Source organism: Bariatricus sp. HCP28S3_F11 (genome assembly GCF_052065395.1).
Classification (GTDB): Bacteria; Bacillota; Clostridia; order Lachnospirales; family Lachnospiraceae; genus Allocoprococcus.
This window is the reverse complement of the sequence record NZ_JBQHUC010000018.1, coordinates 1-57671: the sequence shown is the minus strand read 5'-3', so window position 1 is coordinate 57671 and position 57671 is coordinate 1. Positions and strand designations below refer to the sequence as shown.

The 57671-nt window shown below is 43.6% G+C and carries 57 protein-coding genes, 9 tRNA genes and 2 pseudogenes (1 of these 68 running past the window's edge); 7 read left to right on the top strand and 61 right to left on the bottom strand.

Going from position 1 to position 57671, the window contains the following annotated elements:
* From ACTNBR_RS09835 to ACTNBR_RS09780, 12 genes are all read right to left on the bottom strand, one after another.
* Nucleotides 1–422, bottom strand: partial view of an acetyl-CoA carboxylase carboxyltransferase subunit alpha gene (locus tag ACTNBR_RS09835; protein ID WP_441017923.1) — the 5' end (the start) only. It extends 1327 nt beyond the left edge of the window; only the first 422 of its 1749 coding nucleotides appear in the window; the start codon lies at nt 420–422; the stop codon falls past the left edge of the window.
* Between the two features lie 37 nt (nt 423–459).
* Nucleotides 460–1824 carry an acetyl-CoA carboxylase biotin carboxylase subunit gene (locus ACTNBR_RS09830; protein ID WP_427807731.1) on the bottom strand — a complete coding sequence of 455 codons (1365 nt, stop codon included), beginning with the start codon at nt 1822–1824 and terminating at the stop codon, nt 460–462.
* 9 nt (nt 1825–1833) lie between these two features.
* Nucleotides 1834–2262, bottom strand: a complete 429-nt coding sequence (gene fabZ / locus ACTNBR_RS09825; RefSeq protein WP_427807733.1) for a 3-hydroxyacyl-ACP dehydratase FabZ — start codon at nt 2260–2262, stop codon at nt 1834–1836.
* 10 nt (nt 2263–2272) lie between these two features.
* A complete protein-coding gene (gene accB / locus ACTNBR_RS09820; protein WP_427807839.1) occupies nt 2273–2710 on the bottom strand; it encodes an acetyl-CoA carboxylase biotin carboxyl carrier protein in 438 nt (145 codons plus the stop codon).
* Nucleotides 2711–2722: 12 nt separating this feature from the next.
* A complete protein-coding gene (fabF, locus tag ACTNBR_RS09815) occupies nt 2723–3961 on the bottom strand; it encodes a beta-ketoacyl-ACP synthase II (protein ID WP_441017921.1) in 1239 nt (412 codons plus the stop codon).
* Between the two features lie 12 nt (nt 3962–3973).
* A complete protein-coding gene (gene fabG / locus ACTNBR_RS09810) occupies nt 3974–4714 on the bottom strand; it encodes a 3-oxoacyl-[acyl-carrier-protein] reductase (RefSeq protein WP_441017919.1) in 741 nt (246 codons plus the stop codon).
* Between the two features lie 15 nt (nt 4715–4729).
* Entirely contained in the window at nt 4730–5653 is a 924-nt protein-coding gene (fabD, locus tag ACTNBR_RS09805; protein WP_441017917.1) for an ACP S-malonyltransferase, read from the bottom strand.
* Nucleotides 5646–6584 carry an enoyl-[acyl-carrier-protein] reductase FabK gene (gene fabK, locus ACTNBR_RS09800; RefSeq protein ID WP_441017915.1) on the bottom strand — a complete coding sequence of 313 codons (939 nt, stop codon included), beginning with the start codon at nt 6582–6584 and terminating at the stop codon, nt 5646–5648. Before fabK ends, fabD begins: the two co-directional genes overlap by 8 nt.
* Nucleotides 6585–6642: 58 nt before the next feature.
* The gene (locus ACTNBR_RS09795; protein WP_427807743.1) at nt 6643–6867 is read right to left on the bottom strand and encodes an acyl carrier protein; all 225 of its coding nucleotides are present in this window, start codon (nt 6865–6867) and stop codon (nt 6643–6645) included.
* 87 nt (nt 6868–6954) lie between these two features.
* On the bottom strand, nt 6955–7917 hold the full coding sequence (locus ACTNBR_RS09790) for a beta-ketoacyl-ACP synthase III (protein WP_441017913.1): 963 nt from the start codon (nt 7915–7917) through the stop codon (nt 6955–6957).
* 215 nt (nt 7918–8132) lie between these two features.
* Nucleotides 8133–8215 (bottom strand) — tRNA-Leu (locus ACTNBR_RS09785).
* A gap of 77 nt (nt 8216–8292) precedes the next feature.
* Nucleotides 8293–8442, bottom strand: a complete 150-nt coding sequence (locus ACTNBR_RS09780; RefSeq protein ID WP_441017911.1) for a hypothetical protein — start codon at nt 8440–8442, stop codon at nt 8293–8295.
* A 203-nt stretch (nt 8443–8645) separates the two neighbouring features.
* Between ACTNBR_RS09780 and ACTNBR_RS09775 the strand changes: the two genes are divergently transcribed.
* Genes ACTNBR_RS09775 through ACTNBR_RS09765 form a run of 3 tightly spaced genes read left to right on the top strand, consistent with a single transcriptional unit; the run spans nt 8646 to nt 10487 of the window.
* Complete coding sequence (locus tag ACTNBR_RS09775) at nt 8646–9023, top strand: GntR family transcriptional regulator (protein ID WP_427807749.1); 378 nt, start codon at nt 8646–8648, stop codon at nt 9021–9023.
* On the top strand, nt 9020–9862 hold the full coding sequence (locus tag ACTNBR_RS09770) for an ABC transporter ATP-binding protein (protein ID WP_441017909.1): 843 nt from the start codon (nt 9020–9022) through the stop codon (nt 9860–9862). Before ACTNBR_RS09775 ends, ACTNBR_RS09770 begins: the two co-directional genes overlap by 4 nt.
* Before the next feature lies 1 nt (nt 9863).
* Nucleotides 9864–10487, top strand: coding sequence for an ABC-2 transporter permease (locus ACTNBR_RS09765; RefSeq protein WP_441017907.1), 624 nt, complete (start codon nt 9864–9866; stop codon nt 10485–10487).
* Nucleotides 10488–10531: 44 nt separating this feature from the next.
* Here the strand turns inward: ACTNBR_RS09765 and ACTNBR_RS09760 are convergent, their stop codons facing one another.
* From ACTNBR_RS09760 to ACTNBR_RS09695, 14 genes and pseudogenes are all read right to left on the bottom strand, one after another.
* Entirely contained in the window at nt 10532–12559 is a 2028-nt protein-coding gene (locus tag ACTNBR_RS09760; RefSeq protein WP_441017905.1) for a HelD family protein, read from the bottom strand.
* Between the two features lie 95 nt (nt 12560–12654).
* Complete coding sequence (locus tag ACTNBR_RS09755) at nt 12655–13686, bottom strand: AAA family ATPase (protein ID WP_441017903.1); 1032 nt, start codon at nt 13684–13686, stop codon at nt 12655–12657.
* Between the two features lie 15 nt (nt 13687–13701).
* Complete coding sequence (locus ACTNBR_RS09750) at nt 13702–15093, bottom strand: sodium:proton antiporter (protein WP_427807841.1); 1392 nt, start codon at nt 15091–15093, stop codon at nt 13702–13704.
* A 294-nt stretch (nt 15094–15387) separates the two neighbouring features.
* Nucleotides 15388–15849, bottom strand: coding sequence for an Hsp20/alpha crystallin family protein (locus ACTNBR_RS09745; RefSeq protein WP_427807759.1), 462 nt, complete (start codon nt 15847–15849; stop codon nt 15388–15390).
* 57 nt (nt 15850–15906) lie between these two features.
* The gene (locus tag ACTNBR_RS09740; RefSeq protein WP_427807761.1) at nt 15907–16326 is read right to left on the bottom strand and encodes an Hsp20/alpha crystallin family protein; all 420 of its coding nucleotides are present in this window, start codon (nt 16324–16326) and stop codon (nt 15907–15909) included.
* Between the two features lie 299 nt (nt 16327–16625).
* Entirely contained in the window at nt 16626–16874 is a 249-nt protein-coding gene (locus ACTNBR_RS09735) for a hypothetical protein (RefSeq protein ID WP_427807763.1), read from the bottom strand.
* A gap of 247 nt (nt 16875–17121) precedes the next feature.
* Complete coding sequence (locus ACTNBR_RS09730; protein WP_441017901.1) at nt 17122–18912, bottom strand: flavin reductase; 1791 nt, start codon at nt 18910–18912, stop codon at nt 17122–17124.
* Nucleotides 18913–19080: 168 nt separating this feature from the next.
* Nucleotides 19081–19406 (bottom strand): annotated as a pseudogene (locus tag ACTNBR_RS09725) (D-lyxose/D-mannose family sugar isomerase).
* Nucleotides 19407–19422: 16 nt separating this feature from the next.
* Nucleotides 19423–21669 carry an alpha-galactosidase gene (locus ACTNBR_RS09720; RefSeq protein WP_441017899.1) on the bottom strand — a complete coding sequence of 749 codons (2247 nt, stop codon included), beginning with the start codon at nt 21667–21669 and terminating at the stop codon, nt 19423–19425.
* Between the two features lie 92 nt (nt 21670–21761).
* A complete protein-coding gene (locus tag ACTNBR_RS09715; protein ID WP_427807769.1) occupies nt 21762–22577 on the bottom strand; it encodes a carbohydrate ABC transporter permease in 816 nt (271 codons plus the stop codon).
* A 192-nt stretch (nt 22578–22769) separates the two neighbouring features.
* Complete coding sequence (locus ACTNBR_RS09710; RefSeq protein ID WP_441017897.1) at nt 22770–23834, bottom strand: DnaJ C-terminal domain-containing protein; 1065 nt, start codon at nt 23832–23834, stop codon at nt 22770–22772.
* Between the two features lie 155 nt (nt 23835–23989).
* Nucleotides 23990–24934 carry an ROK family glucokinase gene (locus tag ACTNBR_RS09705; protein ID WP_427807775.1) on the bottom strand — a complete coding sequence of 315 codons (945 nt, stop codon included), beginning with the start codon at nt 24932–24934 and terminating at the stop codon, nt 23990–23992.
* Between the two features lie 69 nt (nt 24935–25003).
* The gene (locus ACTNBR_RS09700) at nt 25004–25246 is read right to left on the bottom strand and encodes a thioredoxin family protein (protein ID WP_427818820.1); all 243 of its coding nucleotides are present in this window, start codon (nt 25244–25246) and stop codon (nt 25004–25006) included.
* A gap of 17 nt (nt 25247–25263) precedes the next feature.
* On the bottom strand, nt 25264–26199 hold the full coding sequence (locus ACTNBR_RS09695) for a CobW family GTP-binding protein (RefSeq protein WP_427807779.1): 936 nt from the start codon (nt 26197–26199) through the stop codon (nt 25264–25266).
* Between the two features lie 247 nt (nt 26200–26446).
* Between ACTNBR_RS09695 and ACTNBR_RS09690 the strand changes: the two genes are divergently transcribed.
* Nucleotides 26447–26629 (top strand): DUF6472 family protein, encoded by a 183-nt coding sequence (locus ACTNBR_RS09690; protein ID WP_427807781.1) that lies wholly within the window; start codon nt 26447–26449, stop codon nt 26627–26629.
* Here ACTNBR_RS09690 and ACTNBR_RS09685 read toward each other — a convergent pair whose 3' ends face one another.
* The 27 genes from ACTNBR_RS09685 to murB all read right to left on the bottom strand — a co-directional run bounded on the left by ACTNBR_RS09685 (nt 26630) and on the right by murB (nt 47049).
* Nucleotides 26630–27568 (bottom strand): DMT family transporter, encoded by a 939-nt coding sequence (locus ACTNBR_RS09685; protein WP_441017895.1) that lies wholly within the window; start codon nt 27566–27568, stop codon nt 26630–26632. It lies immediately after the preceding gene.
* Nucleotides 27569–27710: 142 nt separating this feature from the next.
* Nucleotides 27711–28394: a PHP domain-containing protein gene (locus ACTNBR_RS09680; RefSeq protein ID WP_441017893.1), complete on the bottom strand. Its 684-nt coding sequence runs from the start codon at nt 28392–28394 to the stop codon at nt 27711–27713.
* A 147-nt stretch (nt 28395–28541) separates the two neighbouring features.
* Nucleotides 28542–29756 carry a glycosyltransferase family 4 protein gene (locus tag ACTNBR_RS09675; protein ID WP_427807786.1) on the bottom strand — a complete coding sequence of 405 codons (1215 nt, stop codon included), beginning with the start codon at nt 29754–29756 and terminating at the stop codon, nt 28542–28544.
* A gap of 25 nt (nt 29757–29781) precedes the next feature.
* On the bottom strand, nt 29782–30585 hold the full coding sequence (locus tag ACTNBR_RS09670; RefSeq protein ID WP_427807788.1) for an ABC transporter ATP-binding protein: 804 nt from the start codon (nt 30583–30585) through the stop codon (nt 29782–29784).
* Nucleotides 30585–31526: an ABC transporter permease gene (locus ACTNBR_RS09665; RefSeq protein WP_441017891.1), complete on the bottom strand. Its 942-nt coding sequence runs from the start codon at nt 31524–31526 to the stop codon at nt 30585–30587. Before ACTNBR_RS09665 ends, ACTNBR_RS09670 begins: the two co-directional genes overlap by 1 nt.
* Before the next feature lie 156 nt (nt 31527–31682).
* Entirely contained in the window at nt 31683–32678 is a 996-nt protein-coding gene (locus tag ACTNBR_RS09660; RefSeq protein WP_427807791.1) for an ABC transporter substrate binding protein, read from the bottom strand.
* A 222-nt stretch (nt 32679–32900) separates the two neighbouring features.
* Nucleotides 32901–32980 (bottom strand) — tRNA-Leu (locus ACTNBR_RS09655).
* 74 nt (nt 32981–33054) lie between these two features.
* A tRNA-Lys gene (locus ACTNBR_RS09650) sits at nt 33055–33127 on the bottom strand.
* A gap of 4 nt (nt 33128–33131) precedes the next feature.
* Nucleotides 33132–33203: transfer RNA gene (locus tag ACTNBR_RS09645), tRNA-Gln, on the bottom strand.
* Between the two features lie 70 nt (nt 33204–33273).
* A tRNA-His gene (locus ACTNBR_RS09640) sits at nt 33274–33347 on the bottom strand.
* A gap of 7 nt (nt 33348–33354) precedes the next feature.
* Nucleotides 33355–33428 (bottom strand) — tRNA-Arg (locus tag ACTNBR_RS09635).
* Nucleotides 33429–33444: 16 nt separating this feature from the next.
* Nucleotides 33445–33515, bottom strand: a tRNA-Gly gene (locus ACTNBR_RS09630).
* Nucleotides 33516–33523: 8 nt separating this feature from the next.
* A tRNA-Pro gene (locus ACTNBR_RS09625) sits at nt 33524–33598 on the bottom strand.
* Between the two features lie 123 nt (nt 33599–33721).
* The gene (locus ACTNBR_RS09620) at nt 33722–34207 is read right to left on the bottom strand and encodes a metallophosphoesterase family protein (RefSeq protein WP_427807793.1); all 486 of its coding nucleotides are present in this window, start codon (nt 34205–34207) and stop codon (nt 33722–33724) included.
* Nucleotides 34204–34809 (bottom strand): XTP/dITP diphosphatase, encoded by a 606-nt coding sequence (locus tag ACTNBR_RS09615; protein ID WP_427807795.1) that lies wholly within the window; start codon nt 34807–34809, stop codon nt 34204–34206. Before ACTNBR_RS09615 ends, ACTNBR_RS09620 begins: the two co-directional genes overlap by 4 nt.
* 4 nt (nt 34810–34813) lie before the next feature.
* Entirely contained in the window at nt 34814–35959 is a 1146-nt protein-coding gene (locus ACTNBR_RS09610; RefSeq protein WP_427807797.1) for a THUMP domain-containing class I SAM-dependent RNA methyltransferase, read from the bottom strand.
* Between the two features lie 175 nt (nt 35960–36134).
* Entirely contained in the window at nt 36135–36362 is a 228-nt protein-coding gene (locus ACTNBR_RS09605) for a hypothetical protein (protein WP_427818816.1), read from the bottom strand.
* A gap of 259 nt (nt 36363–36621) precedes the next feature.
* Nucleotides 36622–37086 (bottom strand): DUF1700 domain-containing protein, encoded by a 465-nt coding sequence (locus tag ACTNBR_RS09600; protein ID WP_441017889.1) that lies wholly within the window; start codon nt 37084–37086, stop codon nt 36622–36624.
* A 198-nt stretch (nt 37087–37284) separates the two neighbouring features.
* Complete coding sequence (locus ACTNBR_RS09595) at nt 37285–39399, bottom strand: glutamine synthetase III (RefSeq protein ID WP_427818814.1); 2115 nt, start codon at nt 39397–39399, stop codon at nt 37285–37287.
* A 213-nt stretch (nt 39400–39612) separates the two neighbouring features.
* Entirely contained in the window at nt 39613–41736 is a 2124-nt protein-coding gene (locus tag ACTNBR_RS09590) for a glutamine synthetase III (RefSeq protein ID WP_427818813.1), read from the bottom strand.
* A gap of 140 nt (nt 41737–41876) precedes the next feature.
* Nucleotides 41877–42743: a class II fructose-1,6-bisphosphate aldolase gene (fba, locus tag ACTNBR_RS09585; RefSeq protein WP_441017887.1), complete on the bottom strand. Its 867-nt coding sequence runs from the start codon at nt 42741–42743 to the stop codon at nt 41877–41879.
* Nucleotides 42744–42781: 38 nt separating this feature from the next.
* Nucleotides 42782–42853: transfer RNA gene (locus ACTNBR_RS09580), tRNA-Glu, on the bottom strand.
* Between the two features lie 114 nt (nt 42854–42967).
* Nucleotides 42968–43903 (bottom strand): diacylglycerol/lipid kinase family protein, encoded by a 936-nt coding sequence (locus ACTNBR_RS09575; protein ID WP_427807809.1) that lies wholly within the window; start codon nt 43901–43903, stop codon nt 42968–42970.
* A gap of 123 nt (nt 43904–44026) precedes the next feature.
* Nucleotides 44027–44290, bottom strand: a complete 264-nt coding sequence (locus tag ACTNBR_RS09570) for an HPr family phosphocarrier protein (protein WP_427807811.1) — start codon at nt 44288–44290, stop codon at nt 44027–44029.
* On the bottom strand, nt 44287–45246 hold the full coding sequence (whiA, locus tag ACTNBR_RS09565) for a DNA-binding protein WhiA (RefSeq protein WP_427807813.1): 960 nt from the start codon (nt 45244–45246) through the stop codon (nt 44287–44289). The genes ACTNBR_RS09570 and whiA overlap by 4 nt, the downstream gene beginning before the upstream one ends.
* An 8-nt stretch (nt 45247–45254) precedes the next feature.
* Nucleotides 45255–46136, bottom strand: coding sequence for an RNase adapter RapZ (rapZ, locus tag ACTNBR_RS09560; RefSeq protein ID WP_427818811.1), 882 nt, complete (start codon nt 46134–46136; stop codon nt 45255–45257).
* A gap of 1 nt (nt 46137) precedes the next feature.
* Entirely contained in the window at nt 46138–47049 is a 912-nt protein-coding gene (murB, locus tag ACTNBR_RS09555) for a UDP-N-acetylmuramate dehydrogenase (protein WP_441017933.1), read from the bottom strand.
* A 142-nt stretch (nt 47050–47191) separates the two neighbouring features.
* Between murB and ACTNBR_RS09550 the strand changes: the two genes are divergently transcribed.
* Nucleotides 47192–48460 carry an HlyC/CorC family transporter gene (locus ACTNBR_RS09550; protein ID WP_441017885.1) on the top strand — a complete coding sequence of 423 codons (1269 nt, stop codon included), beginning with the start codon at nt 47192–47194 and terminating at the stop codon, nt 48458–48460.
* Nucleotides 48461–48511: 51 nt separating this feature from the next.
* Here the strand turns inward: ACTNBR_RS09550 and ACTNBR_RS09545 are convergent, their stop codons facing one another.
* A complete protein-coding gene (locus ACTNBR_RS09545; RefSeq protein WP_441017883.1) occupies nt 48512–49177 on the bottom strand; it encodes a sigma-70 domain-containing protein in 666 nt (221 codons plus the stop codon).
* 70 nt (nt 49178–49247) lie between these two features.
* Complete coding sequence (locus tag ACTNBR_RS09540) at nt 49248–50027, bottom strand: N-acetylmuramoyl-L-alanine amidase (protein WP_427818810.1); 780 nt, start codon at nt 50025–50027, stop codon at nt 49248–49250.
* A gap of 394 nt (nt 50028–50421) precedes the next feature.
* On the opposite strand from ACTNBR_RS09540, the gene thiC reads away from it, so the two are divergent.
* A complete protein-coding gene (thiC, locus tag ACTNBR_RS09535) occupies nt 50422–51732 on the top strand; it encodes a phosphomethylpyrimidine synthase ThiC (protein WP_427807823.1) in 1311 nt (436 codons plus the stop codon).
* A 95-nt stretch (nt 51733–51827) separates the two neighbouring features.
* Here thiC and ACTNBR_RS09530 read toward each other — a convergent pair whose 3' ends face one another.
* From ACTNBR_RS09530 to ACTNBR_RS09510, 5 genes are all read right to left on the bottom strand, one after another.
* Nucleotides 51828–52571 (bottom strand): amino acid ABC transporter ATP-binding protein, encoded by a 744-nt coding sequence (locus ACTNBR_RS09530; RefSeq protein ID WP_427807825.1) that lies wholly within the window; start codon nt 52569–52571, stop codon nt 51828–51830.
* Nucleotides 52561–53256, bottom strand: coding sequence for an amino acid ABC transporter permease (locus ACTNBR_RS09525; protein ID WP_427807827.1), 696 nt, complete (start codon nt 53254–53256; stop codon nt 52561–52563). The genes ACTNBR_RS09530 and ACTNBR_RS09525 overlap by 11 nt, the downstream gene beginning before the upstream one ends.
* Before the next feature lie 24 nt (nt 53257–53280).
* Nucleotides 53281–54054 carry a basic amino acid ABC transporter substrate-binding protein gene (locus tag ACTNBR_RS09520; protein WP_427807829.1) on the bottom strand — a complete coding sequence of 258 codons (774 nt, stop codon included), beginning with the start codon at nt 54052–54054 and terminating at the stop codon, nt 53281–53283.
* 153 nt (nt 54055–54207) lie between these two features.
* Nucleotides 54208–55026: an undecaprenyl-diphosphate phosphatase gene (locus tag ACTNBR_RS09515; protein ID WP_427807831.1), complete on the bottom strand. Its 819-nt coding sequence runs from the start codon at nt 55024–55026 to the stop codon at nt 54208–54210.
* 27 nt (nt 55027–55053) lie between these two features.
* Entirely contained in the window at nt 55054–55923 is an 870-nt protein-coding gene (locus tag ACTNBR_RS09510; RefSeq protein ID WP_441017881.1) for a Cof-type HAD-IIB family hydrolase, read from the bottom strand.
* Nucleotides 55924–56065: 142 nt separating this feature from the next.
* On the opposite strand from ACTNBR_RS09510, the gene ACTNBR_RS09505 reads away from it, so the two are divergent.
* Complete coding sequence (locus ACTNBR_RS09505) at nt 56066–57121, top strand: cell wall hydrolase (protein WP_441017879.1); 1056 nt, start codon at nt 56066–56068, stop codon at nt 57119–57121.
* An 87-nt stretch (nt 57122–57208) separates the two neighbouring features.
* Here ACTNBR_RS09505 and ACTNBR_RS09500 read toward each other — a convergent pair.
* A pseudogene (locus ACTNBR_RS09500) lies at nt 57209–57568 on the bottom strand (group II intron maturase-specific domain-containing protein); the annotation flags it as partial.
* Nucleotides 57569–57671 lie beyond the last annotated feature (103 nt).

Sequence of the window (57671 nt, the reverse complement as noted above, 5' to 3'; positions counted from 1 at the left end):
CCCATACTTGCCATCATGAATCGTCCGTCACATACAGCCAGCGCCACTTCACGTCCTTCTATTTTTGCCTTACCGGTCACAACCGCCTCATCCAGCCCGGTCTTCTCCTGAAGCATTTTTACCTTTTCTTCATAGCCTTTATAATGCAGTGGATTTCCGGAGGTAAGGCCCTCGTCCCATGCCTCAAATGTATCTGGATCAGCGATCATTTCTATGCGTCGCATCGCATGTACTCTGAAATAATTTCCGCATTTCGGACAAATATAGTATCCTTTTTTCACATCTTCCGTGAAAATCGCCGCTTTACAGGCATTACATTTTTTCAGAATTCCTTCCGGCACTTCCGGAGATGTCATTCGCTTACCGGATCCTTCATTTTTCCCAAGGTTGATTCCCTTTTTAAACATATTTGCCAACTGCATTTTTCTACTCTCCTGACTCCTGCTGCATTCCTAACTGCTAGACCTCTGTATTTCCCAGAAGTTCCTGTTCTTTTTCTGCTACAAACTCTATATCAAAATTCCCATCCTGATAATCCGGGTGGCTCATGATCTCATACTGATAATCAACATTTGTATCGATTCCCTCAATGATGATCTCACCAAGCGCACACTGCATCTTTCTGACAGCTTCTTTACGGGTCTTTGCGAAAACAATCAGTTTCGCCAGCATATTATCATAATATGGCGGTACGCTGTAACCACTGTAAATAGCGGAATCGATCCGCACCCCTTTTCCTCCCGGGAGGTACATATCCCGAATGGTACCCGGGCATGGGCGGAAATTCTTTGCCGGATTTTCCGCGTTGATCCTGCACTCGATGGCATGACCTGTCAAATGCACGTCTTCCTGCTTTATTGCAAGTTTTTCTCCGTCAGCAATGCGAATCTGAGCCTTGATCAGATCAATTCCGGTCACCCACTCTGTCACCGGATGCTCCACCTGGATCCGGGTATTCATTTCCATAAAATAGAATTTTCCGGTCTTTTCCAAAAGGAACTCGATGGTACCGGCATTTTCATAATGGGCCGCTTTGGCTGCGCGAACTGCTGCGGCTCCCATTTCCGCACGAAGTTCTTCGGAAATGGCCATACACGGGGATTCCTCCACCAGTTTCTGATGGTTTCTCTGAATCGAACAGTCACGTTCTCCCAGATGGATGACATTTCCGTATTTATCTGCAAGGATCTGAAATTCAATGTGTTTCGGATGCTGTACAAAATGCTCCAGATACATGGTGCCGTCTCCGAACGCTGCCTTTGCTTCTGACTGCGCAGTGTGGAATGCATTTTCAAATTCGTCCGGCGTCTGTGCCACGCGCATTCCCTTGCCGCCGCCTCCAAGTGCTGCTTTGATGATCACCGGATACCCGGTCTCTTCTGCAATCTTTGCGCCTTCTTCTGCATCATAAATCGCATGGTCACTTCCCGGAATGACCGGCACATTTGCCTGTACCATTGTGGTTCGCGCCTGGGATTTGTCTCCAAGGCTGCGGATCACATCGGCTCCCGGCCCGATGAAAATAATATTGCATTGTTCGCACAGTTCTGCAAAACGGCTGTTTTCAGACAAGAATCCGAATCCGGGATGAATCGCATCGGCTCCCGAAATAATCGTCGCACTGATGATCTGTTCCATATTCAGATAACTGTCTGAGGACGGCGCCGGTCCGATACAGACTGCTTCGTCTGCAAGCTGTGTGTGAAGCGCCTCTTTGTCAGCTTCCGAATACACCGCAACCGTCTCGATTCCCATTTCTCTGCACGCACGAATGATACGCACCGCAATCTCGCCACGATTGGCAATCAGTATTTTCCTAATCATATCTATCCCCTATCCGATCATCAGCGACAACTCTGCTTTTACAGCCACTTCTCCGTCAACAGAGGCAATTCCTTCCCCGATGACCAGAGGGCCTTTCTGCCGGATGATTCTCGCCTCCAGTTTCAGCTTATCTCCCGGAACGACCTTGCGGCGGAACTTGCAGTTCTTGATTCCCCCGAAATATCCGAGCTTTCCTTTGTTTTCTTCCTGCATCAGAACCGCTACTGCTCCGGTCTGCGCCAGTGCTTCCACGATCAGAACGCCCGGCATGACCGGCTCCTGCGGGAAATGTCCCGCAAAGAAATCCTCACGGTATGTAACGCATTTGTACCCGATGGCATACTCGCCCGGTTCATAGTCCTCAATGTAATCCACCAGCAGAAACGGATGTCTGTGCGGAATGATTTCTTTAATCTCTGTAATACCCAAATGTTTCATCGCTGCCTCCTTACGCAATTCTGAATAACGGCTGTCCGTATTCTACGGCTTCCCCATTCTTTACCAGCACTTCTGTAACAGTACCGTCAAATTCAGATTCAATTTCATTCATCAGTTTCATTGCTTCTACGATTGCCACAGTCTGCCCCTTCTTCACACGGTCGCCCACAGACACAAAAGGCTGGGCATCTTCTGCCGGTGCAGCGTAAAATGTTCCGACAAGTGGAGATTTAACTAGATTTCCGTTCGGTTCCATCGCCGGGATCTCTGCTTTCGCGGCCTGCGTTTTCTGTTCTATTGTAACAACCTGAACGTTTTCATTCGTACCCTTTACCGGTTCTTTTTCTTTTCGGATATTCAGTTTTACATTTCCTTCTTCATATTCAAAGCCACTCAGTGCCGAATCGGAAACGGCCTGAATTAATTTCACCAGATTCTCTAATTCCATCATCCTGCACCTCTAACCTTCATATTTTTTCATCAGCAGGACCGCATTGTGTCCGCCAAATCCCAGAGAATTACTCATTGCATATTTGATTTCCTTTTCCACCGGAGCACCGACTGCATAGTTCAGATCACATTCCTCATCTGTTTCTTTTGTTCCGATCGTCTGATGAATGAATCCGTCCTGGATGGATTTTACACAAGTCACACACTCTACCGCGCCTGCCGCACCGAGCAGATGACCGATCATGGATTTCGTCGAGTTGACTACAAGATCTTTTGCCGCATCACCGAATGCTCTCTTGATCGCATAGGTCTCGAACAGATCATTGTGGTGTGTGCTGGTTCCGTGTGCATTAATATACTGAACCTCCGACGGAGTCACACCTGCTTCTTCCATGGCAAGTTCCATCGCTTTGGCAGCTCCGCTTCCATCCTCCGCCGGGGAAGTAATATGGTATGCATCTCCGGTGGAACCGTATCCTACAAGCTCTGCATAAATCTTCGCGCCTCTGGCCTTTGCATGTTCCAGTTCCTCCAGAACGACCACGCCTGCCCCCTCTCCGAGAACGAACCCGCTTCTGTCCTTATCAAACGGAATGGAAGCTCTCTTCGGATCCTCACTGGTCGTAAGCGCAGTCAGCGCGGTAAATCCTGCCACACCAGTCGGACAGATACAGCTTTCGGTTCCGCCTGCAAACATCACATCCGCATCGTCGTACTGGATTGCACGGAACGCATCACCGATACAGTTGGTTCCGGTCGCACAGGCTGTGACAACATTTGTGCATTTTCCCTTCAGTCCAAGCTGAATCGAAACATTTCCGGCTGCCATATTGGAGATCATCATGGGAACCATCAAAGGAGCAACTCTTCCCGGCCCCTTCTGCAGAATCGTGGTGTACTGTTTTTCAATCTGCTGAAGGCTTCCGATACCGGAACCGATGATCACACCGCAGCGGTACGGGTCTTCCTTTTCAATCTCGAAACCGGCATCCTCACAGGCTTCTTTTGCAGCCACAACCGCATACTGTGAGAATGTTTCCATACGTTTTGCCGCTTTAAAATCCATGCGTTCCTTCGCAGAAAATCCTTTTACTTCTGCCGCGATCTTTACTTTATAATTTGATGTGTCAAATTTGGTGATCGCACCGATTCCGCATCTGCCTTCTTTGATTCCTTCCCAAAATTCATCTACCGTATTTCCAATCGGCGTAATCGCTCCAAGACCTGTAATCACTACTCTGCGTTTCATATTTCCACCCTCCTATATCGCCATGCCGCCGTCTACCGCGAGCACCTGTCCTGTGATATACCCTGCTTCGTCGGATGCAAGAAATGCCGCTGCCGCTGCAATATCTTCTGTCTGCCCCATACGTCCCAAAGGAATCTGTTTCAAAGTTTCTTCTTTCACTTTGTCGGATAACACATTCGTCATATCCGTTTCAATATATCCCGGAGCAATCGCATTCACCGTAATTCCACGACTCGCAAGTTCCTTTGCCGCGGATTTTGTCATGCCGATCACACCTGCTTTTGATGCTGCGTAATTGATCTGTCCTGCGTTTCCGGAAATTCCCACTACAGAAGACATATTAATGATTCTTCCGCTTCTCTGCTTCATCATCTGTCTGGACGCAAACCTTATGCAGTGGAAAGTTCCTTTCAGATTCACGTCTACAACATTCGTAAAGTCTTCCTCACTCATCCGCATGATCAATCCGTCTTTCGTGATACCTGCATTATTTACAAGAATATCGATTCTGCCGAACTGATCGATCACTTCCTTAATAAATGCTTCGCACGCGTCATAGTCCGCCACATTGCACTGCTTGATCACGGCCCGGCCGCCATCTGCTATAATACTTTGTTTTACTTCCTCCGCTTTCTGTGCAGAACCGTTATAATTAATGACCACCGTCGCTCCAAGCTGCGCAAACTTCATTGCTATTGCCTTCCCGATTCCGCGGGATGCACCGGTCACTACTGCGATTTTTCCGTTTAACATATTTCTTCTCCTCTACTAAACAGTCAATTCCAAGACCACCTTGTCTATGTCTTCCCAGGTTCCAATGTTGTAAACCTTTACGCTGCGGTCAATTTTCCTCAGAAACCCTGCCAGCGTTTTGCCCGGCCCGATTTCTACAAACGTATCCACGCCTTCCGCGATCATACGCTCTACACTTTCCTGCCAGCGCACGGAAGCCGCAACCTGTTCAGCCAGAAGTTTCTTCGTTTCACGAATGTCGGTTACATATTCGGCCGTTACATTTGTCACATAAGGAATCTGAAGTGGTTCCATTTCTACTTTTTCCATTTCTTTCGCAAGTTCTTCACCTGCTTGTTTCAGCATCGGTGAATGGAACGGACCGCTGACATTCAGAAGCACCGCCCTTTTAGCTCCCGCTTCTTTTAATATTTCTGCCGCTTTCTCCACCGCTTTCGTCTCACCGGTGATAACGATCTGGCCCGGGCAATTGTAATTTGCCACCGTGACTCCTTCCAAATCCTTAATCCCTTCTTCGATTACCGATGCATCCATTCCAAGGATTGCCGCCATGGCGCCTTCTCCTGCCGGAACCGTATTCTGCATCAGAATCCCTCTTTTTCTCACCAGATAAATTGCATCCTCTTCCTTCATGCCTCCAGAGACGCTGATCGCGCAATACTCGCCAAGACTAAGTCCCGCCGTCACATCCGGTTTCAGACCTCTTTCCTCCACAACCTTCGTCATGGCAAGGCAAGTCGTCACAAGCGCTGCCTGTGTATATTCGGTCAGATCCAGTTTCTCATTTTCTTCAAAGCATAATGCTTTCATATCTATTTGCAAAAGTTCGCTCGCCTTATCATAGACAGCCTTTGCAAGTTCACTATTTTCATAAAAATCTTTTCCCATGCCGGCTTTCTGGGCGCCCTGCCCCGGGTAAATAAATGCAATCTTAGCCATAGATATTCAGTCCTCCGATCAGCGCATCTGTCTCCTTCACCAGCTTCTGGATCAGCTCCTCACAGCTCAGGATTTCTTTCACCATTGCCGCACTCTGTCCGGCCATCACGCTGCCGTTTACAACATCGCCGTCTACGACCGCTTTGCGAAGTCCACCCAGAGTCAGCTGCTCCAGTTCCTCAAAGCCTGCTCCCGCTTTCTCCATATCCAGATACTGTTTCGTCATCTGATTTCTCAGAGCACGTACCGGATGGCCGGTTGTTCTGCCGGTTACTCTGGAATCGATATCCTTTGCTTTAAGGATTGCTTTTTTATAATTTTCATGAACCATAGATTCTTTCGTTGCCACAAAATGGGTTCCCATCTGTACCGCTCTTGCTCCAAGCATAAATGCAGCCGCAATTCCTCTTCCGTCTGCAATTCCACCCGCAGCAATAACCGGAATGTTCACCGCATCAACGATCTGCGGAACCAAAACCATCGTCGTATTCTCGCCGATATGTCCTCCCGCTTCTGTTCCTTCCGCTACCAGCGCATCCGCACCGCAGCGCTCCATTCTTTTTGCAAGTGCAACGGAAGCCACAACCGGGATGACCTTAACCCCTGCTTTCTTCCACATTTTCATATATTTCTCTGGATTTCCAGCACCAGTGGTAACCACCTTCACGCCTTCTTCCGCTACCACTTTTGCCACTTCATCCGCATAAGGACTCATGAGCATAATGTTGACACCAAATGGTTTGTCAGTCAGTTTCTTTGCTTCTCTGATCTGTTCGCGTACCCATTCTGCCGGGGCACTCGCAGCTCCAATGAGTCCAAGCCCACCGGCATTTGATACGCCGGCCGCAAGATGATACTCAGCAACCCAGGCCATTCCTCCCTGGATAATCGGATACTCTATTCCAAGTAATTCGGTTACTTCTGTCTTCATATTACAACCTCTTTTTTCTTAAATGACTTACTCTGACTAATGATTCACTTATTCGGATTTATTTCTCTAATCCTTCGATGTAAGTTACAACGCTGCCGATCGTAGTAAGATCACCGATCGCTTCTGTATCGATTTCCACACCGAACTCATCTTCAAATGACATAACCATGTCCATAAGATCCAGAGAATCTGCTCCAAGTGATTCAAACGTTGTTTCCTCTGTAAGGTCTGCTGCGTCTACTCCTAAACCTTCTGCTACGATTGCTTTTACTTTCTCTAACATGTGATTGTCTCCTTCTTCTCTTTTCATTTTTTCTATTTAATCATATATGTAATCCGTCCTGCGCCTGCGCCGACAGCTATTACCTTGTTACCATTCAATAAGGGATGCTCCCCAGGAAAGCCCTGCTCCAAATCCTGCTATAACAATCCTCTGCCCTTTTTGCAGCATTCCGCTTCGGTTCATTTCATCCAGAAGAATCGGAATGCTGGCAGAAGATGTATTTCCAAATTCAGAAATATTCATCGGGAATTTACAAATATCAATTTTCATTCTCTTTGCCACCGATTCGATAATTCTCTGATTCGCCTGATGAAGGACAAACCAGTCGATATCCTCTTTTACATAATCTGTCCTGCCAAGGAGTTCTTCTATCACTTCCGGGACTTTCTTCACTGCGAATTTAAACACTTCCTTACCATCCATCGATAAGTAAGTCTGCTTTGCTGCCTCTTTTTCTTCCCAGCCCTTCTGATGTCGGCTTTCACAGGCCAGTACCTCTCCCATAGTACCATCTGAATGTGTCACACATGGGAAAACTTCTCCTTCCTCCCCGCGAATCACTGCGGCTCCCGCACCGTCGCCGAACAGGATACAGCTTCCTCTGTCTTCCCAGTTCACGATGTTAGAAAGCGTCTCACTTCCTATGATCAGAATGGTTCTGTACATTCCTGATGCGATATATGCCTGCGCAGCATTATAGGCAAACACAAACCCTGCGCACGCAGCGCTCATATCAAAACAGGTCGCGTTCTCTGCCCCCAGTGCCTTCTGAACTTCACACGACACACAAGGAATGATTGTATTCGGTGTGATCGTTGCTGTCAGGATCAGATCCAATTCTTTCGCTTCTACTTTTCCATTCTCCAGAGCCGCCCTGGCAGCCTTAACAGCCATACTCATCGTTGTGTCTTCATCTGCAATATGCCTTCTCACAATCCCGGTTCGTTCACGAATCCACTCATCACTGGTCTCCACTATTTTCGCTATGTCATGATTGTCGTAAAAGTTTTCCGGGGCGTACGCTCCGGTACCACATATTTTTCCTCTCATACTGTCCTCTTGGTTTTAAATGTAAATATTTTTGATTTAAAATACTTTGAGTTTCAAATCATTTGACAATATAACATATATAGAAGCGTTTGGCAAGAGGTTTTTTGATTTTCTTTTCGACATGAATTATTTTGGTAATCTAACAAGAATAGAAATAAGATTTGAAGAAAGAAAAAACGAGAACACATTCTCATGTATTCTCGTTCATCTATTTATGCGGAAGATGGGACTTGAACCCACACGCCCTTGCGAGCACTAGAACCTGAATCTAGCTCGTCTGCCATTCCGACACTTCCGCGTCAACAATAGGTATATTACCACATCATTTTTAAAAATGCAAGAGGAAAATCAAAAAAATTATTTTTTTCGCTCCCATCATATTTTAATTACCCAGAATAAATCAAGGTATTCCAAAGCTTTTTTCGTATCACCATTTTTAATGGCTTCGATTACTAAATCATTCAAAAACTTATCTTTTCTTAATCCGTCCTTATATTGCATATCTGATGGCATGTGCTCATTCATCCTTTCACACCCCTTTCATATAGCCTGTTCTTATCTATATTATAGGGATATTTTTTATCAGTGTAAAGCCTTATTAAACTATCAAAGTACCTTTTTGGTTCAGAACATATTTCTATTCAAAATACAAATATAACATTGACATACCTGTACCAACTGTGTATACTGTATATATACAGATTAATCAACCGAGGTGATAGAGTCTCATGAATATCTTTATTGACAACAAAAACGGCGCACCTATTTATGATCAGATCTATTCCCAGATTAAGAATCAGATCATCAGCGGCGACCTTAAGGAGGATGAAGCCCTGCCTTCCATCCGCAATCTGGCGAAGGATCTAAGAATCAGCGTCGTCACGACAAAGCGGGCCTATGATGAACTGGAACGGGAAGGATTTATATACACGATCGCCGCAAAGGGATGCTTCGTCGCACCCAAGAATGTGGAACTTCTGCGTGAAGAAAACCTGAAGAAGATCGAGGAATATATGCAGAAGATCAATCAGCTTGCAGCTTCCTGCAATCTCAGTAAGGAAGACCTTATAGAAATGTTTCATTTGAGTTGGGAGGAATCATTATGAATGCACTGGAAATCAAAAATCTTACCAAAAGCTACCGGGATTTTACTCTGGATAATCTGAATCTAACGCTGCCAAACGGATGTATCCTGGGACTCATCGGGGAGAATGGGGCCGGCAAGAGTACGACGATCAAATTGATCCTGGATATTATCCACAAGGATTCCGGTACGATCACGCTTCTCGGTCATGACAGCGAACATATTCCGCTGCAGGCCAAAGAAGATATCGGAGTCGTCCTGGATGAAGTCGGTTTTCCGGAATGTCTGACCGCCAAACAGGCAGACAACATTATGAAATACACGTTTTCGCGCTGGGATTCTGCTATGTATAGGCAGCTTCTGGTCAAGTTATCAATTCCCGAGAATAAACCTTTCAGTGATTTTTCCCGCGGAATGAAGATGAAGCTCGGGATCGCCGTTGCGCTCTCACACCATCCGAAGCTTCTGCTCCTTGACGAGGCAACCAGCGGTCTGGATCCGGTTGTCCGTGATGAAGTAGTAGACATGTTCAGTGAATTTACAAGAGATGAGAGTCATTCCATTCTGATTTCATCCCATATCGTCAGTGATCTGGAAAAGCTCTGCGATTACATTGCTTTTCTTCATAAAGGTAAACTGCTGCTGTGCGAGGAAAAAGATATCCTTCTGGAAGAATATGGTATCATCCATTGCTCTTATGAACAATTCCGTGAACTTGACCCTGCTGCTATCAAAGGCGAGAAACGGACTGCCTACGGAATCGAAGTACTGATCCGCCGGGACGCTGTTCCTGCCGGTATCCCGGTCAGTCCGGTAACAATCGAAGAACTCTTCATTTTCATGGTTAAGGAGGTAAGATAAGATGAAAGGTTTGCTTCTGAAAGATATGTATATGACGCGCAAATACTGCCGCTCCTTCTTCTTTATCATTTTTATATTTATTGCGGTATCCGTATTTGCCGATGGGAACTTCTTTTTCACCCTCTATCCGATCGTCTTTGCCAGTATGATTCCGGTCACGCTGCTTGCCTATGACGAGAGAAGCAAATGGACGATCTACAGTGAGACGTTCCCCTATTCCAGGGCACAGCTGGTATCCGTTAAATATCTGATGGCACTGATTCTGATAAGCAGTGTGTGGATTTTTTCCTTTGCAGGAATGCTTCTGAGATGTGTTGTATCCCACAGCACATTTACCCAGGAAACATTTTTTTCAGGGCTCACACTTCATGCTGCCGGGCTGCTTTGCGATTCGCTTCTGCTGCCGGTCATTTTCAAATTCGGTTCTGAAAAGGGGCGTCTGGCCTATTACATTATTATCATCGTAACCTGTGTAGTTGGCACCCTTATGATCAACATCAGTGAAGAGATGAATATTTCCCTTCCGAACAGGATCCCGGCATTCGCGATACCTGCCGGCGCATCTATTCTGTTTGTCCTTTCATGGCTCCTCTCCATCCGGATCTATGAAAAAAAAGAACTGTAAACAAAGAGGCATCACACGATGCCTCTTTCTCATCTCTATGCTTATTACTGGGCGAGTTCATACACATACAATTCATGCAGCGCCCTTGTCGCACAGATATAGCGGAACTGCTTAAAAAACGGATTCTTCTCCTGAGCGCCTGCAACAAAGACCTGATCGAATTCCAGCCCTTTTGCCATATAATATGTCGTAACCGTAATTCCTTTACGGAATACCGAACTATCCCGATCAATATAACAGACGTCTTCCCTCTGATTTTTCAGATAGGAAAACGCTTCTTTCGCCTCACGCTCCGTCATAGTCAGCACAGCCGCTGTCTCATATCTGTCGCCGCCGATCCGAACCTTCCCCAGTATATCATCCAAAGCCGCCGCAGGCGTACTGCAAGTCATTTCCTCCACCGGCTTTCCGTGCCGCTGCATATATTCAATTCCTTTCACATCAGACACATTCCGCGCATACTCTGCAATTTCTATCGTATTCCGGTAACTTTTGTTCATTTCAATCTTTCGCACATCTCTTCCAAAGATTTTCGGAAGGAACTTCAGCACATCCTGCTGACGCGTATCCACCGTCTGTGCTTTATCTCCCAGAATCGTCATCCTGCAGTCGAACAGCTTTTCCAGTATCACATACTGCAAATAAGAATAATCCTGCATCTCATCGATCACCAGATGACGAATCGTTCGTCTGGATTCTCCTTTGCAAAGGCGGTATTTCAAATACAGCATCGGATATACATCTTCATATTCCAGCAGCCGCTTTTCCAAAGGAACCGGCGGCAAGGCCGGAAGTCCATTCGCCTCCATAAGCCGGTTATAGATTTCATAAACATCGGTCGTCACATACATGTTCCGGAACGTTTCCCGAATCAATTCCAGCTCATCTTCACAGAGCGTTTTTCCATAAAGCGTCTCATATTCATCCACGAAATACTCCATCACCGCGTCCATTCTTGACAAAAGCGGCACTTCACCGAATTTAAAATAAAACAATTTCAGGAGTTCTTCTTCTGTTTTGACCATTCCTTTGTATTCAACGTCTTTCAAATCGACCAGTTCATCCTCCAGACCGACCAGGAATCCTTCTACCGCTCCGACAAATGCCTCTGACTGCTTCCACTGGAATCTCGCCTCTTCTTCCTCCGTAATTCCCTGCATTCTTCTTTCTATCTGATGATACCGGTCCTCACAGTCCGCAGCCACATCCTGAAGTTCCCGATAGGCAAATAAATCGAAGCTCATCTCCTGAATATTTTCTTCTCCCAGTTCCGGAAGAATATGGGAAATATAATCCGCAAAGACACTGTTCGGAGACAGAATCAGAATATTAGATGACTTAAGTCTTTTCCTGTCATGATACAGTAAATACGCGATCCTGTGAAGCGCGACAGATGTCTTCCCGCTGCCTGCCGCCCCCTGAATGATCATGATCTTATCCTTTGTATTCCGTATGATCTCATTTTGTTCTTTCTGAATCGTGCGCACGATATTCTTCAGCTTGACATCACTGCTTTCTCCCAGCTCCTGTTTCAGAATATCATCATCGATCTTCATATCACTCTCAAATTCATAGATCATCCGGCCGCCCCGGATCTTGTACTGCCACTTCGAGCAGATCTCTCCCTCCAGAACGCCCGCAGGCGCTTCATAAGATGCCGGACCTTTATCATAATCATAAAACAGACTGCTGACCGGAGCTCTCCAATCATAGATCAGCGGAACTCTCCCGCGCTCTTCTGCAAAATTTCCGATTCCTATATAGAATGTCTCCGCCTCATCTTCTCCGGCATATACAAAATCCACACTTCCGAAAAAAGGCGAATCAAGCATTTTAAGCAGGCGGCTCTTCATTCGCTGATTTTCCTGATTCGCATTGACCTGCGCAAGAAGCGCCTGCTGATTATCAAAATTCTCATATCCGTACTGATCCATCTCGGTATAGTTTTCCCAATAATACTCATTCATACCTTCGATGTCTTTCCGAACCGTCTGGATCGTCTCCCCTATTTCCCGAATCTTCTTCCTGAGTTTTTCTGTCACCTCATTCAGAAACTCTGTGCCTCTCGTCATATAGTTCTACCCTTCCTGCATCTCATTTTCACCCGGGCATTTCTCCCGTACGTACTATCTTAACACAGCCACGAAAGATAGGAAAGGTCAAAATGTTACTCTTCTTTTTTCTTCAACATTCGCAGGATCAGATCAACCGAACCATTGATTCCATAACTGGAACTGTTGATCAGCAGATCATAATTCGATGCCTTTCCCCATTCCAGTCCGGTATAGAATTTATAATAATCCACATGCTTTCGATCCAATGCATGCAACATTCTCCGGGCCTGTTTTTCTGTCAGATTCTTATTGACCTCCATGACCCGCTGTACCCGCCGCTCAAATGGCGCCGTGATAAAAATACTGATATGAGGAATGTTATTATTTGCCAGAATCACATCAGCACACCGGCCCATGATAATAAAATCCTCTTCTTTTGCCATATCGCAGAGCAGTTTACTCTGATTAAAGAAAACAGCATCTTTCTTCGGCAGTCCGTGATACCGGTTGAATTCTTCCAGTCTCTGTGCCAGCGTTACCTTCTGAGCTTTTGTAAATGCCTGGCTGGTTCCAACATATCGTGCGCGGTTCTCCTCATCATGAATGTACGGATATCCTCCCTTGTCATAGACAGTATCCTTCTCCGCCTCCAGTCTCCGGAGTACCTCATTGAATATTTCCACGTCATAATAATTGATTTTCAGCGCATCTGCCAGCTGGAATCCGATCTCACTTCCTCCACATCCATATGTTCGTCCGATACAGATGATCATATGGTCCTTTTCCCCGAACCGCTGTGTCAAAGTATTCAGTTTCGCACGTTTGACATCCAGAACATCCCCCTCTGCGAAACTGGTAGGGAGTTCTTCCACTGCTTTCAAAATGTGATCGTATTCTCTCATAATTTCGCTTCGAACCGGTTTTTCCCGAATCGTGCGCGCCATGTTGCTGATCAGGGCAAGCTCGCTTCTCAGCGTATGCCCTTCATTTCTCTCACGCAGTCTCTCGACAATATCATTGATGCACCGTTCTCTGTCTCCATTAAACACTCGTCCCAGAGAAGAACCCAGACTTTCATATACTTTTGCATCCAAATCATAAATTCGTTCTGCCAGCCTTAACAGGCTGTTATTACTATTCTGCATATACTCTTCCCCTCCCTATCTAAAAAACACGAGTGTATCCAGCAGGAACACCGGAACCAATACACAAACAGACCATAACAGATAATGGAAAAATGACGGCATACGAATACCATTTTCTTCTGAAATGGATTTCACCATAAAGTTCGGAGCATTTCCAATGTATGTGTTCGCTCCCATAAATACCGCGCCGCAGGAAATCGCCGTCAGCATTTTCACCGGAACCGTTCCCAGTGTAGTCGCAATTCCTTTTGTGAATCCCATAACGCCTGCCGTTGTAAGGAACACAAGATAGGTCGGCGTGTTATCCAGAAAACTGGAAAGCGCACCGGTCACCCAGAACATTTCCATCGGTTTGGTAAGCCCCAGACTCGCCCCCATACTCTTAAGAATCATAAGCGCCGGCTGCATCGTGATAAATATGCCAATAAAAAGCACCGCAACTTCCTGAATTGCTCCCCATGTGAAATGGTTTTTCTTCCGCACTTCTTGATCCGTCGTTTTAAATGACAGAAATGCTGCCAGAAGAATGATCGCCATTTCGATTATCGCAGGCCAGGTCAGTGTGACACTTCCAAACACAGGAATTCCTTTTACATTTCCCGACGCATCCCGGAAAAGCGGGAGCTCTGGCAACACGCCACTCAGTATAACAGCTGCAACGATCATCACAAGAAAAATAATATTATGCAGACCTTTGATCGTAATCTTTGTGCCCGGTCTGCTGATATCCGGCATCCGCCCTGAAGCAATATCCCTGCAATACGCACGACGATCGATCCAATAAAATACTGTTAATAATACTGCCATATTAAAGAGTAAAATCGGGAACAGATGCAGGCTCCAAAAAAACGGCACTCCTCTGGAAAATCCCATCAAAAGCGGCGGATCTCCCACCGGTGTCAGACACCCTCCGATATTGGACACCAGGAAAATGAAAAACACCATGATATGTGCTCTCTTCTTACGCCACGAGTTCATCTTTATGACCGGGCGCACCATCAGCATACTTGCTCCCGTCGTTCCGATCAGACTTGACAAAACGGTTCCAAGTGTAAGTAATATCACATTCACTCTGGGCGAACCTGCAAGGTCTCCTTCCATCGTAATATTACCAGCCACACAGAAAAGTCCGAACAAAAGCACAATAAATGTTAAATAATCCCCGATGATACATTCCAGAACTGTTTCTGCGGCAGTCCCCATCCCATATACAACCGCATAAGGTATCACAAAAAGAACAGACCACAAAATCACGGCCCACGGCTGATGTTTCTCCCACCACGCCGGTTTGATCAGTGGCATAACTGCAATACAAAGAAGAAGTCCGGCAAACGGAATACACATCCAAAGCGGCGGAACGATTGCCTCTGCCTTTTTTACAGCATGATCCGCTGCCAATACCGCCATTGGACTTGCTAGGTTGACTAAAATAAGAGTGAACAAAGTAGTCATAAAATAATATCGTTTTTTCAAGCTAACACCCTCCCTGACTCATTTTCTCAAAGTATTCTCATACAATGACCGCCCTTTGGGGCACTCCTAATATAGCACACGAAGAGTAAATAATACATCGTCAGATTCACTAATTTTTTCCATTTATCGGTTTTTATAAACAGCTAAATGCTCAGAAAAAGCACGCTGCCGACGGTAAAGTCTGCAGCGTGCTCCTTTATTTCACTGATATAAGAGAGTCCTAAAAAATTATCCTTCAATCGTGATATACTTTTTCGTCTCTACTACGGGCTTTGCTTCCTTTTTCGGAATCTCCAGTTTCAAAATGCCATGCTTAAATTCTCCTTTAATATCTTCCTCCGTCAGATCTTCACCTACATAGAAGCTTCTTTGGCAAGCTCCGGAGAAACGTTCCTGACGGATGTATTTTCCGGTCGCTTTATCCTTCTCATTCTCCTCCTGCATCTTCGCAGCATTGATCGTAAGGTATCCATCTTCCAGCGATACCTTTACTTCATCTTTCTTAAAGCCCGGAAGCTCCACTTCAATCGTATATCCTGTATCATGCTCTCTGATATCCGTTTTCATGATATTTTTAGCGCCACGCCCATAGGCTTTCTTTTCCATTCTCTTTACATCTTTGTCATTATAAAACGGGAAACTCCAAAAATCATCAAAAAAGTCATTTCCAAAAATACTCGGTGTCATCATAAGTCATTCCTCCATTCAATTCAAATCAATTAATATACTATTGTTATCTGTTATCCATTATCCTTCAATCGAAATAAACCTTTTTGTCTCAACGGCAGGTTTGGCTTCTTTCTTCGGGATTATCATCTTCAGTGTTCCGTCTTCGAATTTTGCTTTGATATCTTCTTCCGTCACATCATCTCCTACAAAGAAACTTCTGCTTCCGGTTCCTGAATATCTTTCCCTGCGGATGTAATGTCCTTTCTCATCTTTGTCATCTCTCTTCGCATTTACCGAAGCATGAATGGTAAGGTAACCATCTTTCAGTTCTGCCTGTACATCTTCTTTCTTCGCACCCGGGATATTCATCGTAATCTCATATGCGCCATCCTTATCCTGGATATCTGTACTCATCAAATCCGTTGCCCCGTAACTTCCGAATGGATCCTCAAAAAAGTTATCAAATACATCGTTTCTAAAAATACTAGGCATTAACATAAAGCATCGCTCCTTCTTAAAATATATATGTATGTTATATTGTTTGTAGATTTGAACTTCGAGATTCAGTTTCTGTTCTTTTATTTTTCCTCTTCCCTTGTTCTAGTTGTAATATAACACTTATTGTTAGCACTGTCAATAGGTGAGTGCTAATTTTTTTAAATTTTTTTTCTCTCCTCAGAATCAAAAACAGCCATTGCAGGAATTGAAATACAGCGTCCAATATTCTGCAATGACTGTTTCTATTCTTTATTTTCTAATTATCTTTTCTTCTAAATTCAGAACTCGCTTATAACTCCTTATAGTGAAAATTCTTCCAATAATTTCTTCTGATACTCCGGATCATTTGCTGCTTTTATGATATCTACCGTCCGATTCTGCTCTTCAAGAAGAATATTCAACTGATTAATCTGCTGCCTTCCAATCGCTTCGCCCTTTATCATTCCAGCGGCTTCGCCATCCTCATACCCCTCCGCGCGGGTCTGGCGCATATTCATCAATTCTTCATTGTGTCCCGTACAGATTCGCATTTTTCGTAATGTTCGCATAAATATCTGCAAGCATTGAGATTTCTAAAAAATTCTGATGTATGAGATAAAATCAGACACTTTTCGCTTAGACAAATAGAACTAAATGCTTTGTCTGTATTCTAACATAAGGAAATACGAAATACAATTCCTTACTGTTCTAAATCAACATAAAAGATGCCCCAAAACACCGTTCAGTTTCGGCATTTCAGGGCATCTTCTGATTCAATATTCTTATTGCGTGTTACGCACAACCACACATCTTCCTCTACGCAATCGGCTCAAAATCCGCCACTCCATGCTTGCACAGCGGGCAGATAAAGTCTTCCGGCAGTTCATCGCCTTCATAGATATAACCGCAGATCTTGCAGACAAATCCTTTCTTTCCTTCAGTCTGTGGTTTCGGTTTTACATAATTCTGATAGTAAGTATAGGTCATCGTTTCCACATTAGAGATCACACGGGATTCTGTAATACTGCAGATGAACATTCCATGTGTATCCAGATCTATATACTGTTCTACCTTTAACGACATGAAGGAATTAATGTATTTCGGCAGGAATACCAGTCCATTATCAGAGCGAAGTGTTTCAACGCCTTCGAATTTATCAACCGTTCTTCCGCTCTGGAAACCATATCTTTCAAATACACGGAATGGTGCCTCCGTAGACAAGCAGTTCAGATTCATGACTCCTGTCTGTTTGATTACATGATGAGAATAATTTGCCTTATTGATCGTTACAGCGACCCGGTTCGGAGTATTCGTAACCTGAGATACCGTATTTACGATCAGACCATTATCCTTCTTTCCATCGTTGGATGTAATCACATACAACCCGTATCCGATGTTGAAAAGTGCAGACAGATCATTTTTATTCGCTGTATCTGCATTTTGTGCAATATAGTCTGCACAAAGCTCATCAGCCAGTTTCTCAAGTTGCTCACTGCTCTCTTCATTCAGTGCTGACATGATACGTACTGTATTCTCTGTATAGGTCAGATTTTTACTCTTTTCCAGCATGCCTTTCATAACCTTTGTAGCCATCGGAGCCCAGGAGCCGTTTTCGATAAATGCCACCGTTCTCTTCTGATAATTGCGTTCGGTCAGATGATTGATAAATTCGCGCATGAACGGGAAAATATCTGCGTTATAAGTCGTAGTGGCAAGTACCAGCTTGTTGTAGCGGAATGCATCTTCCACAGCTTCAGCCATATCCGTACGTGCAAGGTCATGCAGTTCTACTTTCGGGCAGCCTTTTGCACGGAGTTTATCTGCCAGTGCATTGACGGCTTTCTTTGTATTGCCATATACGGAAGTATAAGCGATCACAATTCCTTCTGATTCTGCTTCGTAAGAAGACCATGTGTTGTAAAGTCCAAGGTAATATCCCAGATTTTCTTTCAAAATCGGTCCGTGCAGCGGACAGATCGTCTGAATATCCAGTCCTGCTGCTTTCTTCAGAAGATTTTGTACCTGAGCGCCGTATTTTCCTACGATTCCGATATAATAACGACGAGCTTCGCATGCCCAGTCCTCTTCTACATCCAGAGCGCCGAATTTACCGAAACCGTCTGCGGAAAACAGCACTTTGTCACAGGTATCATATGTCACCATAACTTCCGGCCAGTGAACCATAGGCGCAGCAACAAATGCCAGGGTATGCTTTCCGAGTTCCAACGTATCTCCTTCTTTGATCACGATCTGTCTATCTGCGAAATCGGTTCCGAAAAACTGTTTCATCATTGCAAAAGCTTTCACACTGGATACGATCTTCGTTTCTTTGTAAATATCCATGAAATTCGCAATATTTGCGGAATGATCCGGTTCCATATGCTGAATAATCAGATAATCCGGCTGGCGGTCTCCCAGTAAAGCACCGATCTGATCCAGCCATTCATGCTGAAATCTTGCATCTACGGTATCCATAACGGCTACTTTTTCATCCACAATAACATAGGAATTGTATGCCATGCCGTTCGGAACATCATACTGACCTTCAAACAGGTCAATTTCATGATCATTGACACCTACGTATTTAATGTCGTTTGTAATCTCCATTATCGTCCTCTCCTTTTCGCTGTTTGCTATAAGGTATTGTATCAAATCATGAGTGTAATGACTAGTCCTATGTCTTATTATGTTGAATTTTTTTGAATACACGAAACGTCTGTTCTCCGCACCCTATGCAAAATGCAGCATATAGAAGTTCTGACATACTCTGATTATCTATGCTTTAGGGTACTCCGTACAAAGCAGACGGTATGGCTCTTCATCTTCTTCTATCTCCGGAAATCTTCCGATCATTTCATAGAACCGGTTGTCATTCTCATCGTCAGAAGTTTTTCAGCGTATGTTTTCGTGTACTTATCCATTTTCAGATTTCCATTCCGGATCGTGATCAACAAAAATCCGACTTCGTCAAATTTGCCCAGGCCGTAATCCGTGATATCCCATCCCAGCATATTGTCACGAATCTTATCGTATTCTGCGCCTTTATCCGCCCAGTCTGCCGGTGTCCATTTACAAAATGTTGGAATTTCAAATATTTTCATCTTCGATACTTTTTATTTATTCTTCCACTTTCTTCAGATAGAAGAGCCGTGAAAAATAATCCCCCTGCTGCTCCCTTGCAAGCATTGGAATTCCAGCAGAGCAATCTGATACACTAAGGCCCGCATACATCAATTCATCTCCGTAATGCTCTCCGCAATCCATATGTGCACCAAAGCATTCCCGAACAGAATACTTCGCAGTTTCTTCCAGTCCCTTCAAATAAATTCTTTCGAATTTACCCTGTGCCGGTTCCAGCAGCCTGAAGTAAGCCATCAGCACCTCATCTTTTTTCCCGGAAGCAACCTGCCATGCCGAATTATTCCCTTCAAACGGACTCTCAAGGCGTGTAAATACTCCTTGCTGAATCAGCTTTCTGTGCTCTTTCATAAAGGAAATCTGTTCTTGCATCTTTTCAATCTCATCTTCCGGAAGCTTTGTGATATCCAGTTCGTAGCCAAACGTTCCAAAGAATGCCACATTTGCTCTCGTCTCAAGCGGTGTGTCGCGGAATACCTGATGATTCGGAGCCGCAGACACATGGCTGCCTATGCTGCTGATTGGGTATACATAGGAAGTTCCATACTGTATTTTAATTCGATCTATCGCATCGGTGTTGTCTGATGTCCACGCCTGCGGAGCGTAATACAACATACCCGGGTCAAATCTGGCCCCACCGCTTGCACAGGATTCAAACAAAATCTCAGGAAACTCTCCGGTCAGACGTTCATATAAATCATAAACCCCAAGTATATATTTATGTCTTACTTTTCCCTGCCAACTTCTTCCGTTTCCATTAGAAAATACTTCGGAAAATGCTCGGTTCATATCCCATTTCACATAGGAAACCGGAGCGTCTTTCAGAATCGCTCTCATCTGCGCATGAATGTGATCCACCACTTCTTTTTTTGAGAAGTCAAGCACATACTGATTTCTGCTGTGGCAGTATTTTCTTCTTGTGTCTGCAAGCAGCCAGTCCGGATGCTCACGGTATAAGTCACTGTCCTTGTTCGTCATCTCCGGTTCAAACCAGAGTCCGAACTTCATGCCCATTTCTTCAATCTTTTTTGCAAGCCCTGTTATACCATTCGGAAGCTTTTCAAGGTTCGGATACCAATCCCCAAGAGAGCAGTTATCCCAGTTTCTCTTTCCAAACCATCCGTCATCCAGGACGAATAATTCCACACCGATATCTTTTGCTTTTTTTGCAATATCCAGGATTTTCTCTTCGTTAAAGTCAAAATACGTAGCTTCCCAGTTATTAATTAAAATCGGTCTTTCCTTATCACGCCATGTGCCGCGCGCAAGTCTCGTCCGGTATAATTCATGATAGACCTGACTCATTCCGTTCATACCATTCTCAGAATAAACCATGACCATCTCCGGAGTCTGAAAGCTTTCCCCCTGTTTCAGTTCCCACCGGAATTCATTCGGATGGATTCCGAGTACCACACGTGTCACATCAAAATTATCGACCTCTACCTGTGCCAGGAAATCCCCACTATATACAAGACTGAAACCTAAAACCTCTCCACTGAACTCATCTGCATTCTTTCTCTTCAGCATGAGGAACGGATTAAACTGATGGCTGCTGCACCCACGCATACTGTACACACTTTGTACTCCATAGTTCAGTTCCCGTGTATGTGGGTGGCGCTCCCTGGACCATGTACCTGCCAGTTCTACCATTTCATATTCCTTGTCCGGGAGATCCAGACATCCGCTCATACAATTAAGAAGTGTGATTCCTTCCGAATGCTCACACGAAAAGCGCACATGCTTTGTAATAACCGGAATGTCTTTAAATATAGTATATGACAGCAGAATCTGTGTGTGTATCAGTTTGTCTTCCAGCACGATCTCCAACGTATCCGCTTCATCTTCACTTTCAACATAAACTGCCGGGAGTCCTTCAAGTCCTTTCTTTCCCCTGAAGATCTCATGCGTTTTATACTTGAAATCAACTGCGCGGCTTCCATCTTCCCGTTCCAGTTCAAATGCCGGATATCTGGTATCTCCCGAACCAAAAGTCGGATATTCTTGTTTCAGGTGTTCCAGAGAAAATGTACTATTTCCTTCGAACGGATACGGAGCCATATCCCTTCTCGCATATTCGATCAGATAGCCAAAATCCTCTTTATCGGTAATATGTTTCCCATAATATACGTGGCCGAGCTGTCCATTCTCTAAAACACGAATGATATAGCTGGTCTGTTCATTATATAAATGAAACTCTTTCGTTGATTCATGAAATTTAATTGCCATATTTTACTCCTTTAAACAAATCGTTCTTCACATCAGATACAAAGGGAAGCAATGATCCCTCACCGCTTCCCTCAACTATCTCCCCCAAATATTTATTTAATAGAACCGCTGGTTCCCTCAACAATATATTTTTGCGCAAATAAGAAGACAATGATTGGCGGTATGATCATGATAATCGTAATACACAACATAGGAATGATCTTTTCTGAATGTACTCCCTTAAATGCTGCAAGTCCCAAAGCCAGAGTGTATTTATCTCTGTCCTGTAAGAAAATCAATGGTCCCAGATAGTCATTCCATGCTGCAATCATATTCAATACACCTACCAGTATAAGTGATGGTTTCATAATTGGCACGAATATTTTATAAAAAATCTGGAAATCATTGGCCCCGTCGATTCTGGCTGCCTCTTCATAATCTCTCGGAATACCGGCAAGGAACTGACGCATCAGGAATATGTAGTATGCCGAACCGAACCATGATGGCACGATCAGCGGTTTCAACGTATTGATCCATCCGAACCATTTAAACTCCATGTACTGTGGAATCATGGTTACATCCCACGGAATCATCATCGTTGATAAAAGGATCATAAACAGAATGTTTTTACCTTTAAAGTTATATCTGGCAAATCCGTAAGCAACTACGGCTGCTGAAGCCATAGATCCCACCGCAGAAAGTACAGTTACCGTTAAGGAATTCAAAAAGAATTTTCCGAATGGCTGCGCCTTCCACGCATCAATAAAATTCCCCCAGTTCCAGTTCTCCGGGAAAAAGTTCGGCGGATATGCTACTGCTTCTGCCTCTGTCTTAAATGCAGAAAAGAACATATAGATGAAAGGGAACAAAAAGTAGATTGCAACAAGTGTCAATAATACATAAATGATTATCTTCGATTTTTTAGACATCTTCCCCCGGAAAAATTCAGTGCTTTAATATACGAAATGCTGGAAGCTCACCAGATGACGCTCTGGCTTTTTCCAAAATGTTCCGGCACATTGTCGGAGTTTCTCCTTCCCAATATCGAAAAAGCTTTCTGAATCAAAAATAGCAAACCGTCACACTGACAGATCATATTGCCTGCCCGTGTGACGGTTCTCCTATGCAGCACTGCTGCTGCCACAACTTTTTTCTCTTCCACTCAAAGCCTGACTGTACTCACGCAGCTTCTGCCTTGCTTCAGGACTTAGTTGTCCCGGAGATGGCACCTGGATCTGCACCGTGACATACTGATCACCATGTACAGTTGGATTCTTCATAGAAACGGCACCCTTTCCTTTCAGACGGATCTTGCTTCCCGATTGTGTTCCTTCCCGTATTTTACACACAACACGCCCATCCACGGTAGGCACTGTCACTTCTCCACCAAACACCGCTGTTGTAAACGGAATATTGACTGTAGTATAAATATCTGCTCCTTTTCGTTCAAATCCTGCTTTCTGCCCGACATGCACTTTAAGAAGCAGGTCTCCCGGTTCTCCGCCACCGCTTCCAGGCATACCCTTTCCTTTCAGACGAATACTTTTGCCATCTTCCATTCCTGCAGGAACATGAATCTGAAGGGACCGTACTTTTTGACCTTGTGTTCCCTGTTCCTGCAGACTAATAATCTTATCACATCCGTGAAATGCCTCATCAAAGCTGACAGAAATATCTGCATGGTAGTCTTCACCTTTCTGCCGGAAGTCCTCCTGACGGAATCCTCCCCTTCCAAAACCTCCTTCATAAAATCTGCTTCCATTTTCCCTAAAGCTTTGGCCTCCAAAACCACTTCCTGTATTTCCTCGGAACATGTCTCCAAAAACATCTCCGAAAATATCATCCATATTGCTTCCTTCAAAATGGTATTCCCGATAATTTCCATTCGGATCACGGTATGAGCCACTATAGCTTCCATTAAATCCATTGCCATAAGGATTATAACCAGTTGTATTTCCATCCAGACCTGCATGTCCGAATCTGTCATAAACTTTCTTCTTCTCCGGATCACTTAGCACATCATACGCTTCATTGACTTCCTTGAAACATATTTCTGCTTCTTTATTTCCCTGATTGGTATCTGGATGATACTTCTTGGCCAGTTTACGATATGCTTTTTTAATCGTGGCAGCATCTGCATTTTTATTAATTCCAAGTATTTCATAATAATCTCTTTTTGTTCCCATATCCACTCACCTCTGTTCTATTTGTAATATAACACCCACTTTCAAGGAAGTCAACACAAGAATTAAAAATTCTGAATTTTTTTCATTAGAAAAGGGAACGATTCCTCTAAAAGAATTCGTTCCCGCTCTGCTCAATACAGTTCTGAAATTATAATTTACTCATTCCCCGCAATCATCTTCGCTCCGCCGTAGATTCCGGCATTATTTCCTAATGTGGCAAGCTTAAATTCGGTATCTCTTGATGCATGGAATGCATATTCTTTAAAATATTTTTCGATAGGATCCAAGAGTACACTTCCTGCCCTTGATACTCCGCCGCCAATAACAAAAGCTTCCGTATTCACTACACATGAAATACACGCCAATGCTTTGCCGAGTGTTTTGCCCACCAGATCGAGGATTTCAATCGCTATAGCATCATTCTCTTTCGCAGCATCACAGACTTCTTTTGCAGTGAAGTCATCATATTGCCGAAGAATACTTGGCTCATCATGCGCCTTAAGATATCTTTTCGCCACACGGACGATACCCGTTGCCGAACCGTACTGTTCCAGGCATCCTCTCTTTCCGCATCCGCACATTTCTGTTTCATCATCCCAAACCGGAATATGTCCCACTTCACCGGCTGCTCCGTTTGTTCCAGAAAGAATCTCTCCATTCAGGATGATTCCTCCTCCGATTCCGGTTCCGAGTGTGATCATGACAATACTGTGACAACCTTTACCGCCTCCTTGCCACATCTCACCCAGAGCTGCAACATTGGCATCGTTGCCCGCTTTCACTTTCAATCCGGTCAATTCCTGCAGACGGTCAGCCACATTGAACACACCCCATCCAAGATTCACACACTTGAAAACAGTTCCGTCTGCTCCTACCGGTCCCGGAACACCGATTCCGATTCCTTCCACATCGTCTTTACTGATTTCTCTTTCTCTTAAGGTTTCAATCACGGAGTCCGCTATATCTCCCAGAATATATTTTCCGCCTTTCTCAGTTCTGGTAGGTATCTCCCAGGTATGTAACAATTCTCCTGAAGATAAAAATAATCCCATCTTAACCGTCGTTCCTCCAAGGTCAACACCAAAAATATATTTCTTCATAGCCCCTGTCCTCCTATTGAATATTTCTTCTTCACATTATACAAAAAAACCCTGGAATTTACAATGCCTTTACAACATCACACGTTCCAAAATTTTCTTTATTTTTTCTTTCGTCGGCACCTGCCCACTGATAACCACTTTTCCGTCTATCATGATGGACGGCGCAGACATTACTCCCAGTTTTACAATTTCAATCAGATCTTCTACCTTTTCAATCTCTGCTTCCAGTGCCAGTTCTTCCACTGCTTCCTGCACCAATGCATAGACCTTATCACATTTGTCGCATCCGCTCCCTATCACTTTAATATTCATAAGCAACCTCCCGCATTCTAGTTCTTCAATTTCATCGGTAATCCTACTTTATCTTCCCAGGCAGCAAAAATCTTCTTGATCACCGCCGTACCAATCTTAGAAATAAAAACAAGCTGTGACTTTTCCTGGGGTTCATATGGTGCATAATCAATTTTCTTTCCAACAACATCTACTTTCTGCCATCCTTCCTCCTGCACTTGGAAGAATCCTTTGATTCTGTGCACATCCGGTGACATCGTTCTGAGGAATTCATCCAGACTTTCCTTCGCGACCTCACCTTCAAATTCCATATAAAGTGTCTTCGGTTTCGTTTCAACAGAATTTGTCGTCTCTTCACACTCTGCCCACTGATATTTCAGCAGATCTTGATTCAGAAAATCCAGACTCAAATTACCATTTTCACTTTGTACAATCGGACATACCGGATTGATTTCCCGAATTTTCCCACAGATTTCCATGATTTTCTGTTCATCCGACAAGTCTGTTTTTGTAAGAACCGCCAGGTTACAATGTTTCAACTGACGATCTACCGTCTCCTGATCAACAATCTGATCCATAAAATTCACACAATCAACCAGGCAGATGGTTCCCTGAAAATCATACACATCTCCGCCTGCCGTGATTCTTACCGCCTCCAGAATTTCTTCCAGATTAGACGGATCTCCAAATCCGGAACTTTCTACAAAAAGGTAATCAAACGCTTCCTTTGCCATTTCTGTCAAAGCCTGTACGAATGAAAGCTTCAGACAACTACAGAAAATCGATCCGCGCGTAAGCTCAACCATTTTGATATCATCATCTCTTAAAACGGTTCCGTCAATACTCAGCTTACCCAATTCATTCTGAATGATTCCTGTTCGTTTTCCTTCCAGTTTTTCCAATATTTTCTGCAATACCGTAGTTTTCCCGGATCCTAAAAATCCGGTCAGAATGTACAATTTTGTTTTCCCCATTTTCCTTTACACTACCTTTCTTTTTATTAGTTATACAGATTATCCTGCCAGTTTGTTCTTATACTCTCATTCTCACATTGAAGCATTTCTATACATTAGTTTATCACATACATAGAATCTTTTCAATATGATTAGAAAAAAAGAAAGCCCATGATTGACTTTCCTTTTTTTCCTGTGTAATATCTTTATAGTAACTATGATTCTTTAACTCTGCCATCTGACGGCATACCTGAAAGGAGATTTATCCATGACTAAAGCAAGCTGCTGCGATACCTGCACTTATTACATCTATGATGACGATTATGAATGTTACACCTGTGACCGGAATCTGGATGAGGACGAGATGGTGCGTTTTATGACAGACCACAGCTATCAGTGTCCTTATTATCGTTGTGGTGATGAATATCGCGTCGTACGCAAACAGATGTAACTATTCTTTTTCCGGTTTTGTCCAATTTACAATAAAAATACCTGCACATACCAGAACCAGTGCAATCCCCCCACTCATTCCAAACGCACTTCCTTCTCCCAGAATCAATGCCGAAAGAATTACTCCGAATACCGGATTGGTAAATCCGAAAATTGACACTTTAGAAACCGGATTATATTTCAGAAGAATTCCCCACAATGTGTAAGCGACTGCCGAAATCAGTGCCATATAAAGGAGGAGCATCCCGCCTTTTACGCTAACCGCCGTAAGACGGCCTCCCGCCGCAGTCGCTCCTGCCACCATAATGATTCCACCAAGCAGAAACTGATATCCGCTTAGCATAACCGGATTCTCCGTCTGAGAATATTTCTTGATCAACACTGAGGAAAACGCATAAGCGAGTGCGGAAATAAATACAAATCCATCCCCCATCAGGTTAAAGCTCATACTCACATCGTTTCCGCTCAAGTTAATAATCACCACTCCTGCAAAGCCGATCATGCATCCGATTATTTTCTTTGCATCCAGTTTCTCCATGCGGAACAACAGGCTGGATACAAGAATCGACAAAAACACATTGGACGCCTCTACGATAGACCCCTTCACACCTGTTGTGTGTGCAAGCCCCACGTAGAAGAAGAAATACTGCAGTACCGTCTGAAGCAGGGAAATCTTGATGATCTTTGCGATTGCTGTTCTTCCCGGCTTCAGGAATGTTCTCTGGAGAACGGCTCCAAACAGAATCACGAGCACCCCTGCCAGTGCAAATCTGCATCCCGCAAACAATATTTGTGCCGCCGTATCAGTCGAATCCACCTGAAACAACTTATATCCAACTTTGATACATGGAAATGCGCTTCCCCATAACAGACAACAGATCATGGCAAGCAGGCATACTACCCATGTCTTTCTCATTGTACTTTCTTTTAATTTCATCATGCTTTTCATTCCTTATCCATCAAAATTTTTGAAAGCCGGAAGTAAAACTCCCGGCTTCTCTTCGTTTTTCTATTTATTTTTTATCATACCACAGAATTCTATGACTTTCAACGCAAAGCAAAAATGTACGAAAATAAATTTTCTATCCTGCACAAGCCACAGACGACTGATCTCGGATTACAAACGGCGCGTCAATCGGACTTTCCATATCCCAGAGATGATAACTGCCGTTTGCATAATAAGCCGGACGGCATTTTCTTTCTTTTACTTGTTTCACCAGCTCTTCAACCGTCTGAATTTTTTCCGGGAAAAATGTCGCATAAAGTCCCAACTTCTCCGGTACATGACAATCACTAGAACCAATCGTTGCCAGTCCCAGCATTCTGGCGTACTCCGCAGCCTTTTTATTCGCATCATAGAGCGTACTTCCATTCAGCACTTCTACTCCGTCCAAACCATGAACCGACTTCAGATTCTCTTCCAGTCCGCGATTGTTATTTCGGAACGGATGTGCAGAAAAGCACATTCCCCCCTGCTCCTTTACCATAGTAATAAATTCCTGAGCCGGAATTCTTTCCCTGGGATACTCCTTTATTCCCATTGCCACAATATCTCCCTGAAGCGAGAAAAATTCAATACCCGTAAAAATCGGAAAACCCGTCTTTTCTGAATACTCTTCCGCAAAGTCCCGGATTCCCATATTATCATGATCTGTAATACAGATTGCATCCAGACCTCTTGCTTTCGCCAATTCCACCATAATCTCCAGCTTAAGAAAACTGTCTCCCGAATATCTCATCTCATGCATATGCATATCAATTAACATCTGGTTCCCTCCATATTTACCGCCAATAAATATTCGTTGTTTCCGCATAATTACTAAGCTAATCTTAGCACGAAACCATGCAGCCTTGCTAATTGATATTTGCAATATATTTCCTTCACATATTGATATTCTCTATAATTCAGTTTTCTACCGCATCAACTCTGTCAATCTTTCACAGAGTCCATCCCACGACACTGCTTCCAGTCCTTCTTTCTGTGGGAGCGGCATACTCTTCGCTTTCAAAATAGCATCCGCCAGATTTTTTTCAAATTCAGGAAGGTCTTCTTCCAACGGCTCATCTTCATTCACCATACAAGGAGGTTCTACAAAAACAGTGCCATTCCCCGGTATATTCCTATCCAGCCACGGCCGAATTCCAGGGAGATCCGTACACACTGTATGCAGACCACACGCCAGTGCCTCAATCACAACAAGCGGAAGTCCCTCATAGAACGAAGGCAGTACAAAAATATCGCTTCGATTCAGTTCTGCGGCAAGTTCTCTTTGTGCAAGTTTTCCCAGAAATCTTATCTGGCAGGGACATTCCTCCGCCACCTTAAGAATCGTACGGAATTCCTCCTCATCTCCATAGCCTCCCGCCAGAACCAGTTCCACGTCTCTTCCTGTTTTTTTCAACTTCTCGTCCACCCTGTCCATGGATCGGATCAGACTTTTTACTCCCTTTTTCTCAGAAATCTTCCCGGCAAAAATAATTCGTACTTTGTCTTCTTTTTTCTGTTTCTTACGTTCCTCATCAATGCAGAATATCTCACTGTTATACCCGGTTCCAACCACCTCAATCAGCTCCGGATGACAGCCGTAACACTCACAAATTTCCCAGCTCTGCTCCTGATGTAAAGCAAAAATACCATCCAGCTTTCGGATCTGTTCCCGAATATATTCTCTCTCCCATGCATTTTTCTTAATCTGCCGGATATCTGACCCATGCGCAATTCCATATACCCGGATGCCCGGACAGATTTCCCTGGCCATTGCTGTCAGGAAATACAAATGATGGCATAAAATTACATCCGGTCTGAATTTCTTCACTGCATAACGTATCTGACTGCGAAATGTTCTCATAAACTGCTCTGTCATCACATCCGTCATATCAGAATATCTGGTGCTTTTATACGGCATCTCGTCTGACATGCCCGCAATTGGGAACGGCAGATCGCCAGATTCAAAGTATACCGGAAAGCATTCTACACCGTCAGGAAAACGCATCGTATCTTTCCTTCCAATTCCGGCTATGACAGCCTGCTCATGTCCCATTTTTTCAAATCCCCTCACCAGCTCTGTCAGATAGATACCACTTCCGGTACTATCGGGCTTCTGAGCGGTAACGCTTAATATTCTCATATCATCATTCTCTCCTGCATCCGATTTATGACAGCATCATTCTATCATTTGCGAATTCGCCGCCACTTACTTCTTCGAACTTAGCCAGCAAATCTGATACATGCAATTTCTTTTTCTCTTCTCCTGAAACATCGTAGATGATCTTACCTTCATGCATCATGATCAGTCTGTTTCCATGTGCAATAGCATCTTTCATATTATGTGTGACCATCATTGCGGTCAACTGATGTTCCTGAATGATTTTATCTGAAATAGCAAGCACTTTCGCTGCCGTCTTTGGATCCAGCGCCGCTGTATGCTCATCAAGAAGAAGTAGTTTCGGCTTCTTAAGAGACGCCATCAACAAAGTAATCGCCTGTCTCTGACCACCTGAAAGAAGTCCCACTTTACTATTCAGTCTTTCTTCCAGCCCCAGGTCCAGCTCACGAAGTGCCTCTTTGTAGCTTTCTCTTTCTTTTCTGGTAATGCCCCAGCCAAGCCCTCTTCGTTCTCCGCGCCTTGCAGCAATTGCCATATTTTCCTCGATCGACATCGTTGCCGCAGTACCAGTCATCGGATCTTGGAACACTCTTCCGAGATAAATTGCACGTTTATGTTCAGAAAGCTTTGTAATATCCACGCCATCGATAATAATCTTCCCTTTATCCACACTCCAGACACCCGCGATTGCATTCAATGTTGTGGATTTTCCGGCACCATTTCCACCAATAACAGTAACAAAATCTCCGGGATTCAGATTCAGATTCACTCCATCAAGCGCCACCTTCTCATTGATCGTTCCCGGGTTAAAAGTCTTATGTATATCCTGAATTTCAAGTAAATATCCCATTACATTGTCCTCCGTTTCTGTAAGTACTTTTCCTTCATGTAAGGAATCGCAAGGAAGCATGCAACTACAACTGCAGAGAACAGTTTCATGTAATCTGACGGCATCTTCATCCAGAGTACAAAGGCGATTACAATATAATAAATAATTGCACCAACAAATACTGCGCCAAGAGTCAAAGCAAATGCGATTTTCTTTCCTGAACAGAATTTACCGAAAAGTACTTCGCTGATAATAACTGCTGCCAGACCAATTACGATTGCTCCACGTCCCATATTGACATCGGCAGCGCCCTGATACTGAGCATATATTCCACCGCTGAGTCCCACAAGTCCATTGGAGATCATAAGTGCCAGAACTTTGTTGAACCCAGTATTGATTCCCTGAGCTCGTGCCATCTGCTGGTTGCATCCGGTTGCACGGATGGACGCTCCGAGTTCTGTCCCAAAGAACCAGTAAATAACAGCAATCAGTAAAACAGCCCAAATCAGCAATTTCAGAAAGAAATAACCCCTTCCTTCTCCGGTAACATATCGAAGAGATGCCACCAGATCATACTGCATAACATTGATTGCCTGATTCGATTTACCCATGATTCCGAGATTGACCGAATACAAACTGATCTGAGTCAGAATACTGGCCAGGATTCCCGGAATTCCGAATACGGTGTGCAGTATCCCTGTAACAAATCCTGCAGCCATTCCCGCAAGAAAAGCAAAAGCAAGTGCCAGTGCCGGATCCATGCCGCCGCGGATCAACATAACAGCCACCGCTCCTCCTGTTGCAAGGGATCCATCTACCGTCAAATCCGCGAAATCAAGGATCCGGTATGTAATATACACTCCAAGTGCCATAATTCCCCAAATGACTCCCTGCGCAATATTTCCTGGAAGTGCACGCACAAGAGACATTGGATCAAGAGATGCAAAATACGTTGTTACCATGTCTTCTTCCTTTCTTTTTGCCTCCTTTCCTCAAAATCTACAGAAATTCAGCTTGTAATGATTTATTTCCATTTCCCAAGAAAGGACTGTCCCTCCAAACCCACTTGTTCAGAGAGGCAGCCCTGTCCGGAAATCAGATTCCGTTATTCTCAAAAACTATTCTTCAATTGCTTCGTATCCTTCCGGAATCTCGATGCCAAGTTCTTCGCAAATCGTAGGATTGTACATCTTGGTTACTTCCGGAGCTGTTTCAATTTCCATCGTTGATATATCAGCGCCATTTACCAGAACCTCGTAAGCCATCTCACCAGCTCTGTATCCGATATCATAATAGCTGATAGACAGAGTTGCGATACCGCACCCTGAACAGATTCCCTGTTCTCCAGCAATGATCGGCTTCTTAGCCGGCAGGCAGATGTTATTAATTACTTCTGTATTTCCAGCCATTGTATTATCTGTTGGAATGTAAAGTGCATCACATTCAGAAATTGCTGAATTGACGACAGATTGAATCTCATTCGAATCTGCTGCTGTAAATTCTTTACATTCAATTCCTTCTTCTTTCATAGCTTCCGTAAATAATTTTGCCTGATATGCAGAGTTCGGTTCCGCTGAGCAAAAAAGAATTCCAACTGTCTTTGCATCCGGTAAGAGCTCAACCAGCATCTTAGCCTGTTCATCAATCGGAGCCAGGTCGCATGTTCCGGAAATGTTCATTCCTGTAGATCCACTCCAGTCCTTAATATCAAGAGCTGTTGCATAGTCTGTTACAGATGTTCCCAGAATCGGAATACTGTCCGTTGCTGCCGCTGCACACTGAAGTGCTGTTGTTGCGTTTGCAAGAATCAGATCTACATTATCAGCAACAAAGTTATTTGCAATCGTAGCACAGTTAGCCTGCTCGCCCTGTCCATTCTGAACATCAAAGGTCACATTGTCTTTACCAAACTTTTCTTCACAGGCATCTTTGAATCCCTGTGTTGCCTGGTCCAATGCCGGATGTTCCAACTGCTGACAAATACCAATCTTATAAACCTTTGCGGAATCTCCTGATGATTCTGCTTCACTTGTCGTTGACTTGCCGTCGCATGCAACAAGTGCCAGTGTCATTACAGTTGCAAGAAACACTGCTAATGCTTTCTTCATTTTCATAATATTGCCTCCTGTCATTTGTCTTACTTTGTCAGAGTAAAACCGTCGCACTTTAACGCGCTAAATTTTTTCACGTGTCTGATTATACAACTTTTTACTGATTTAGTCAAGATATTTTGCCGGCCCCCATCTATAACTGTCAGCCCTCATGGCCAGAGAACAACTATTTTCAGATAATAAAAAGTCGCAACCCCTTGACTATTCAAAGAATCACGACTAAACTGCGGATGACAGGAATCGAACCTGCACGGTTGCCCACCAGATCCTAAGTCTGGCGCGTCTGCCAGTTCCGCCACATCCGCATAATCTTGAATCCACTCGCTTTCCTCTAAATCGAACTGGATTATTAATCCGGAAATCATTTCTTTCCGACTCATGAGCGTGCGGGGATTCGAACCCCGGACAACTTGATTAAAAGTCAAGTGCTCTACCGACTGAGCTACACGCCCTTACCTGGGCCAGTTGGATTCGAACCAACGAATGCAGGAGTCAAAGTCCTGTGCCTTACCGCTTGGCGATGACCCAATAAAATCCCATTTAATAAAAAAAATGCCAGCATCTCTGCTTGCCTTTTTTTACCCTCTATAAATGGAAGGGTGGATACAGGGATTCGAACCCTGGGCCTCCAGAGCCACAATCTGGCGCGCTAACCAACTGCGCTATACCCACCATAAAACGTGCTTGGAGGGATTCGAACCCCCGACCCACGGCTTAGAAGGCCGTTGCTCTATCCAACTGAGCTACAAACACATATGGCATTCAGCCAAGCGGGTGATGGGAATCGAACCCACGTATCCAGCTTGGAAGGCTGGTGTTCTACCATTGAACTACACCCGCATAACCTATCGGGGTGACAGGATTCGAACCTGCGACCTCCTGGTCCCAAACCAGGCGCTCTAGCCAAGCTGAGCCACACCCCGATAACACTTCGCATGATTCATCATTTGCGATCAACATCACTACCCGTGACGCAAGAATTATTATATAATATGTTTTCTCGCTTGTCAACAATAATTTTTATTATTTTTCAATATTTTTTACAGTTATTTATCCAGATATTTAATCTCGCATTTCACATCACAATCCGGTTCGATCTCCATCATAATATAACTGCCTTTTCTTCCTTCCTGCCGAGGATAAGAAAGGCTTCCCGGATTCAAGACAATCATGCCGTCAATCATTTCCAGAAACGGCTTATGCGTATGTCCAAACATGACAATATCTGCATTTCTCATTTTCCCCTCTTCGATGATCCGCTCCGGGCCCAATGATACATAATAATAATGCCCATGTGTCATAAACGCTTTTTTAGTACCGAACACAACCTCCATTTCTCTGAGATTATCAGAGAAAAAATCATTATTTCCCGCAAGCACGTATGCCGGGCATCCACAAACTGCTTCTATGTAATCTTCGCCACCTTCGGTATCGCCAAGATGAACCAGCGCATCAATCTTTCCCGCTTCTTTTAATGCCTTGTCAAACGCTGAATGTCTTCCATGTGTATCACTCACAATCAGAATTTTCATAATTTTTTCTCCATTATCTCACGCATCATGCGGAGTCCTTTTCCTCTGTGACTGAGTTCATTTTTTTTCTCGGGAGCAAGCTCCGCTGAGGTACACCCATACTCCGGCAGATAGAAAATCGGATCATATCCAAATCCATTTCCCCCTGCAATCTCATATCCAATTTTCCCCTCCATCGTTCCACGCACAACTTCATGACTTCCATCCGGGAAAACTGCCGCAATCGCACAGACAAACCGGGCCGTCCTTTCTTCGTCCGGAACCCCTTTCATCCTTGAAAGGAGAAGGCTGTTTTTAATATCATAGGAAGTATCTGTCCCAGCATAACGCGCCGAATAAATCCCCGGTTCTTTATTCAGATAATCAATCTCCAATCCGGAATCATCCGCCATAACAATCGCATTCATATTCTTAACTTTATCCAGGCCTGCGATTGCCTTCGCCTTGATCATTGCATTTTCTTCAAACGTCTTTCCGTCTTCTTCAACCTCCACATCAATTCCAACTTCCTTCATGGAAAGTATCTCCATTCCCAGATCGGACAGAATCATACGGATTTCTTTCATTTTGTTCTTATTTCCTGTTGCAAAAATAATCTTCATCTCTCTACCCTCTTTTCGGCGGTTTCGGTCCCATAAACTGATAAAAATACGTTTTCAGCATTCCATTATATATTTTCCGGTTTTTATCTGCCTTGCGTCCAAAGTATCGTTCTGCGTCCTCATAACTTGTAATCATGTACGCCGACCACGAATCCAGGAGTCGGAAGCTTTCTCCAAACTCGCGATAAAGCTCCGGAAGGTTCTTTTTCTCTTCCAGACGTTCCCCATAGGGCGGGTTCGTGATAATAAAACCATATTTTTTCGGATGTCTCAGATCCTTCACCGCTCGCTCCTGAAAATGGATCAAATGATCCACTCCTGCATCCTTCGCATTCTGTCTGGCAGCCTTCACCGCCTCTGCATCAATATCATAGCCTTGAATATCCACTGAAACATTCACATCTACCAGATCATTTGCCTCATCCAATGCATCATACCAGGCCTTTTTGGGAATCAGATTATCCCATTCTTCCGCAAGGAAAGAACGGTTCATCCCCGGAGCCATATTCGCTGCCATCATCGCCGCCTCAATCGGAAATGTTCCACTTCCGCAGAAAGGATCTACCAGAATCCGCTCTTTCTTCCATGGTGTAAGCATGATAAGAGCGGCAGCCAAGGTCTCTGTAATCGGTGCCTTCACTTTCATCTGACGATATCCTCGCTTATGCAGTGATACACCCGAAGTGTCAATTCCGATCGTGACAACATCTTTCATCAAAAAAACACGAATCGGATAAGATGCTCCGTCTTCCGGGAACCATTCCAGCCCATAGTATTCCTTCAGCCTTTCCACCATTGCTTTCTTCATAATGGACTGGATATCGGAAGGACTAAATAGCTTACTCTTAACAGACGCTGCTTTTGTCACCCAGAATTTTCCGTTTTTCGGTATATATCTCTCCCATGGCAGAGCTCTGGTCTTATCAAATAATTCTTCAAACGTCTCTGCCTTAAAAGCGCCCACCTTCAAAAGAACGCGTTCTGCCGTGCGCAAAAAAATATTCGCATCGCAGATTGCCTGCGCATCTCCCCAGAAACTTACTCTTCCATCATCAACCGACGCTATTTCATACCCCAGATCAAGCACCTCTCTTTTAAGAACCGATTCCAGTCCAAAATGACAGGGTGCAATCAACTCCATTTTTTCCATGTGTATCCTCCAGTTTTTCTTCCATTCTATATTACGTTTACTGATACTGTTTTGTCAACACTTCCCTGCAAACAAAAAAACGTCCTTTGGACGTTTTTATCTATATATGATATTAGAATCAGGGGATGCAGTGCCTGTTTAACGGCACCACATCCCCAGCCTTTACAGCAGTACTCTAGTATTTGTCACTTCCCGCATTCCGGTTCTGACCAGCATTGTTTCTGTCAGATACATTTTTGTCCGCTGCGTTTCTTCCTGACGCATTTTTGTTAGACCCATTCCTGTCTGACGCGTTTCTGTTTGATGCATTCCTGTCTGATGCATTTCTACTCTGTTCGTTTCCATACGAAGAATACGAATTTTTGTTTGTGCTGCTCTCTGATGAGCTATAATTCTTTGCCATTTGATATTCCTCCTGCCTGATTTAATAAACATTTTCCGGCTACAAGCACCACTTGCTTGTATCTGGTACAGACTATAGTATCTCCCGGCATTTCCTTTTTATGCGAACCTTAAGGATTTTTTAATTTTTGCTTGATTTTTTTACCAGTTTATATTATACTGATTTCTGTAGAGAGAACACTTTCTACAACCCCTTATTAATTATTTATACTCCCCTCAAAAGACCGGTAGCTCCCCTATCGGTCTTTTATTGTACCCTTCTATTCCTTTGATCCTTTTATCAATTTTATCAGTAGCATAATGATCAGTATCGGAATCACAACTGGTGCAATCAGGCTGACTAATCCGGTGATTATCGAAACGACAACGCAGATAATACCCACAACAACCAGCACAAGCAACAGCTTTTTCCACCATGTATCAAACCGGAACACTTTCACCTGGTTCGTACTGTAATCCTTTCCGGCCCCACCGGCTGCCCCATATCCACTGTTCGATTCATAAATATACTCTCCGCCATTCTTCGCTTCCTCGGAGTCAATGATCGTCTTCGCAATCACCCAGGGATCTCCCAATTCTTCCAGTATCTCCTGTTCGCTTCGTCCCTTTCTCATCTCTTCATTGATATATCGTCCGTAATATTCTACATTTTCCCGTACCACATGCGGTGAAACATTCTGATCGAGTGTTTCTCTTAATTTTTCCAAAAATTCTGTTCTGCTCATCCTTGTTCTCCTCTATACTCTCCAACTGGCTTTATCCCATCTGAAACAAACTGCATTTTCCAAAATCCACTCTCTGTTTCAAAAAAGACCTTAGACTTAGCGTAGCATAAAAGCTTCCACTTTCCAAGTCTAAGGTCTTAAAATTATATTATGATTTTCTATGCTTTTTCTAAAATTTCCACTTTATCCCACAGAGTTTTAAACTTCAAACAGAAGATCTCCATAAGAAGGCATCGGCCATACTTCCTTATCCACAATCATTTCCAGTTCATCCACCGGTTTACGAAGTGCTGCCATTGCCGGTACTACACTGAAATGATAAAATTCAGACTGAACTTTTCCTTCTTCTTTTTCAGCAGCTTCTTCTGTAATATCAGACAGAGCAGACAGAGCTTTCTTAGCCTCTGCAAGAAGTGCTGTCACTTCAGAAAGCATCTCTTCCTGAACAGAAGCATCTGCTCCTGCCTCTTTAACTGCGATTACAGTATCAGCGAGAGTCTTTGTATATTTCACAACTGCCGGGATAATCTGTTTTGCAGCAATGTCAATCATCGCTTTCGCTTCAATATTAATTGCCTTGGCATAATTCTCGTATTTAATCTCAGCTCTGGACTCCAGTTCCGCTTTGGTAAATACATGGAATTTACCGAACAAATCTACCGCTTTATCAGTTGTAAGCGCCGGAATTGCTTCCACCATGGACTTAATGTTCGGAAGACCGCGTTTCTCAGCCTCTGCAACCCATTCGTCCGAATATCCATTGCCATTGAAAATAATTCTCTGATGTTCCGTCAGATATTCTTTGATTAAGTTATGTACTGCAACATCAAAATCTTCTGCTTTCTCCAGAACATCACATGCCTCAGAAAAAGCTTCTGCAACGATTGTGTTCAATACAACATTCGGGCCTGCAATCGAATCACGGGAACCTACCATACGGAACTCGAATTTATTTCCCGTAAACGCAAACGGTGAAGTTCTGTTTCGGTCAGTTGCATCTTTTGTCAGATCAGGAAGTGTTGACACACCTGTCATCAATTTACTTTCTGCAAGGCTGTGTGTTGCCTCTCCTGTACTGATCAACTGTTCCACAACATCTTCAAGCTGCTCACCAAGGAATACAGAAATAATAGCCGGAGGTGCTTCATTTGCTCCCAATCTATGATCATTACCAGGATCTGCCGCAGACTCACGAAGCAGATCTGCATGGGTATCTACCGCTTTCAAAATGCAGGCAAGTACCAGAAGGAACTGGATATTCTCGTGTGGAGTTTTTCCCGGATCAAGAAGATTAATTCCGTCATCTGTTGTAATAGACCAGTTATTATGTTTACCAGAACCGTTAACACCGGCAAACGGTTTTTCATGAAGAAGACATTTCATGCCATGTTCGCATGCAACTTTTTTCAGTGTCTTCATTACAATCTGATTATGATCTACCGCAATATTTGCCTCGGCATAAATCGGTGCAAGTTCGTGCTGTGCCGGGGCAACTTCATTATGCTGTGTTTTTGCAGCCACGCCAAGTTTCCAGAGTTCCTCATTTACATCTTTCATAAAAGCAGCGATTCTCTGACGAATCGTTCCAAAATAATGATCGTCCAGTTCCTGCCCTTTCGGAGGCATTGCTCCAAACAATGTACGTCCTGTATAGATAAGATCTTTTCTCTGCATGAATTTCTTCGCATCTACCAGAAAATATTCCTGTTCAGGACCAACAGATGGTGTCACTTTCTTGGATGTTGTATTTCCAAATAAGCGAAGAAGCCTGATCGATTCTTTATTAATCGCTTCCATCGAACGAAGAAGTGGTGTCTTCTCATCAAGCGCCTCACCGGTGTAAGAGCAGAATGCTGTAGGAATACAGAGGATTGCCCCACCTGCATCTTTTCTCACAAATGCCGGTGAAGTGCAGTCCCACGCTGTATAGCCCCTCGCTTCGAAGGTGGCACGCAGTCCGCCTGACGGGAATGAAGAGGCATCCGGTTCACCTTTGATCAGTTCTTTTCCGGAAAAACTCATTAATACTTTACCACTCGGCAGCGGTGCTGAAATGAAAGAATCATGCTTTTCAGCAGTCACACCGGTGAGCGGCTGGAACCAATGTGTATAATGAGTAGCACCTTTTTCAATTGCCCATTCTTTCATCTCATGCGCAATTACATCTGCAGTTGCAAGATCCAGCTCTTTCCCCTCTTCAATTGTCTCTTTCAGTTTCTTATAAACTTTCTTTGGCAGTCTCTGCTGCATAACAGTATCATTGAATACATCTTCGCCAAAAATATCTGCCACATTAAACAGTTCACTACTCATAACTACCTTCCTTTCCTGATACAAAAAGTGAGGGCATCCCGCCTTATGCGGAACGCCCTCGTTCATGTTCTAAATATATTTGCTTTTTAGATACGTTTACGATACACTCTTTTTTCAAAAAATGCAAGACAATTTTTCCTTTTTGTGGATTTTTTCACAAATCATCATAGCATCTTATGCGATTTTCAACATATCCACCAATACTTTCATGGATTATACTTCAAATAACAGATCCCCGTAAGAAGGCATCGGCCACATGCTCTTGTCCACAATCATTTCGAGTTCATCAACGGGTTTTCTTAATTGTCCCATCACCGGAACTACTTCCTGCATGATAAAATACGCCTGTTCTCTTCCGATTTCTTTTTTCGCGACTTCATCCGTCACGGAAATAAGCTTCTCCAATGCATTTTGTGTATCTGTCAACAGTTTCGATGCCTGTACAAGCAATTTGTCCTGTACGACTGTGCTCGCATTCGAATTCGCCTGTTTCACCTGATTAATTGAATTCGCGAGAGAAGTCACATAATGGATCACCGCCGGAACGATGTGCTTACTTGCAATATCGATCATAGAACGCGCCTCAATATTCACTGCTTTGGAATAAGTCTCGTATTTAATCTCCGCGCGTGATTCCAACTCAGCACGGGTAAACACGTCGAATTTTTCGAACATCTGAACCGTATCTTCTGTGGTCAGATACTCCACAGATTCAACCATAGTTTTGATATTCGGAAGGCCACGTCTTTCCGCTTCTTTCACCCATTCCTCGGAATATCCATTACCATTGAACACAATTCTCTGATGTTCAGAAGCATACTGCTTGATCAGATTGTGTACAGCCATCTGAAAATCATCCGCCGCTTCCAGCACATCACACGCATCCGAAAACGCTTCCGCAACGATTGTATTCAAAACAACATTCGGAGCAGCTACAGAATCTCTGGAACCCACCATACGGAATTCAAATTTATTCCCTGTAAAGGCAAATGGTGAGGTTCTGTTGCGGTCAGTTGCATCCTTAGCAAAATCCGGAAGTGTACTCACACCCGTATGCAATTTGCCGCCCTTCAAGCTGTGTGCCGCTTCCCCAGTATTGATCAGCTGTGTAAGTACATCCTCCAACTGTTCCCCAAGATACGCTGAAATAATTGCCGGCGGCGCTTCATTTGCCCCCAGCCGATGATCATTTCCCACATCCGATGCCGATTCTCTCAAAAGCTCCGCATGCCGATCTACTGCACGTAAAACACAAGTCAGAACCAGCAGGAATTGAATATTCTCGTGCGGAGTTTTTCCAGGATCAAGGAGATTGATTCCATCATCCGTAACTAAAGACCAGTTATTGTGTTTTCCGGAACCATTCACCCCTTCAAATGGCTTTTCATGAAGCAGGCAATGCAGATTATGACGATACGCGACCTGTTTCAGCGTCTCCATCACAAGCTGGTTGTGGTCAACAGCCACATTACACTGCTCATAGATTGGTGCAAGTTCATGCTGTCCCGGAGCTACTTCATTATGCTGCGTCTTAGCAGAAACTCCCATTTTCCAGAGTTCTTCATTCACATCTTTCATAAAAGCTGCAATTCTTTCACGGATTGCTCCAAAATAATGATCGTCCAGTTCCTGCCCTTTCGGAGGCATTGCGCCAAACAACGTACGTCCTGTAAACACCAGATCTTTTCTCTTCAAATATTTATCCCGATCCACAAGGAAATACTCCTGTTCAATTCCAACTGAAGGAATCACTTTCTGAGAAGTTGTGTTTCCGAACAATCTCAGAAGGCGAATAGATTGTTTATTGATTGCTTCCATGGAACGAAGAAGCGGTGTTTTCTGATCCAGCGCCTCGCCTGTATACGAGCAGAATGCCGTCGGGATATAGAGAATAGCTCCGGTCCCCTCTGGATCCTTTTTCACAAATGCCGGCGAAGTACAATCCCACGCTGTATAGCCCCTTGCCTCAAACGTAGATCTGAGTCCTCCCGACGGGAAAGAAGATGCGTCCGGTTCTCCCTTAATCAATTCTTTACCCGAGAACTCCATCAGTACCTTCCCATCCGATCTGGGCGCAGAAATAAAAGAATCATGTTTCTCTGCTGTCGCTCCGGTAAGCGGCTGAAACCAGTGCGAATAATGAGTTGCACCTTTTTCAATCGCCCACTCTTTCATCTCATGCGCTATTACATCGGCCGTTGTCGCTGCCAGTTCTTTCCCCTCTTCAATTGTTTTCTTCAGTTCCTTGTAAGTTTTTTTCGGAAGACGTTCCTGCATGACAGCATCATTAAATACATTTTCCCCAAAAATATCAGCTACATTTACTACACTACTCATATGTTTCCCTCTCAGATTCTTTCATTCTTATTTCCGGCAGTTATCCCTCTGCCTAATATTATCAAAAAGGAGTCTTGCAGTTAAGCAAAACTCCTTTTATACCATTTTTCATAGGACATCCTTGTCCATTTTCCAAATGATTATTCAGCTTTTCCCACAGAGCCAAATAATTCCATTTTTTCTTTTACTTTAGCAACAATTGCTTCTGAACCCGGTTTCAAAAGTTTACGAGGATCAAATCCTTTTCCTTCCAGGTCTTTACCAGCTTCAATATATTTGCGAGTGGCTTCTGCAAATACGAGCTGACATTCTGTATTAACATTAATCTTAGACACACCAAGATCAATTGCTCTCTTAATCATATCATCCGGAATACCTGTTCCGCCATGAAGCACTAACGGGAGATCTCCGGTAAGCTGCTGGATTGCATCCAAAGTTTCGAAGCTGAGTCCCTGCCAGTTAGCCGGATATTTTCCATGGATATTACCAATACCAGCCGCAAGGAAATCTACTCCAAGGTCAGCAACCATCTTGCACTCGTTCGGGTCTGCGCATTCGCCCATACCAACAACGCCATCTTCTTCTCCACCGATAGCTCCAACTTCTGCTTCAAGAGACAATCCCTTTTCAGCACAAATTGCTACCAGTTCTTTTGTCTTTGCGACATTCTCTTCAATCGGATAATGAGAACCGTCAAACATAACTGATGAGAAACCTGCTTCGATACATTTCATACATCCGTCATAGCTGCCGTGATCCAGATGAAGTGCTACCGGAACCGTAATATTCATTTCTTCCAGCATACCATTCACCATACCAACAACTGTCTTGTATCCGCACATGTACTTTCCAGCACCTTCAGACACACCAAGAATAACCGGTGATTTTGTTTCCTCTGCTGCAGTTAAAATTGCTTTTGTCCACTCAAGATTGTTGATATTAAACTGTCCTACTGCATAATGTCCAGCTTTTGCTTTCTGAAGCATCTCTTTTGCTGATACTAACATTTTCATTCCTCCACTTCTCTGATGGCATTAAAAAAGGCTGACCCCCAGGGGAATCGAACCCCTGATTCGACCGTGAGAGGGTCGCGTCTTGACCGCTTGACCAGGGGGCCAGGTGATTTACCTCACTCGCTTATTGTATCTCATTTTCCACTAATATACAAGTGTTTTTTTTATTTTTTTACTTTTTTTACTGTTTCAATAGCGAAAGTCCCCGTTTTCGCAGGCTATTTCTCCTTTTTCTTTCTTCCTTCTAAAGACAGATCTTTTACACTTTTTGCAGGCACGACAATAGTCAGACCGCGCTGACAATTATAAATATTCACTTCATCATGCTCTCCTCCGAATTCACCGTCCAATGTCCATGGAATCTCTTCCACTGACTCAAAATGGATTTCCTTGGTTCGAAAAGAATACATATATTTCGTATCGATCTGGCTAATCAGAAGCGCTGCTATAATTTCCTGAAGTGCTATCGGATTTTTCGGTGTTTTAATCAGTGTTACTTCAAATTCCCCATCATCAAATATGACGTTTTTCCCGATCATATTGCGAAATCCACCGACTGAACGCGAATTTGTTACCATTCCGAAAATAAATTCATCCTCAAATTCCTCTCCGTCATGCGATACTTTGATTTTATAAGATGGAATATCAAAAAGCCTTGTCATTCCTTCAAGAAGATATGCAAGATGCCCCAGAATGTTCTTCATCTCCTGTTTTGTCTGGTAAGAAACATCCGTAAACAGGCCGAAAGCTGCAATATACACAAATACATCGTCATTAAATTTTCCGATATCACATCCGAACTCCGCTCCGCTGACTGCAGTATCTGCAGCCTGAAGCAAATCTTTCGGAATATGAAGGCTATTAGCAAAATCATTTGTAGTTCCGGTAGGAATGTATCCAATCGGCACTTTTTCTGTTCTCTCCATCATTCCGGTCACAACTTCATCTAACGTTCCGTCTCCTCCGCTGCAAATAACCCTGTCATATTTTTCAGTAAAGGATACAACCTTTCTGTACGCATCTTTATAGCTCTGAGTCGGATAGACCACCACCTCATATCCTGCTTTTACGATAATGTCAAGAATATCCGACAGTTTCGGCTTCAAAAGTTCTTTTCCTGCATTCGGATTATAAATGAATAATGCTTTTTTCATACAGACACCTCCTGATCCATTTCCCCTTCCTCTCCACCCCAAGGCAGTCCGCCGAATCATTTCTACAGACGTTGGGCAAACATTTAAAAAAAGGCATGGCTATCCATGCCTTTTCCAGATTACTTATTTATTCTTTACATTGACAAGAAATGTTTCGATTCCTTTCGCTGCTTCCTCTTCATCTGCCCCGTTGGCTACAACAGTAATCTCTTCACCTGGGGTCAACCGTAAACTCATCATGCCCATAATGCTCTTTGCGTTGACCTGCTTGTCAGCAACTTCTATGTACACTGTGCTTGAATACTGACTTGCTTCCTGAACAAGAAGCGCAATCGGTCTGGCATCTAATCCTTCTGACAATTGAATCGTTATCGGTTTTTTAATCATAATGCTCCTCCTTGCTTTGTCCTTAACTCTTCTGCCATTTCACTTAATTTTCTCAATCTGTGATTCACGCCTGACTTACCAACAGGCGGGGTCAGCAGACTTCCCAGTTCCTTCAAAGATGCCTCCGGATATGTAAGTCTTGTAAGGGCCATATCCTTCAATCCTTCCGGCAGCTTATCCAGTCCTTTTGTTTCCTGTATATATCTTATATCATCGATCTGCTTAACAGCAGCGGAAACCGTTTTATTGATATTCGCAGTCTCACAGTTTACCTTACGGTTCACCGTATTCCTCATATCTTTCAGGATGCGCACATTCTCAAATTCCATCAATGCCACATGTGCCTCCATGACGTTAAGCACATCCGCAATCTGTGAACCTTCTTTTAAGTATACTACAAAAGATTTCTTCCGCAGTACGATCTTGCCATCCAGTTCGAAGCACTTCATAATCTTCTGTATCTGCTCTGCCTTCTCTCTCGTAGCGCATACGATTTCAAAGTGATACGACTTTTCCGGGTCGCTCATGGAACCAGATGCCAGAAAAGCGCCTCTTATAAAAGCTCGCTTGCAGCACGTCTCCTGAATTACAATATTCCGCACCACAGAAAGTTCTTCTTCAACCTCTCCGTACTGATCGATCAACTTCGTCGCCTGTAATATTCTGAGTGCTGCATCATGCTCTTTTACAACGATATAATATGACACACTTCCCTTCATACGGTTCGTGCGTATTGCGATATCAGTTCTTATATTAAATGTTTTTGTTAATAAAGTAAAGCACTTTCTTGCAACTGACAGATTTTCTGTATGAATTTTTAAAGAATACCGGCCTCTACTGTCAATCATAACCCCGCCGCAAATACTGATGATTGCAGCAGTTTCGGCGATACGGCAATGCCTGGCACTACCCAAATGATGCGAAAGCTCTTCTTTTACATTTCCCGAAAACGACATTTTTCCTCCTACTTTGCTTTCACCACAGCATCTTTAGCCAGATCTCGGTGTTCCTTCTTTAATCCATAATCTTCTTCCGTTACAGTCAATCTGTCATACAAAGCATTTGCAATTGTAACAGAACGGTGTTTCCCTCCTGTACATCCAATTGCTATCACTAGCTGATGCTTCCCTTCAGCCGCATAATTCGGCATCAAAAATTGAACCATATCTACCAGCTTCTCCAAAAATTCTCTGGCAAGCTCATTATTCATCACATACTCCTGAACAGGCTTGTCATTCCCACTCTGCGGGCGAAGCTCGTCTATATAATACGGATTCGGAAGAAACCTGACATCAAAAACCAGATCCGCATCATTTGGGATTCCGTATTTAAATCCGAATGACAAAACGGTAATATAAAGGTTCTTATATTCACGGTTTTCAACAAATATTTTACTTAGTTCTGCCTTTAATTCTCTCGTAAGGAGCCTGCTGGTATCCAGAATATAGTTTGCGCGTTTTTTCAGGAATCCCACTTTCTGCCGTTCTAATGCAATTCCCTTTTCTACTCGTCCCGCGCCAGCCAGCGGATGATTTCTTCTCGTCTCTTTGTATCGTTTGATCAATGTTTCATCCCGTGCCTCTAAAAACAGGATCTCATACGGGATTTGAGCGAGATCCATCTCATTCAGGATATTTTCCAGTTCATCCAGATTCTGTCCGCTTCGGATATCAAGTCCAAGCGCAACTTTATTAATCTCTCCATTTGGCACCATAAACAGTTCCGTAAGTTTTGACATCAACGGAATTGGCATATTATCCACGCAAAAATATCCCATGTCTTCCATCATTTTTAATGTGGTACTCTTTCCCGCTCCTGACATCCCCGTCACAATCACGAATCTCATCCTAAAACTCTCCAATCTGTTTTACTTCCGGCTCCAATGTCACGTTTGTCGTTTTCCTGACTCGGTCAATCACCTCTCCAATCAGGCTTTGCACATCCGCTGCCGTTGCATTCCCCGTATTAATCACAAAGCCACAATGTTTTTCTGACACTTGAGCACCCCCGACCGAAAATCCTTTCAATCCGGCATCCTGGATCAGTTTACCGGCGAAGTAGCCTTCCGGTCTTTTAAATGTACTTCCCGCGCTCGGATATTCCAGCGGTTGTTTTGTGACCCTTTTTTCCCGGAGTTCTTCCATTTTTGCCCTGATTTCATCTTTTTTCCCACCGCTTAAAGCGATTCTGGCTGACAGCACAATATACCCATCCGTCGGGACAATACTGGTACGATATCCCAGCTTCAACTCTTCAGCCTGCAAAGTAAGAATTTTACCTTCCTTCGTCAAGACATCCACAGAAACCAGTACATCTTTCATCTCTCCTCCGTAAGCACCGGCATTCATGACAACAGCTCCTCCCAAGGTACCCGGAATCCCGGCAGCAAATTCAAACCCGGTCAATCCGGCTCCCAGTGCAGCAGATGCAATCTGAGCCAGCGAGCTTCCTGCTCCCGCAGCAATCATATTGTCCGACACTTCGATCTGATTCATCGATTTGAAAATCTGGATCACCACTCCACGACATCCTTTGTCACCCACAAGAAGATTACTCCCATTTCCTACTATATAATAAGGAGTTTTCTCCCGTCTGCAAAGTCCGATTATCAATGCGATTTCTTCTGCATTGTTCGGTCTTATAAAATAATCCGCCGGACCTCCAATCCGAAATGTCGTATGATTCTTCATTGGTTCGTCTTTTAGAATTCTTTCTTTATCTATTAGTGTAAACAGTTCATTTTCAAATTTACTTTTCATGTCAATCTCCTGCTTCTCTTCGTTTTCAATCCTATTAATCATACACTAAATTTTCCTTGAGTTCAATGCGCTCTTGCAAAATGCCCGAAAATGCGTTATATTGGATAACAAATACCAATTTATAAAGGAGTTGATTTACACTGTGGACTCGAGTGACGTCACGCAAATAATAATCTTATTCATTCTGCTGATTCTTTCCGGATTCTTTTCTTCCGCAGAGACAGCACTTACAACTGTAAACAAAATACGAATGCGCGCCCTGGCAGATGAAGGCAACAAGCGCGCGGTCACCGTACTGGAGATAACAGAGAATTCCAGTAAAATGTTGAGTGCAATTTTGATCGGCAATAATATTGTCAACCTGGGAGCCGCCTCTTTGACCACGACCCTGGCATATAGCCTCGGCGGATCAGCCGTCGCATTCGCAAGTGCTCTTCTGACCGTATTTATTTTGATTTTTGGTGAGATTACTCCAAAGACAATGGCTACCATCCACGCCGAAAAGTTTTCCCTGCTCTATGCACCGTTCATCCGCGTTTTCATTAAGGTGATGACACCGGTCATTTTCTTGATTAACATTTTATCGAACGGAGTATTATACTTGCTGAAAGTTGATCCGAATGCTAAAAATGATGCAATGACAGAGACAGAACTGCGCACGATCGTCGATGTCAGCCATGAGGACGGCGTGATTGAATCAGAAGAAAAAGAAATGATTTACAATGTATTTGATCTGGGAGACGCTAAAGCAAAAGACGTTATGGTTCCCAGAGTTAATGTAACTTTTGCAGATGTCAACAGCACTTACGAGGAATTAATCCACTTATTCCGCGAAGACAAATTTACACGTCTTCCGGTATATTCCGAGTCGAAAGACAACGTAGTAGGCACCATTAATATGAAGGATTTACTCCTTTTCGACAACAACAAAAAGGAATTTCACATACAGGATATTCTTCGCGAGGCATATTTCACATATGAATATAAAAACATTTCCGAGCTTCTCGTGGAAATGCGTCAGGCTTCTTTCAACATTGCCATCGTCCTTGATGAATATGGTGAAACAGCCGGTTTGATTACATTAGAAGACATTCTGGAAGAAATCGTTGGAGAGATTCACGATGAATATGACGAGAATGAAGAAGAAAATATTGTCGCCATAAACGAGCTTGAATATATTGTGGAAGGTTCTACCAATCTGGATGATCTGAATGACAGCCTGGATCTGCGTCTTGAATCTGAAGATTATGATTCCGTAGGCGGTTTTATTATTGAACGTCTTGACCGACTTCCTGAAGAAAATGACGAAGTCACTACCGAAGACGGAATCCGGATGGTTGTTGAAAAATTGGACAAAAACCGGATTGAGAAAGTCCATCTCTATCTGCCATCTTCCAAAGAAAGTGTATAATTTTATCATATAGTATGAAAAAAGGTCCTGACGGACCTTTTTTTCATACTTTTATTCACCTGCAAGCCGCAGAATATCTTCAATTTCTTCTTCGCTTACTCCCATCAGCTCCACCAACTCGTCTACACTGATCTTTCTCCCCATTTCTTCCGTCAGCTTTTTAATCTGATCATCCAGATTATTGACCTTTTCTACCATTTTGCGATCCTGAAGCTTCATCTCCGTCTGTGATTCCAGAAGGGCCTGCATGCTTTCACGCGCCATAAGGAGCATCGTTTCTTCTTCTTCCGTCTGGTTTGCCGCCAACATCATCCCCATATTTCCTTCTTGTATCAGATCACCAATAAACACTTCCGGGCGATGCATTTCTTTTGCCATCTCTACAATTCTCGGCAGCAACGCAGCAAACGGCTCGTCCCCTTTCATCACCTGTAGTTCCTTCTCATATACTGCCAGATACTGTTCTTCTTCACTGCTGAATACCGAATTTCCTTCCTTTCCGGACGCAGCGATCACGCTGCCCCCGGCTTTCACGTATCCCTTTACAATAACTCTCTGAGACAACAGATAATCAAATACCAGTTCCATCTGTTCCGGTGTAAGGTTATCTTCCTGAAAAAATGCCTCCACCTCCTCTTTCAAAACCACATTTTCTTTTGATTCGCATATCTTCAGAATTCCTGTCAGTTTCTCACGAAATTGTAACTTTTCCGCCATATTTATTTCCTCCAGCTTTAACATTTTATCCTTTTTCTTTGTATATCGATCTTCTAAGACGCTTCATACTCTATAACGGGATACTCACGATAACCGTAGGATACCCCGCCATTTTCAGTCGCCGCTCCATAGTCGCCGCCTCATCCAGTGTCCGATATCTTCCCACCTGTACCCTGTCAAATTGTCCCTTATCATCAATATATGCCGGGAAGTCCTGTTCTGTCAACTCCCTAAGCAATCTCTCTGCGTAAACACTGTTTCGAAAAGCCCCTACCTGTACCCGCAGCTCTGTATCCGGCTGTGTCTGTCCGGTCGTTCCTACATTCAATGTATCCATGATCCCATCTGCAATCGCCGATGCAATATCATTAAAATTTTCGTCAAACAGTTTGTTGTCCGTATCTGAATTCATAAATCCGACCTCCACCAGAACCGCCGGCATTTGCGTTCTCCGAAGAACCACCAGATTAGGACGTGCCTGCACTCCAAGATTAACAAATCCTACCGTTTCCAGTTGGGCATTGATATTTTTTGCCATCTCATATTTGATGCCGGAAAGATCATATACAAGGCTCTCCACTCCCATGTACTGGTTCGGAATTGGACTGGAATTTCGGTGTATTGATATGAAGAAATCCACTCCTGCCTCATTTGCCTCCATCGCTTTCTGATATGGGCTCTCATAAACATCCGTTGTTCTCGTATATTCTACATCAATTCCGTTATTTTGTAAAATCTCACCAATAGCAAGTACAAGGTTCAAAGTATCATCTTTCTCCTGTCGTCCCATATAGACTGCTCCCGGCTCTTCCCCACCGTGTCCTGCATCCAGCATAATTGAATACGGCATTTCTTTTCCTCACAAGAAATCTTTTCCTTATTAATATATGCAAAATGCCATCCCTCGTTCGCCCCTTCTCTTGACTACACTCCATCAGAGTGCTACAATAGACAAGTAAACACGGGGTGCTTGCAGAAGCAGGCTGAGAGTAAGCTGTATTGCTTTAACCCATAACCTGATTTGGATAATGCCAACGTAGGGAACAAATTGCTTTTATACTGCGATACCGGTTGGTGTACCGCAGTTTTTTTGTTCTATAATAGCTTTATTCCATAAGGCACCCACCGCGACCGATTGGGGGCACCACCTTCTGCCGCGGTGAATAGGAGTTTTCCTATTCAGGTAACCAAAGCCGGATACCTCCGGCGCCATTTTCATATTTGAAAACAAGGAGGAAAACGAGATGTCAAATTACACAACACAGATGAATGCCGCACGAAAAGGCATCATTACCCCACAAATGGAAATTGTTGCTCAGAAAGAGCATATGGATGTGGAGGATTTAAGAAAACTGATTGCAAAAGGAGAGGTAATCATTCCATGCAATAAAAAACATACCAGCTTAAGTCCGAGCGGTGTCGGAGCCAAGCTGACCACCAAGATTAATGTAAATCTGGGCGTATCCCGCGACTGGAAAGATGTGGATATGGAATATGAGAAAGTCCGTTCTGCAGTTGATATGGGTGCCGAAGCAATCATGGATCTCAGTTCCTACGGCGATACCCGTACTTTCCGCCGCAAATTGACAGAAACCTGTCCGGCTATGATCGGAACTGTGCCGATTTACGACGCTGTCGTTTATTATCATAAAGCCCTCGGCCAGATCACTTCTGAAGAATGGCTGGACATCGTGCGCATGCACGCAGAAGACGGTGTGGACTTTATGACCATTCACTGCGGAATGAATCGTGCTACTGCTGCCCGCTTTAAGCAGAACAAACGTCTTATGAATATCGTTTCCCGCGGTGGATCTATCATGTTCGCCTGGATGGAAATGACCGGAAAGGAAAATCCGTTCTATGAGCATTATGATGAAATTCTCGATATCTGTCAGAAATATGACATTACTATGAGTCTCGGTGATGCATGCCGTCCCGGCTGTATTGCAGATGCTACAGACACTGCACAGATTGAAGAATTGATCACGCTTGGAGAACTGACAAAACGTGCATGGGAGAAAGACGTTCAAGTAATGATCGAAGGCCCTGGCCATATGCCGATGAACCAGATTGCAGCAAATATGGAAATCCAGAAAACACTGTGCCATGGTGCTCCGTTCTACGTGCTCGGACCTCTTGTAACAGACGTTGCTCCGGGATATGATCATATAACCTCTGCGATCGGAGGCGCAATCGCCGCTGCAGCCGGCGCTGCGTTCCTCTGCTACGTAACACCTGCAGAACATCTTCGTCTTCCGAACGCAGCCGATGTAAAAGAAGGAATCATCGCAGCAAAAATAGCGGCCCACGCTGCTGATATTGCCAAAGGAGTTCCAGGAGCTGCTGATTGGGATTACAAGATGAGTGAAGCAAGAAAGCGCCTTGACTGGGAAGCTATGTTCGAACTGAGCATGGATCCGGAAAAAGCCCGCCGTTACCGTGCCGAGGCAAAACCGGAAAAAGAAGACACCTGCAGTATGTGCGGTAATTTCTGTGCTGTCAAGAATACCAATCGTATCCTTGACGGTGAGATTGTAAGCATTTTCGACGAGTAATACACAGAGATATCACTGTCGGGAGGATTGTCTGAACCACTACAATCCTCCCGACAGCAGTAAAAAACGCTCATATGAAATATATTTTCAGAATTCTAAAGGATTTTTGACAGGAATTCTTTCAGACGTTCATCCTTCGGATGCTCAAAGAATTCTTCCGGTTCAGCCTGTTCTTTCACTTTTCCTTCATCCACAAAAAGAACACGCGTTCCCACTTCTTTCGCAAATCCCATCTCGTGCGTGACGACTACCATAGTCATGCCGTCTCTGGCGAGTTGTTTCATAAGTTCCAGTACCTCTCCTACCATCTCAGGATCAAGAGCTGAAGTCGGTTCATCAAACAGCATCACATCCGGATCCATTGCCAGCGAACGCACAATTGCAATCCTCTGTTTCTGCCCTCCTGAAAGTTGGGAAGGATAAGAATTCGCTTTCTCTTCAAGATTAACAAGTTTCAAAAGCTCCATAGCTCTTGTTTCTGCTTCCTCTTTGCTTTTTTTCAAAAGCTTGATCGGAGCAAGTGTAATATTTTCCAGAATCGTTTTATGTGGGAAAAGATTAAAATGTTGAAATACCATTCCCATCTTCTGACGGTGTTTGTCCAGATCCACATTCTTGTCCGTAATATCTACATTTTCAAAATAAATGTGTCCTTCTGTTGGGACCTCAAGCAGATTCAACGAACGGAGAAATGTAGATTTTCCCGAACCCGAAGGCCCCACGATCACAACCACTTCACCTTTTCTAATTTCTTCATTGATTCCATCTAGTGCATAAAAATCGCCAAAGCTCTTGCGGAGACCTTCAACACGGATTAAAACTTCTCCATTAGTGATCACTGTTTCTCAGCCTCCTCTCCAGCAGACTCACGAGTTTCGTGAAGATCATCACCATAATCAGATAGATCAGCGCCACTGCCATCAACGGCATGAATGCATCGAATGTACGGCTTCTGATAATGTCGCCGCCCTTCGTCAGATCCTGAAGAGCGATATATCCGGAAACCGAAGTTTCCTTAAGCAGAACAATAAATTCATTTCCGAGCGCCGGTAGTACATTCTTAAATGCCTGCGGCATAATAATGTAAAACATTGTCTGCCGGTAATTAAATCCCAGGCTTCGTCCGGCTTCAAACTGTCCGTTATCGACAGACATGATTCCTGAACGGAAGATCTCAGCCACATACGCACTGGAGTTCATTCCAAATGCAAGAATTGCAACCAGTTCTTTGCTTATATCTCTTGCGCTTCCAAAAATAACAAAATAAATAATCAAAAGCTGCACAACTACCGGCGTGCCACGAATCACCGTAATATATGCCTGGCAAAGAGCATTCAGTATTTTCATGCGTCCGGTTTTATCATATGTCGAACGTACAATGGCAAGAAGGAATCCCAATACCACACCGATTATTACAGCACAGAAGGTTACAACTAATGTAACCTTCAGTCCATCTGCGATATAATGCCATCTGCTGTCTTCTATAAAATTCGTATAAAAACGTTCTTGTAAACTACCCATCATGGTTCCCGCCAATCTGTCTATCCACTAATCTGTGATATATTTTGAAATAATTTCATCAAAAGTTCCGTCTTCTTTTAATTCTTTAATCGCAGCATTTACCTTTTCAAGGAGCTCATCGTTTCCTTTTTTTACTGCCATTGCATAATCTTCTTCCACATACTCTGTTTCCAGTATTTTCAAACCTTCCACCTGTTCTGCGAAAGTCTTTGCCGGCTGGTCGTCGATAATCACAGCATCTACTTTTCCCTGCGCCAGAGCCTGTACTGCTTCCATACCTTTGTTGTAACGCTCGATATGTTCATCACCATAATCATCTGTTGCATAAATATCACCGGTTGTCCCCTGCTGAACACCGATCTTGATCTTATCTCCTGCAAGGTCATCCGGAGAAGCAATCGTACTTCCTTCCGTAACAATAATAACCTGGCGTCCGGTATAATATGTGTCTGTAAAATCTACCTGTTTCTTTCTCGTATCATCTACCGTGATGCCTGCAACACCAAGATCTGCTTTACCGCTCTGTACAGCAGACAGAATAGAATCGAATGCCATATCTTCAATCTTCAGTTCCATCCCGAGTTTTTCGGCAATCGCTGCTGCAAATTCTGCATCGATTCCCACAATATCATCACCTTCATAATATTCATACGGTGGGAATTCAGCATTTGTAGCCATAATCAGGGTTTCGGTCTCTTCTTTTGTTTCTCCGTTATTTTCTTCTTTTTTAGATCCACAAGCTGTCATCGTCAAAGCGCAGGTAAGGACAAGCGCAAGACTTACTAATTTTTTCATTTTCATAATCTTTTCCTCCATTCTATCATAGACACTTCGCATTGGTATTATTGTATCACTTTTTTTCTAAAAGTAAAGTGGTTATTTATACATTTATATGCATAAACAACCACTTTTTTCTATTCAATATGCAGAATTATAGTTTTTTATCCGTCACACTTAGCCCCAGATAATAAAATAAAGTAACACCAGCACACCGAGTGCAATCCTGTAGTATCCGAACACTTTGAAATCATGCTTCTTGATATAAGACATCAGAAACTTGATAGCAAAAACAGATACAAAGAACGCAACCAGACATCCCGTGATAAGAATTGCCACTTCCATTGCCGAGTAATGCAGTCCGAACTTAATCATTTTAAGCGCACTCGCCCCAAACATGACCGGAATCGCAAGATAAAATGTAAATTCTGCTGCAACATACCTGGATGTACCAAGAAGAAGTCCTCCCAGAATCGTAGCACCGGAACGGGAAGTACCCGGAATCATCGCAAGTACCTGAAATAATCCTATGTAAAGAGCTACCGTATATGGGAGTTCCGAAAGTTTCGTAATAATCGGACGCACATGTGCATTTCTCTTCTCAATCACAATAAACGCAATACCATAAACAATAAGCATAATCGAAACGACTACATAATTATACAAATACTTATCCAGGACATCATCAAACAGGAAACCGATAATAGCTGCAGGAATACAAGAAACAATAATCTTAGACCAAAGATTCAGTGTATTCTGCCTTTGTTTGGCCGTCTTCCGTTTCGAAAACGGATTCAGTTTATGGAAATATAACACCACAACCGCCATGATAGCTCCGAGCTGAATTACCACCCGGAACATCTCCATAAACTCATCAGATACAGACATATGAAGAAATTGCTCTACAAGAATCATATGTCCAGTACTGCTGATCGGAAGCCACTCCGTAATTCCTTCAACAATACCCAAAATAATTGCAATTAAAATATTCAACATCTTTTTTCCTCTTTTCTCTCACAGTATTTATTTTATTCTATGAAAAACATCCTTCGGTATTACCTGCTCCAGGACGATTTTTTCAATCGCTTTTGCTGCTCCGTCTTCTTCATTCGATTCCGTAATGTAGTCAGCAGCATTCTTTACCTCATTTGTTCCGTTTTCCATGGCAACTCCTACTCCCGCCATACGAATCATTTCGAGATCATTGCTGCCGTCGCCACATGCCATTATTTCTTCCGCCTTAATTTTCAATAGTTCTCCCAGTCGAAGCAGTCCTGCACCCTTATTAACTCCTTTCGCATTGATTTCCAGATTCCTTCCCAAAGAACTGCTGATAGAAAGAGAATCCACACAATCTTCAATCCGCTTTGCCGCGGCCTTCTGTTCCTCTGTATTCGCAAATAAAGCATGCACTTTATCCATGCCATGACCATCCATTTCTATGATCTTCTCCCAAAGATTCGGAACAACGATACGGGTATTTCGTATATAATCGGCCATCGGTTTTGATAGGATATACCGGTCAATTTTTGCAAGTTCATCCGCCTGCACATATCCCTGCCCGTCAAAATAAATCTCTCGCATTGTGTCATATTCTTCAAATATCTTCACTACCCGAATCGCATCTTCATATGGCACAAGATTCTCATAAAGTATCTTTTGATACTGCATATCAAGAATTCTTCCTCCGTTAGCAGTCACTGCATAACGCATGCCCGGTATCTCTTTCAATTCTTTTGGAATTCCTGTAATCGGTCTCCCCGTTGCAACAAGCACAGTTACACCCGCATCCAGAGCACGGCAGATTACATCCCTTGCATACGCCGTCAATTCTTTTCTGTCATTCAGCAATGTTCCATCCAAATCCAGACCTACCATTTTAATTTTACTCATTTTTATTCCATTTTCCTCGATTTTTCAAGATTTCCTGTATATCAGCTCTTTTACTTTCATATCATAGTATAACAAAGTTTGCTAAATAAAGCAATTTGTAGTATAATATTATAGACTCATTTTTGACGAAAGGAAATATGTTATGAAAAAGAAGTTAAAAGCGCTGTCCAGGACATGCTTTGCACTTGCCTGCGCTATTACTGTATTCTCTGCCGATACAGTAATCTACGCAACAGATTCTGTAGAGAGTCTCGAAAAACAGACTTCTAATCTGGAAGACAAGCTGAACTCTTTAAATCAGGATCTGGATGCTTTAAGCTCGGACATCTCAGAACTCGCATCAAAAATTGAGGATACAGATGCATCTGTAAAGAAAGCGGAGCTCGATCTTGCCGCAGCCCGCGTAAATGAAGAGATGCAGTATGATGCAATGAAGAAGAGAATCAAATATATGTATGAAGCTGGAAATACTTCGCTTCTGGAAATTATATTCTCATCTCAAAGCATGGGGGAATTTTTAAACAATACAGAGTTTGTCCGAAATGTCACAGAATATGACCGAGAAAAACTTAAAGAATTACAAGAAGTACATCAAAATGTTAAAGCAAAAGAAGTTTCACTGAAAGAAGAACAAGAAAAACTCCAGAAGATGAAAACCCAGCTGGATGATCAGAAAGAAGCATTAAACTCTGCAATTTCAGCAACGTCCAGCGAACTTGCCTCTTCCTCGGATGCACTTGCAAAAGCCAAAGAAGCCCGTACTGCGGCGGAAGACGCATTAAAAGAAAAAGAGCAGTCACAGCAGCATTCATCCGGCAGCAGCGGAAATATCATTGTTCCGCCAACCACTGCCGAAACAAATGATCTGGTTTTATTTGCCGCTCTTCTTCAATGCGAGGCAGGATCCTCTGATTATGATGCTTTGCTCGCAGTTGCCACAGTAGTCATGAATCGCGTGGAGAGCAATCGCTATCCCAACACACTTTACGGCGTAATCTACCAGAAGGGGCAGTTCTCACCTACCTGGAACGGCTCTCTGAACCGGGTACTGAATAAAGGTCCCGCTTCACTCTGCTATCAGGTTGCTCAGGATGCGCTTGGAGGTGCGCGGCTCGCCGCTGTTAAAGACTGCTATTCCTTCCGTGCTTCCTGGAGTGGACATGCCGGAGTACTTGTAGGAGGAAACGTATTCTTTTAAATTGAGTAGGAGAGATTTCTCTAAATGAGAAATCTCGACCTCTCACACCACCGTGCGTACCGTTCGGTACACGGCGGTTCAATCAATTTAACAAGTAACACATCTTTCGGTGTAGTAATCTAACATGGAGACTAATCCAAATGAGGTTAGTCTCTTGTTTGTTATAGCGATATTAACTGCTCCGCAACTGCATACATGTGCATATGCTCGGCTACAGTTAGCCGCTTTGTGAGCTGTTTTCTTATCTATTCCTAACTTCATCAAGTTACGTTCTCTTGTTTGCGGGTTCTGCCAATGCTTCCATATACACATGCGCAATCGAAATCTAATGTTTGCGTCGAGTTCTTTGCAGAGTGTTTTCATACTTCCTATCTTGAAATAGTTAATCCACCCTCTGATGAGTTGGTTGAGTTTCTCCACTTTGTAGCTGTTGCTAACGCCCTTGCTGTTCGGCTATACATTTCCCACTACCTGGGCATGTTCGGGTAGGGTCAAGCGATGGCGCGGTAGTTTCCGTTTCCATCGCCTGCCACCTCAAACCGTGCATGAG

What these genes read in the sequence shown, in the direction of transcription:
- ACTNBR_RS09765 (WP_441017907.1), top strand. Translation starts at nt 9,864, where the DNA reads ATGAAAGGTTTGCTTCTGAAAGATATGTATATGACGCGCAAATACTGC.
- ACTNBR_RS09790 (WP_441017913.1), bottom strand. Translation starts at nt 7,917, where the DNA reads ATGAGAGGAAAAATATGTGGTACCGGAGCGTACGCCCCGGAAAACTTT.
- ACTNBR_RS09505 (WP_441017879.1), top strand. Translation starts at nt 56,066, where the DNA reads ATGAAAAAGAAGTTAAAAGCGCTGTCCAGGACATGCTTTGCACTTGCC.
- ACTNBR_RS09675 (WP_427807786.1), bottom strand. Translation starts at nt 29,756, where the DNA reads ATGAGAATATTAAGCGTTACCGCTCAGAAGCCCGATAGTACCGGAAGT.
- ACTNBR_RS09770 (WP_441017909.1), top strand. Translation starts at nt 9,020, where the DNA reads ATGAATGCACTGGAAATCAAAAATCTTACCAAAAGCTACCGGGATTTT.
- rapZ (WP_427818811.1), bottom strand. Translation starts at nt 46,136, where the DNA reads ATGAGATTCGTGATTGTGACGGGGATGTCAGGAGCGGGAAAGAGTACC.
- ACTNBR_RS09695 (WP_427807779.1), bottom strand. Translation starts at nt 26,199, where the DNA reads ATGGGGAAAACAAAATTGTACATTCTGACCGGATTTTTAGGATCCGGG.
- fabZ (WP_427807733.1), bottom strand. Translation starts at nt 2,262, where the DNA reads ATGAAACATTTGGGTATTACAGAGATTAAAGAAATCATTCCGCACAGA.
- ACTNBR_RS09525 (WP_427807827.1), bottom strand. Translation starts at nt 53,256, where the DNA reads ATGATGGGTAGTTTACAAGAACGTTTTTATACGAATTTTATAGAAGAC.
- fba (WP_441017887.1), bottom strand. Translation starts at nt 42,743, where the DNA reads ATGTTAGTATCAGCAAAAGAGATGCTTCAGAAAGCAAAAGCTGGACAT.
- ACTNBR_RS09705 (WP_427807775.1), bottom strand. Translation starts at nt 24,934, where the DNA reads ATGAAGAAATATATTTTTGGTGTTGACCTTGGAGGAACGACGGTTAAG.
- ACTNBR_RS09595 (WP_427818814.1), bottom strand. Translation starts at nt 39,399, where the DNA reads ATGAGTAGTGAACTGTTTAATGTGGCAGATATTTTTGGCGAAGATGTA.
- ACTNBR_RS09610 (WP_427807797.1), bottom strand. Translation starts at nt 35,959, where the DNA reads ATGGAAAAAATGGAGTTGATTGCACCCTGTCATTTTGGACTGGAATCG.
- fabG (WP_441017919.1), bottom strand. Translation starts at nt 4,714, where the DNA reads ATGTTAAACGGAAAAATCGCAGTAGTGACCGGTGCATCCCGCGGAATC.
- ACTNBR_RS09660 (WP_427807791.1), bottom strand. Translation starts at nt 32,678, where the DNA reads ATGAAAATGAAGAAAGCATTAGCAGTGTTTCTTGCAACTGTAATGACA.
- thiC (WP_427807823.1), top strand. Translation starts at nt 50,422, where the DNA reads ATGTCAAATTACACAACACAGATGAATGCCGCACGAAAAGGCATCATT.
- ACTNBR_RS09735 (WP_427807763.1), bottom strand. Translation starts at nt 16,874, where the DNA reads ATGCGAACATTACGAAAAATGCGAATCTGTACGGGACACAATGAAGAA.
- ACTNBR_RS09730 (WP_441017901.1), bottom strand. Translation starts at nt 18,912, where the DNA reads ATGGAGATTACAAACGACATTAAATACGTAGGTGTCAATGATCATGAA.
- whiA (WP_427807813.1), bottom strand. Translation starts at nt 45,246, where the DNA reads ATGTCGTTTTCGGGAAATGTAAAAGAAGAGCTTTCGCATCATTTGGGT.
- ACTNBR_RS09520 (WP_427807829.1), bottom strand. Translation starts at nt 54,054, where the DNA reads ATGAAAATGAAAAAATTAGTAAGTCTTGCGCTTGTCCTTACCTGCGCT.
- ACTNBR_RS09600 (WP_441017889.1), bottom strand. Translation starts at nt 37,086, where the DNA reads ATGAGCAGAACAGAATTTTTGGAAAAATTAAGAGAAACACTCGATCAG.
- ACTNBR_RS09590 (WP_427818813.1), bottom strand. Translation starts at nt 41,736, where the DNA reads ATGAGTAGTGTAGTAAATGTAGCTGATATTTTTGGGGAAAATGTATTT.
- ACTNBR_RS09830 (WP_427807731.1), bottom strand. Translation starts at nt 1,824, where the DNA reads ATGATTAGGAAAATACTGATTGCCAATCGTGGCGAGATTGCGGTGCGT.
- ACTNBR_RS09605 (WP_427818816.1), bottom strand. Translation starts at nt 36,362, where the DNA reads ATGGCAAAGAATTATAGCTCATCAGAGAGCAGCACAAACAAAAATTCG.
- ACTNBR_RS09745 (WP_427807759.1), bottom strand. Translation starts at nt 15,849, where the DNA reads ATGATGACACCGAGTATTTTTGGAAATGACTTTTTTGATGATTTTTGG.
- fabK (WP_441017915.1), bottom strand. Translation starts at nt 6,584, where the DNA reads ATGAAGACAGAAGTAACCGAATTACTTGGAATAGAGTATCCGATTATC.
- ACTNBR_RS09760 (WP_441017905.1), bottom strand. Translation starts at nt 12,559, where the DNA reads ATGACGAGAGGCACAGAGTTTCTGAATGAGGTGACAGAAAAACTCAGG.
- ACTNBR_RS09540 (WP_427818810.1), bottom strand. Translation starts at nt 50,027, where the DNA reads ATGCCGTATTCAATTATGCTGGATGCAGGACACGGTGGGGAAGAGCCG.
- ACTNBR_RS09515 (WP_427807831.1), bottom strand. Translation starts at nt 55,026, where the DNA reads ATGTTGAATATTTTAATTGCAATTATTTTGGGTATTGTTGAAGGAATT.
- ACTNBR_RS09670 (WP_427807788.1), bottom strand. Translation starts at nt 30,585, where the DNA reads ATGGGATATTTACTTGAAATTCAGGATATACATAAGACTTTTAACCCG.
- ACTNBR_RS09755 (WP_441017903.1), bottom strand. Translation starts at nt 13,686, where the DNA reads ATGCAGAATAGTAATAACAGCCTGTTAAGGCTGGCAGAACGAATTTAT.
- ACTNBR_RS09795 (WP_427807743.1), bottom strand. Translation starts at nt 6,867, where the DNA reads ATGTTAGAGAAAGTAAAAGCAATCGTAGCAGAAGGTTTAGGAGTAGAC.
- ACTNBR_RS09720 (WP_441017899.1), bottom strand. Translation starts at nt 21,669, where the DNA reads ATGGCAATTAAATTTCATGAATCAACGAAAGAGTTTCATTTATATAAT.
- ACTNBR_RS09775 (WP_427807749.1), top strand. Translation starts at nt 8,646, where the DNA reads ATGAATATCTTTATTGACAACAAAAACGGCGCACCTATTTATGATCAG.
- ACTNBR_RS09680 (WP_441017893.1), bottom strand. Translation starts at nt 28,394, where the DNA reads ATGTTAATTGATATGCATATGCATGAGATGAGATATTCGGGAGACAGT.
- ACTNBR_RS09545 (WP_441017883.1), bottom strand. Translation starts at nt 49,177, where the DNA reads ATGGCGGAAAAGTTACAATTTCGTGAGAAACTGACAGGAATTCTGAAG.
- ACTNBR_RS09665 (WP_441017891.1), bottom strand. Translation starts at nt 31,526, where the DNA reads ATGGTAACAACGTATTTTGCATCTCTTGATCCAATGTCTCTTGTGCGT.
- ACTNBR_RS09780 (WP_441017911.1), bottom strand. Translation starts at nt 8,442, where the DNA reads ATGAATGAGCACATGCCATCAGATATGCAATATAAGGACGGATTAAGA.
- ACTNBR_RS09570 (WP_427807811.1), bottom strand. Translation starts at nt 44,290, where the DNA reads ATGATTAAAAAACCGATAACGATTCAATTGTCAGAAGGATTAGATGCC.
- ACTNBR_RS09510 (WP_441017881.1), bottom strand. Translation starts at nt 55,923, where the DNA reads ATGAGTAAAATTAAAATGGTAGGTCTGGATTTGGATGGAACATTGCTG.
- ACTNBR_RS09710 (WP_441017897.1), bottom strand. Translation starts at nt 23,834, where the DNA reads ATGGGAACAAAAAGAGATTATTATGAAATACTTGGAATTAATAAAAAT.
- ACTNBR_RS09700 (WP_427818820.1), bottom strand. Translation starts at nt 25,246, where the DNA reads ATGAATATTAAAGTGATAGGGAGCGGATGCGACAAATGTGATAAGGTC.
- fabF (WP_441017921.1), bottom strand. Translation starts at nt 3,961, where the DNA reads ATGAAACGCAGAGTAGTGATTACAGGTCTTGGAGCGATTACGCCGATT.
- ACTNBR_RS09620 (WP_427807793.1), bottom strand. Translation starts at nt 34,207, where the DNA reads ATGAAAATTCTGATTGTGAGTGATACACATGGAAGACATTCAGCGTTT.
- ACTNBR_RS09690 (WP_427807781.1), top strand. Translation starts at nt 26,447, where the DNA reads ATGACTAAAGCAAGCTGCTGCGATACCTGCACTTATTACATCTATGAT.
- fabD (WP_441017917.1), bottom strand. Translation starts at nt 5,653, where the DNA reads ATGGCTAAGATTGCATTTATTTACCCGGGGCAGGGCGCCCAGAAAGCC.
- ACTNBR_RS09740 (WP_427807761.1), bottom strand. Translation starts at nt 16,326, where the DNA reads ATGTTAATGCCTAGTATTTTTAGAAACGATGTATTTGATAACTTTTTT.
- ACTNBR_RS09750 (WP_427807841.1), bottom strand. Translation starts at nt 15,093, where the DNA reads ATGGCGGTATTGGCAGCGGATCATGCTGTAAAAAAGGCAGAGGCAATC.
- ACTNBR_RS09685 (WP_441017895.1), bottom strand. Translation starts at nt 27,568, where the DNA reads ATGATGAAATTAAAAGAAAGTACAATGAGAAAGACATGGGTAGTATGC.
- murB (WP_441017933.1), bottom strand. Translation starts at nt 47,049, where the DNA reads ATGAAAAGTAAATTTGAAAATGAACTGTTTACACTAATAGATAAAGAA.
- ACTNBR_RS09575 (WP_427807809.1), bottom strand. Translation starts at nt 43,903, where the DNA reads ATGAAAAAAGCATTATTCATTTATAATCCGAATGCAGGAAAAGAACTT.
- accB (WP_427807839.1), bottom strand. Translation starts at nt 2,710, where the DNA reads ATGGAATTAGAGAATCTGGTGAAATTAATTCAGGCCGTTTCCGATTCG.
- ACTNBR_RS09715 (WP_427807769.1), bottom strand. Translation starts at nt 22,577, where the DNA reads ATGTCTAAAAAATCGAAGATAATCATTTATGTATTATTGACACTTGTT.
- ACTNBR_RS09615 (WP_427807795.1), bottom strand. Translation starts at nt 34,809, where the DNA reads ATGAAGATTATTTTTGCAACAGGAAATAAGAACAAAATGAAAGAAATC.